At 67.3% G+C, this 55,970-nt stretch carries 53 protein-coding genes and 2 pseudogenes (2 of these 55 running past the window's edge); 23 read left to right on the top strand and 32 right to left on the bottom strand.

Annotated elements, in window-relative coordinates:
• Positions 1–490, bottom strand: partial view of a TIGR03773 family transporter-associated surface protein gene (locus ACLJOO_RS34575; protein ID WP_410791871.1) — the 5' portion only. The gene continues 2,054 nt to the left of window position 1, outside the view; the window shows 490 of its 2,544 coding nt (coding positions 1–490); it begins with the start codon at positions 488–490; the stop codon falls past the left edge of the window.
• Between ACLJOO_RS34575 and ACLJOO_RS34570 the strand changes: the two genes are divergently transcribed.
• A complete protein-coding gene (locus ACLJOO_RS34570) occupies positions 476–1,051 on the top strand; it encodes a Fur family transcriptional regulator (RefSeq protein ID WP_410791870.1) in 576 nt (191 codons plus the stop codon). The genes ACLJOO_RS34575 and ACLJOO_RS34570 overlap by 15 nt on opposite strands.
• 23 nt (positions 1,052–1,074) lie before the next feature.
• On the opposite strand, the gene ACLJOO_RS34565 is transcribed toward ACLJOO_RS34570, so the two are convergent.
• A complete protein-coding gene (locus ACLJOO_RS34565) occupies positions 1,075–1,215 on the bottom strand; it encodes a hypothetical protein (protein ID WP_410791869.1) in 141 nt (46 codons plus the stop codon).
• The gene (locus ACLJOO_RS34560; RefSeq protein WP_410791868.1) at positions 1,212–2,177 is read right to left on the bottom strand and encodes an ArsR/SmtB family transcription factor; all 966 of its coding nucleotides are present in this window, start codon (positions 2,175–2,177) and stop codon (positions 1,212–1,214) included. Before ACLJOO_RS34560 ends, ACLJOO_RS34565 begins: the two co-directional genes overlap by 4 nt.
• Before the next feature lie 57 nt (positions 2,178–2,234).
• Here ACLJOO_RS34560 and ACLJOO_RS34555 point away from each other — a divergent pair, with 57 nt between their 5' ends.
• From ACLJOO_RS34555 to ACLJOO_RS34545, 3 genes are read left to right on the top strand one after another with little or no spacing between them, the layout of a single operon-like run.
• Positions 2,235–3,425, top strand: coding sequence for a hypothetical protein (locus tag ACLJOO_RS34555; protein WP_410791867.1), 1,191 nt, complete (start codon positions 2,235–2,237; stop codon positions 3,423–3,425).
• A gap of 21 nt (positions 3,426–3,446) precedes the next feature.
• The gene (locus ACLJOO_RS34550) at positions 3,447–3,680 is read left to right on the top strand and encodes a hypothetical protein (RefSeq protein ID WP_410791866.1); all 234 of its coding nucleotides are present in this window, start codon (positions 3,447–3,449) and stop codon (positions 3,678–3,680) included.
• A complete protein-coding gene (locus ACLJOO_RS34545) occupies positions 3,677–4,387 on the top strand; it encodes a hypothetical protein (RefSeq protein WP_410791865.1) in 711 nt (236 codons plus the stop codon). The genes ACLJOO_RS34550 and ACLJOO_RS34545 overlap by 4 nt, the downstream gene beginning before the upstream one ends.
• Here ACLJOO_RS34545 and ACLJOO_RS34540 read toward each other — a convergent pair.
• The 3 genes and pseudogenes from ACLJOO_RS34540 to ACLJOO_RS34530 form a co-directional block, all read right to left on the bottom strand.
• A pseudogene (locus ACLJOO_RS34540) lies at positions 4,336–4,692 on the bottom strand (S8 family serine peptidase); the annotation flags it as partial. The gene ACLJOO_RS34545 and the pseudogene ACLJOO_RS34540 overlap by 52 nt on opposite strands.
• Positions 4,693–4,771: 79 nt before the next feature.
• A pseudogene (locus ACLJOO_RS34535) lies at positions 4,772–5,134 on the bottom strand (peptidase S8/S53 subtilisin kexin sedolisin); the annotation flags it as partial.
• 45 nt (positions 5,135–5,179) lie between these two features.
• Positions 5,180–5,866 (bottom strand): GntR family transcriptional regulator, encoded by a 687-nt coding sequence (locus ACLJOO_RS34530; RefSeq protein WP_410791864.1) that lies wholly within the window; start codon positions 5,864–5,866, stop codon positions 5,180–5,182.
• Between the two features lie 170 nt (positions 5,867–6,036).
• On the opposite strand from ACLJOO_RS34530, the gene ACLJOO_RS34525 reads away from it, so the two are divergent.
• From ACLJOO_RS34525 to ACLJOO_RS34490, 8 genes are read left to right on the top strand one after another with little or no spacing between them, the layout of a single operon-like run.
• Positions 6,037–7,047 (top strand): Ldh family oxidoreductase, encoded by a 1,011-nt coding sequence (locus ACLJOO_RS34525; RefSeq protein ID WP_410791863.1) that lies wholly within the window; start codon positions 6,037–6,039, stop codon positions 7,045–7,047.
• 31 nt (positions 7,048–7,078) lie between these two features.
• Entirely contained in the window at positions 7,079–8,308 is a 1,230-nt protein-coding gene (locus ACLJOO_RS34520; RefSeq protein WP_410791862.1) for an iron-containing alcohol dehydrogenase, read from the top strand.
• A 22-nt stretch (positions 8,309–8,330) separates the two neighbouring features.
• Entirely contained in the window at positions 8,331–9,758 is a 1,428-nt protein-coding gene (locus ACLJOO_RS34515; protein WP_410791861.1) for an NAD-dependent succinate-semialdehyde dehydrogenase, read from the top strand.
• Between the two features lie 4 nt (positions 9,759–9,762).
• Complete coding sequence (locus ACLJOO_RS34510) at positions 9,763–10,716, top strand: carbohydrate ABC transporter permease (protein WP_410791860.1); 954 nt, start codon at positions 9,763–9,765, stop codon at positions 10,714–10,716.
• Entirely contained in the window at positions 10,706–11,560 is an 855-nt protein-coding gene (locus ACLJOO_RS34505; RefSeq protein ID WP_410791859.1) for a carbohydrate ABC transporter permease, read from the top strand. The genes ACLJOO_RS34510 and ACLJOO_RS34505 overlap by 11 nt, the downstream gene beginning before the upstream one ends.
• Positions 11,561–11,562: 2 nt before the next feature.
• On the top strand, positions 11,563–12,645 hold the full coding sequence (locus ACLJOO_RS34500; protein ID WP_410791858.1) for a mandelate racemase/muconate lactonizing enzyme family protein: 1,083 nt from the start codon (positions 11,563–11,565) through the stop codon (positions 12,643–12,645).
• Positions 12,646–12,677: 32 nt separating this feature from the next.
• Entirely contained in the window at positions 12,678–13,997 is a 1,320-nt protein-coding gene (locus ACLJOO_RS34495) for an ABC transporter substrate-binding protein (protein WP_410791857.1), read from the top strand.
• A 4-nt stretch (positions 13,998–14,001) separates the two neighbouring features.
• A complete protein-coding gene (locus tag ACLJOO_RS34490) occupies positions 14,002–15,042 on the top strand; it encodes a mandelate racemase/muconate lactonizing enzyme family protein (protein WP_410791856.1) in 1,041 nt (346 codons plus the stop codon).
• Positions 15,043–15,044: 2 nt separating this feature from the next.
• Here ACLJOO_RS34490 and ACLJOO_RS34485 read toward each other — a convergent pair whose 3' ends face one another.
• The 7 genes from ACLJOO_RS34485 to ACLJOO_RS34455 are packed head-to-tail and all read right to left on the bottom strand — an operon-like array spanning position 15,045 to position 23,505.
• The gene (locus ACLJOO_RS34485) at positions 15,045–15,467 is read right to left on the bottom strand and encodes an RbsD/FucU family protein (protein ID WP_410791855.1); all 423 of its coding nucleotides are present in this window, start codon (positions 15,465–15,467) and stop codon (positions 15,045–15,047) included.
• A gap of 19 nt (positions 15,468–15,486) precedes the next feature.
• The gene (locus ACLJOO_RS34480) at positions 15,487–16,545 is read right to left on the bottom strand and encodes an aldo/keto reductase (RefSeq protein WP_410791854.1); all 1,059 of its coding nucleotides are present in this window, start codon (positions 16,543–16,545) and stop codon (positions 15,487–15,489) included.
• The gene (locus ACLJOO_RS34475; protein WP_410791853.1) at positions 16,542–18,668 is read right to left on the bottom strand and encodes a hypothetical protein; all 2,127 of its coding nucleotides are present in this window, start codon (positions 18,666–18,668) and stop codon (positions 16,542–16,544) included. The genes ACLJOO_RS34480 and ACLJOO_RS34475 overlap by 4 nt, the downstream gene beginning before the upstream one ends.
• Positions 18,665–19,498, bottom strand: a complete 834-nt coding sequence (locus ACLJOO_RS34470) for a carbohydrate ABC transporter permease (protein WP_410791852.1) — start codon at positions 19,496–19,498, stop codon at positions 18,665–18,667. The genes ACLJOO_RS34475 and ACLJOO_RS34470 overlap by 4 nt, the downstream gene beginning before the upstream one ends.
• 25 nt (positions 19,499–19,523) lie before the next feature.
• The gene (locus tag ACLJOO_RS34465) at positions 19,524–20,456 is read right to left on the bottom strand and encodes a carbohydrate ABC transporter permease (protein ID WP_410791851.1); all 933 of its coding nucleotides are present in this window, start codon (positions 20,454–20,456) and stop codon (positions 19,524–19,526) included.
• A gap of 13 nt (positions 20,457–20,469) precedes the next feature.
• Complete coding sequence (locus ACLJOO_RS34460; RefSeq protein ID WP_410791850.1) at positions 20,470–21,912, bottom strand: ABC transporter substrate-binding protein; 1,443 nt, start codon at positions 21,910–21,912, stop codon at positions 20,470–20,472.
• Between the two features lie 9 nt (positions 21,913–21,921).
• Positions 21,922–23,505, bottom strand: a complete 1,584-nt coding sequence (locus ACLJOO_RS34455; RefSeq protein ID WP_410791849.1) for an alpha-L-fucosidase — start codon at positions 23,503–23,505, stop codon at positions 21,922–21,924.
• A gap of 214 nt (positions 23,506–23,719) precedes the next feature.
• Here ACLJOO_RS34455 and ACLJOO_RS34450 point away from each other — a divergent pair, with 214 nt between their 5' ends.
• Positions 23,720–24,721 carry a LacI family DNA-binding transcriptional regulator gene (locus ACLJOO_RS34450; protein ID WP_410791848.1) on the top strand — a complete coding sequence of 334 codons (1,002 nt, stop codon included), beginning with the start codon at positions 23,720–23,722 and terminating at the stop codon, positions 24,719–24,721.
• 15 nt (positions 24,722–24,736) lie between these two features.
• On the opposite strand, the gene ACLJOO_RS34445 is transcribed toward ACLJOO_RS34450, so the two are convergent.
• From ACLJOO_RS34445 to ACLJOO_RS34425, 5 genes are read right to left on the bottom strand one after another with little or no spacing between them, the layout of a single operon-like run.
• Positions 24,737–26,272 carry a class I adenylate-forming enzyme family protein gene (locus tag ACLJOO_RS34445; protein WP_410791847.1) on the bottom strand — a complete coding sequence of 512 codons (1,536 nt, stop codon included), beginning with the start codon at positions 26,270–26,272 and terminating at the stop codon, positions 24,737–24,739.
• The gene (locus ACLJOO_RS34440; protein WP_410791846.1) at positions 26,272–27,057 is read right to left on the bottom strand and encodes an enoyl-CoA hydratase/isomerase family protein; all 786 of its coding nucleotides are present in this window, start codon (positions 27,055–27,057) and stop codon (positions 26,272–26,274) included. The genes ACLJOO_RS34445 and ACLJOO_RS34440 overlap by 1 nt, the downstream gene beginning before the upstream one ends.
• Positions 27,054–28,247 carry a CaiB/BaiF CoA transferase family protein gene (locus ACLJOO_RS34435; protein WP_410791845.1) on the bottom strand — a complete coding sequence of 398 codons (1,194 nt, stop codon included), beginning with the start codon at positions 28,245–28,247 and terminating at the stop codon, positions 27,054–27,056. The genes ACLJOO_RS34440 and ACLJOO_RS34435 overlap by 4 nt, the downstream gene beginning before the upstream one ends.
• Positions 28,244–29,362: an extracellular solute-binding protein gene (locus tag ACLJOO_RS34430; RefSeq protein WP_410791844.1), complete on the bottom strand. Its 1,119-nt coding sequence runs from the start codon at positions 29,360–29,362 to the stop codon at positions 28,244–28,246. The genes ACLJOO_RS34435 and ACLJOO_RS34430 overlap by 4 nt, the downstream gene beginning before the upstream one ends.
• A complete protein-coding gene (locus ACLJOO_RS34425) occupies positions 29,362–30,147 on the bottom strand; it encodes an SDR family NAD(P)-dependent oxidoreductase (protein WP_410791843.1) in 786 nt (261 codons plus the stop codon). Before ACLJOO_RS34425 ends, ACLJOO_RS34430 begins: the two co-directional genes overlap by 1 nt.
• A gap of 123 nt (positions 30,148–30,270) precedes the next feature.
• Here ACLJOO_RS34425 and ACLJOO_RS34420 point away from each other — a divergent pair, with 123 nt between their 5' ends.
• From ACLJOO_RS34420 to ACLJOO_RS34400, 5 genes are all read left to right on the top strand, one after another.
• Positions 30,271–31,290 carry a LacI family DNA-binding transcriptional regulator gene (locus tag ACLJOO_RS34420; protein WP_410791842.1) on the top strand — a complete coding sequence of 340 codons (1,020 nt, stop codon included), beginning with the start codon at positions 30,271–30,273 and terminating at the stop codon, positions 31,288–31,290.
• A gap of 103 nt (positions 31,291–31,393) precedes the next feature.
• Positions 31,394–32,344, top strand: coding sequence for an ABC transporter permease (locus tag ACLJOO_RS34415; RefSeq protein WP_410791841.1), 951 nt, complete (start codon positions 31,394–31,396; stop codon positions 32,342–32,344).
• Between the two features lie 5 nt (positions 32,345–32,349).
• The gene (locus ACLJOO_RS34410; RefSeq protein ID WP_410791840.1) at positions 32,350–33,267 is read left to right on the top strand and encodes a carbohydrate ABC transporter permease; all 918 of its coding nucleotides are present in this window, start codon (positions 32,350–32,352) and stop codon (positions 33,265–33,267) included.
• Between the two features lie 20 nt (positions 33,268–33,287).
• Positions 33,288–34,829 carry an extracellular solute-binding protein gene (locus ACLJOO_RS34405; protein ID WP_410791839.1) on the top strand — a complete coding sequence of 514 codons (1,542 nt, stop codon included), beginning with the start codon at positions 33,288–33,290 and terminating at the stop codon, positions 34,827–34,829.
• A gap of 33 nt (positions 34,830–34,862) precedes the next feature.
• Positions 34,863–36,833, top strand: a complete 1,971-nt coding sequence (locus tag ACLJOO_RS34400; protein WP_410791838.1) for an MGH1-like glycoside hydrolase domain-containing protein — start codon at positions 34,863–34,865, stop codon at positions 36,831–36,833.
• Here ACLJOO_RS34400 and ACLJOO_RS34395 read toward each other — a convergent pair.
• The 9 genes from ACLJOO_RS34395 to ACLJOO_RS34355 form a co-directional block, all read right to left on the bottom strand.
• The gene (locus ACLJOO_RS34395) at positions 36,784–37,494 is read right to left on the bottom strand and encodes a response regulator transcription factor (RefSeq protein ID WP_410791837.1); all 711 of its coding nucleotides are present in this window, start codon (positions 37,492–37,494) and stop codon (positions 36,784–36,786) included. The two genes, ACLJOO_RS34400 and ACLJOO_RS34395, sit on opposite strands and share 50 nt — an antisense overlap.
• Positions 37,491–38,684 carry a sensor histidine kinase gene (locus ACLJOO_RS34390; RefSeq protein ID WP_410791836.1) on the bottom strand — a complete coding sequence of 398 codons (1,194 nt, stop codon included), beginning with the start codon at positions 38,682–38,684 and terminating at the stop codon, positions 37,491–37,493. Before ACLJOO_RS34390 ends, ACLJOO_RS34395 begins: the two co-directional genes overlap by 4 nt.
• On the bottom strand, positions 38,668–40,893 hold the full coding sequence (locus ACLJOO_RS34385) for an MMPL family transporter (protein ID WP_410791835.1): 2,226 nt from the start codon (positions 40,891–40,893) through the stop codon (positions 38,668–38,670). Before ACLJOO_RS34385 ends, ACLJOO_RS34390 begins: the two co-directional genes overlap by 17 nt.
• A gap of 146 nt (positions 40,894–41,039) precedes the next feature.
• Complete coding sequence (locus ACLJOO_RS34380; RefSeq protein WP_410791834.1) at positions 41,040–41,723, bottom strand: GntR family transcriptional regulator; 684 nt, start codon at positions 41,721–41,723, stop codon at positions 41,040–41,042.
• 97 nt (positions 41,724–41,820) lie between these two features.
• Entirely contained in the window at positions 41,821–42,984 is a 1,164-nt protein-coding gene (locus ACLJOO_RS34375; protein WP_410791833.1) for an enolase C-terminal domain-like protein, read from the bottom strand.
• A gap of 7 nt (positions 42,985–42,991) precedes the next feature.
• On the bottom strand, positions 42,992–43,834 hold the full coding sequence (locus ACLJOO_RS34370; protein WP_410791832.1) for a carbohydrate ABC transporter permease: 843 nt from the start codon (positions 43,832–43,834) through the stop codon (positions 42,992–42,994).
• Positions 43,824–44,741 (bottom strand): carbohydrate ABC transporter permease, encoded by a 918-nt coding sequence (locus ACLJOO_RS34365; protein ID WP_410791831.1) that lies wholly within the window; start codon positions 44,739–44,741, stop codon positions 43,824–43,826. Before ACLJOO_RS34365 ends, ACLJOO_RS34370 begins: the two co-directional genes overlap by 11 nt.
• Before the next feature lie 4 nt (positions 44,742–44,745).
• On the bottom strand, positions 44,746–46,068 hold the full coding sequence (locus ACLJOO_RS34360; protein ID WP_410791830.1) for a hypothetical protein: 1,323 nt from the start codon (positions 46,066–46,068) through the stop codon (positions 44,746–44,748).
• Positions 46,069–46,095: 27 nt separating this feature from the next.
• On the bottom strand, positions 46,096–47,433 hold the full coding sequence (locus tag ACLJOO_RS34355; RefSeq protein ID WP_410791829.1) for an extracellular solute-binding protein: 1,338 nt from the start codon (positions 47,431–47,433) through the stop codon (positions 46,096–46,098).
• A 151-nt stretch (positions 47,434–47,584) separates the two neighbouring features.
• Between ACLJOO_RS34355 and ACLJOO_RS34350 the strand changes: the two genes are divergently transcribed.
• Together ACLJOO_RS34350 and ACLJOO_RS34345 are read left to right on the top strand one after the other, a co-directional pair.
• Positions 47,585–48,400, top strand: coding sequence for a hydroxypyruvate isomerase family protein (locus ACLJOO_RS34350; protein ID WP_410791828.1), 816 nt, complete (start codon positions 47,585–47,587; stop codon positions 48,398–48,400).
• Positions 48,400–49,287 carry an NAD(P)-dependent oxidoreductase gene (locus ACLJOO_RS34345; RefSeq protein WP_410791827.1) on the top strand — a complete coding sequence of 296 codons (888 nt, stop codon included), beginning with the start codon at positions 48,400–48,402 and terminating at the stop codon, positions 49,285–49,287. Before ACLJOO_RS34350 ends, ACLJOO_RS34345 begins: the two co-directional genes overlap by 1 nt.
• Positions 49,288–49,578: 291 nt before the next feature.
• Here ACLJOO_RS34345 and ACLJOO_RS34340 read toward each other — a convergent pair whose 3' ends face one another.
• Positions 49,579–50,118, bottom strand: a complete 540-nt coding sequence (locus ACLJOO_RS34340) for a MarR family winged helix-turn-helix transcriptional regulator (protein ID WP_410791826.1) — start codon at positions 50,116–50,118, stop codon at positions 49,579–49,581.
• Positions 50,119–50,230: 112 nt separating this feature from the next.
• Here ACLJOO_RS34340 and ACLJOO_RS34335 point away from each other — a divergent pair, with 112 nt between their 5' ends.
• From ACLJOO_RS34335 to ACLJOO_RS34325, 3 genes are all read left to right on the top strand, one after another.
• Entirely contained in the window at positions 50,231–51,169 is a 939-nt protein-coding gene (locus ACLJOO_RS34335) for an NADP-dependent oxidoreductase (RefSeq protein ID WP_410791825.1), read from the top strand.
• A 114-nt stretch (positions 51,170–51,283) separates the two neighbouring features.
• The gene (locus tag ACLJOO_RS34330) at positions 51,284–52,192 is read left to right on the top strand and encodes an NADP-dependent oxidoreductase (protein ID WP_410791824.1); all 909 of its coding nucleotides are present in this window, start codon (positions 51,284–51,286) and stop codon (positions 52,190–52,192) included.
• A 35-nt stretch (positions 52,193–52,227) separates the two neighbouring features.
• Positions 52,228–52,884: a DUF2278 family protein gene (locus ACLJOO_RS34325; protein ID WP_410791823.1), complete on the top strand. Its 657-nt coding sequence runs from the start codon at positions 52,228–52,230 to the stop codon at positions 52,882–52,884.
• Between the two features lie 101 nt (positions 52,885–52,985).
• Here ACLJOO_RS34325 and ACLJOO_RS34320 read toward each other — a convergent pair whose 3' ends face one another.
• The 4 genes in view from ACLJOO_RS34320 to ACLJOO_RS34305 are tightly spaced (each overlapping or abutting the next) and all read right to left on the bottom strand, a layout consistent with a single transcriptional unit that may run on beyond the window.
• The gene (locus tag ACLJOO_RS34320) at positions 52,986–53,549 is read right to left on the bottom strand and encodes a GNAT family N-acetyltransferase (protein ID WP_410791822.1); all 564 of its coding nucleotides are present in this window, start codon (positions 53,547–53,549) and stop codon (positions 52,986–52,988) included.
• Positions 53,533–55,023, bottom strand: coding sequence for an ABC transporter ATP-binding protein (locus ACLJOO_RS34315; protein WP_410791821.1), 1,491 nt, complete (start codon positions 55,021–55,023; stop codon positions 53,533–53,535). The genes ACLJOO_RS34320 and ACLJOO_RS34315 overlap by 17 nt, the downstream gene beginning before the upstream one ends.
• Positions 55,020–55,802 (bottom strand): ABC transporter permease, encoded by a 783-nt coding sequence (locus ACLJOO_RS34310; protein WP_410791820.1) that lies wholly within the window; start codon positions 55,800–55,802, stop codon positions 55,020–55,022. The genes ACLJOO_RS34315 and ACLJOO_RS34310 overlap by 4 nt, the downstream gene beginning before the upstream one ends.
• Positions 55,799–55,970, bottom strand: the 3' end of a protein-coding gene (locus tag ACLJOO_RS34305; protein ID WP_410791819.1) for an ABC transporter permease. The gene runs 767 nt beyond the window's last position; only the last 172 of its 939 coding nucleotides appear in the window; its start codon lies off the right edge, out of view — the gene reads right to left on this strand; its stop codon occupies positions 55,799–55,801. Before ACLJOO_RS34305 ends, ACLJOO_RS34310 begins: the two co-directional genes overlap by 4 nt.

Below are 55,970 nucleotides of genomic sequence, written 5' to 3'. Positions count from 1 at the left end.
GCCGCGGAACCGTGCCGGTGAACGCGTCGTAGTTGAAGAACACCTCGACGGACCCAGGTCCTTCGGCGCTCACCAGCGTCAGGTCGACGAGATCGTCCTTCAGCACACCGGCAGGGATCGCCTCGGTGTCCCACCCCGGCCAGATCAGCTCCGGGTCCTGTGACTCAGGCGCGATCCAGACGGTCGAACCCGGCGTACCGAGGAACGCGAACGCAGGCGCATCCGGAACCTCGAGCCTGGCGGCGCCCCGGTCCTCCAAGTTGAAGACCAGGCCGGCGGGGTCGGCCTCCCGGACATCGCCGGTCCCGATCCGGGTCATGAGCTTCAACGAGGTGCCGTCGAAGGTGGTGTGCAGTACGTCGGTATGCACAGCCTGCAGCACTTCTGGCGTTGTCGACGCGCTGACCGGCCAACTGAGCCAGAGCGGCAAACATCCGAGGAGCAAGGCGATCAGGGCAGCGAGACGCGATCGAGCGTGAGTGGCGGTCACAACCCGGCACTCTATCTGAATCGACAATCATTTTCATTAGAGCTTCATCGCGTTCCCTGTCGCAACGGGCAAAAGTCGGTCGCTGATGGACATGGAAATCGTGTTCATCTAGGCTTCCCGGTGACCCGTAGCGAGGGAGGAAGTGGCGCGGTGGAGCAACGCTCGCCGCTCGTGGCGGCCGGACTGCGTCGTACCCGGCAGCGCGTGGCGATCCTGGCGATCCTGGCCGACAGTCGGGAGTTCCTGTCGGCGCAGGACCTGCATCGACTATTGGATTCTGTGGGGATGGCCATCGGGTTGACCACGGTCTATCGCGCGCTACACGACTTCGAGCGCGTCGGGATGCTCGATGTCGTGCGCGACGAGGCCGGCGAGCGGTACTTCCGGCAGCGGGTCGCCGCAGAACATCGCCACTACCTGATCTGCCGGCGCTGTGGACTCAGTCGCCCCGTCAATACCGAGGTCGTCGAGCACTGGGTGGATCGCCTTGCGGACGACACCGAGTTCGCCGATATCGAGCACACCCTGGAGCTAGTCGGAGTGTGTGTGGACTGCAGGTGACACTCAGGGGCGTCAGGCTCGGATCAGGCGCCCGCTGCTTCGATCAAGGTCGTTGCCTCGACCAACGTCTGGGGTGATCTCGCCGGCGCCGGCAAGATCCAGGTGACTTCGATCGTGGTCGGCGGGAACAGTTGTTGGACCGCGGCGGCGCTCAGGCTGCTCACGTTGGTGGTGTTTCGGTGTCGGTGGTGGCGCGGATCAGGCGGTTGCCGTCGGGTGTGCGGTAGTAGAGGACGGAGCGGCCAGCGCGGCGGCGGCGCACGAGTTGCGCGTCCAGCAGGATTCTGAGGTGGTTGCCTACGGCGCCCAGGGCGAAGCCGGTCACCGATACCAGTTGGGTGGTGCTCATCGGGGTGTCGAGCAGGGTCAGCAGGGTCGCGCGTGCGGGGCCGATGAGGCGGCGTAGGGCGCCTGGTGCGCTGCGCTGGCCTTCGGCGAGCATCCCGGCGCATGGATAGACCACCGAGTAGCGGTGCGGTCGACGCCAGCCGACCCAGCCGCGTGCGCTCGTGGTGGGGATGAACAGCAGTTGCCCGTTGGTCAGGTCGAGCGGTGGATAGTCGTAGGCGTTGATCTGAAGCTTTCCCTCGCCCAGCCATCGCATTCCGGGTCGCATGTCGTCGAGGGCGGACGCCCAACCGCTGGTGCTCAGTCGCCGAGTCCGCGCGATGGTGTCCGCTTCGAAGGCCCGCTCGCGGCGTTGCCAGTCGGGCTCGACCGTCTCGGCCCAGACCCAGTCGAGGACGGCGGATATCCGGCTCGGCAGGTCGGGCACGTCGAGCACGGGGTCGTTGCCGGCCAGGTCGGCGCGCAGCGCGGCGGGCGACGCAGTACGGATGCGCTGCATCTCGTCGTCGAAGGTGTGCTCGTCGTCTTCCGGTGGCGGGCAGAGGATGTCGGTCAGCCAGTTCGGCCGGAAAGCGGCTTTCAAGAACGCGCGGCCGACCGGATCGTCGGCCATCCGGGCCTGGAACGCTGCCCGCTGCTGCGCCGGGCGGTCCAGCTGCCCAGGGCGGTACGGCCACGACCCCGCGAGCACGCCCAGCGTCGCGACGGTCTCGGCCAGCGCCGAGTTCCGGAACCGGCTGCCGGCGAGCACGTCCGCGTCGATCAACCAGACGCCCATGTTTCGCCTCCCCGCGAAACTTTAGCGGAACGAGGCGGCGTTGCCGAGACTCCTGACATGCGTACATACCGGGAACTGTTTCGCACGCCAGAGTTTGCCCCGCTGTTCGGCGCGTCGTGCGCGCAGGTCGCCGCGACGACGCTGGCGGGGCTGGCGCTCGCCACGCTGGTGTACGCGCGGACGGAATCGCCGCTGCTGTCGGCGCTGAGCATGTTCGGCTCGTCGTTCGCCGCGCTGATCGGCGCTACGACGCTGCTGTCGGTGGCCGACCGGGTAGCGCCGCGGGCCGCGCTGACCCTGGTCGCCGTCGTAGCCGCGATCGCCGGCCTGCTGCTGGTGATGCCTGGGTTACCGCTGCCGGCGATGTTCGCGGTGATCCTTGCCCAAGGTCTGGTCACCTCGATCGGTGCCGGTGTGCTGTACGGCCTGCTCGGCGAGATCCTGCCGCCGGAGGGTTACGTGCTCGGCCGGTCGGTGCTCAACATATCGGTCGGTGCGATGCAGGTGGCCGGGTTCGCCCTCGGCGGTCTGCTGATCGTCGTGATGTCGCCGCGGACCACGCTGCTCGTCGGCGCGGCACTGGCTGCCTGCGCGGCGCTCGTACTGCGACTGGGCCTTCGCGCCCGACCGCCCCGGGCGTCCGGGCGTGCGTCCGTCGCAGTCACCTGGCGGGTCAACCGGGAGCTGCTGTCCACGCCGGCACGGCGGGCCGTCTACCTGTCGATGTGGGTACCCAACGGGCTGGTGGTCGGATGCGAGGCGCTGTTCGTCCCCTATTCGCCGCAGGCCGCGGCCACGCTGTTCGTCGCGGCGGCGGTGGGCATGTTGCTCGGCGACCTGGCGGCCGGGCGGTTCCTGCCGCAGGGGCTACGAGAGCGGTTCGTCTCGCCACTGCGGTTCCTGCTCGCCGCGCCGTACCTGCTGTTCGTGTTCCCCCTGAGCCTGCCGGTCGCAATCGCCGCGGCCGCCATCGCGTCAACCGGCTTCGCGTCCACCCTGCTGCTGCAGGAGCGGCTGATCGCACTGACCGGCGATGACATCCGCGGCCAGGCGCTGGGCCTGCATGCCAACGGCATGAAGGCGATGCAAGCGCTCGGCGCGACCCTGGCCGGCCTCATGGCGCAGCTCCTGCCCGTCGGTACGGCGATGGCAATCCTGGCGATCGCATCCATCGCCGTGACCGCCGTTCTCAGCCCCGGCCTGCGGTTAACCTCACGAACTGTCGGCATCGCCGCCGTCAGCCACTGATCACCACCAAGGAGAAGAACGATGCCCACGCAGGACGAGGTCCTCGGGTACTTCGACACGCTGTCGAACTGGGGACGGTGGGGCGACGACGACGAGCTCGGCACCCTGAACCACATCACCGACGAAGTCCGGCTGGCAGCGGCACGCGCCGTGCGCCACGGCCGTAGCGTGTCGTGCGGGTGGGACGTCGCCGTACCGGAAGAGATGGAACGCTCGACCACGACGTGCCCGTGCACGAATGTCTGTGCGTCTTGACGAGGCACGGTGACCGTTACCGGCCTGGCCTTCCGTGCATCCACGACCAGCTTCAGATCGCGTCGTACGTCGATCTCGGGCTGGACGATCCGGTAGTGCTGACCGGCGGGACCGAACATCGTGACGTCGAGCGCGTACCGGCCCTTGGGCACCCGGCCGGGCTCCTCGGACGCGAAGCTGTCCAGGTTCTGCAGCGAGGGCATCGCGCGATCGGCCGGGAGCGGCTTGCCGTCCGGGCCCAACGCGGTCAGCGCGACGTTGTAGCTCTCGACCTCCTTGTCGACGACCAGGGGTACGCCGATCTCCTGGCCGCCGGCGGTGGCGGTGAGCCGACCGGTGTACAGACCATCAGGTCCGTCGTTCGCGGTCTCGGAGGTGAGCTGAACGGAGGCGCTTCCGTTTGCCGGCACTGTGAGCTGGTTGGTGCTCAGCTTGAGCACACCGGCCGCGGTGCCGTTCTTGAGCTCGGCCTGGAGGTTGAGCGTGACGGGCGTACTCGAGGTGTTCTCGAAGGTGACGTCCTTGGTGACAGGCTTGTCGTCGGCGTGTGGCCAGAGCGCGGTACCGAAGGACACGTTGGTCGTGGTGGCAATGACCGTCTGCTGGACGGCGCGGGCGGCGTCAACGCGACCGGAGCCCTGCTCGTAGGGGCCGGTCATCCGGGTGTACTTGTCGCCGACCGGGTCTTGCGGATGCGAGGCAGCTGACCTGGCCGCGACGATGCCGACGCCGCCGTACCGGGCGATTCGACGACTCCGAAGTTGCCGGCGGCAATGACGAACAGGGTGCCGGTCTCCTTGGTGATGCGGTCAATGGCCTGGTCGAGCGGGCCGCCCTCCTGCGATCCGCCGAGGCTGAGGTTGACCACTTTCGCCTTCTGCGCAACAGCCCACTCGATACCTTCCAGTACGTCGGACTCCGCGCAACCGCCGTTGTCGTCGCAGACCTTGCCGTCGAGCAGCGTCGCGTCCGGAGCGACGCCCTTGTACCCGTCGGCACCCCGGCCGGCGACTGTGGCCGCGACGTGCGTGCCGTGGCCGAAGACATCTACCCGCTGGGACGGTGGTGAAGTTCTTCGCGGCGATGACCTTGCCGGTCAGGTCCGGATGGTTCGCGTCGATACCGCTGTCGAGGACGGCGACGGTGACGCCCTGACCGGTGTAACCGGCCTTCCAGGCGGTCGGGGCGCCGATCTGCGGGACGCTCTTGTCGAGCGAGGTGTGCAATGTGGCGTCGAGCCAGACCTTCGTGCCGGCTGACAGCGTCTGCCGCAGGAAGCCGGCCGCGTTGGGCTTCGACAGCTTCAGTTCGGCGGATTTCCGGGTCGGCGCGCCGGTGATGATCAGCGGGATGTCGCCGCGGGCCGAGTCGTCGTACCCATCGCGGAGGAGAATGTGCAGGTCGAACAGTCGTCGGTCGAGCTTGCCGGTGTCGACGTCGCTCCGGACGTCCACTGGGATGACGGTTCACTCGTCCGGCGTCCGGCGTACCTCGACACCTCACATATGTCCGGTGCCTTGGGCAAACATTTCGCCTGAGGAGGTTGCCTCCTCGGGAGGGGAGGCGAAGGCGGTGCGGAGGCGGGTCCGGGACGCGGTGAGGTGTACGCGCATGGCGTCGGTCGCGGACTCCTGCGAGCGTTGCCGGATCGCAGTCACGATCTGGTCGTGCTCGTCGAGTGCGTCCTCGGTGACCCGGCTGTCGTGCAGCAGCCGGAAAAGCTGCAGGTGGCAGTGCAGCTTCGCGAAGATCTCGCCGAAGTAGCTGTTTCCGGTCGCGGCGATCACCGCTTCGTGGAACTCCGCGTCGGCCCGCGCGAACGCAGCGTACGACATCGTGCCCGCCTGGTACCGGGCGCGCATCTCGGCGGCGATGGCGGCGATCCGCTCCGCCTCGCCGCCGCGGTGCCGGCCGGCCGCGAGGCCCGAGCAGTACGGTTCGATCAGGAAGCGCGCCTCGAAGAGGTCCTCGAACCGCTCCGGTGTCAGCTTCGGGGTCGCGGAATATCCGATCAGATGTGTCTTGGTGACCAGATCCTCCGCCTCCAGCCGGTTCAGTGACTCGCGGACCGGGGTCTGCGACACCCCGAGCCGGCGGGCCAGCTCGTCCACCCGGATCCGCTCGCCCGGCTGGATCTGGCCGTCCAGCAGGAATCCCTGCAGTCGCTCGTAGACGACATCACTCATCCGGGGCTTCCCGGGACGCTCCGTGCGGCGCTGGCTCATCTGTTGTCCGTCCAGTCGGCAGAATCTTGTGGATTCGTATTCACAGGCCATTGCAAATCGTATCCGATCTGATCTAACCTCCCAAGAAATCGAGCGATGTATACGAATGCACCACCCCTGGGATGGTCGACGTGCACACAGATCTGCTCACGGCCCAAGCACTGGCCGAACGTCTCCTGATCACCGCAGGTGTGCCCGCCCCGGCCGCCGCCGAACAAGCCGAGCTCCTGGTCGTCGCCGAGGCCAAGGGGCTCCCGTCGCACGGTCTGCTCCGGCTGCCGCGCCTGCTCCGCCGCCTGGGAAACGGTACGGCGAGCCCGACCAGCACCGGCCGGCACGAGTGGCAGAGCCCCTGCTACCTGAGCGTGGACGGCGAGCAGGGCCTCGGCCCGGTCGTCGCCCTGCGCGCGCTGGACGCGATCGCACCCCGCGCCGAGCAGTTCGGCGTCGCGGTCTGCGCGATCACCAACAACAACCACCTCGGCATGCTCGGGTACTACGCCGCCCGAATGGCCGACCGCGGGCTCGTCTGCGTCGGGATGACCACGAGCGAGGCGCTCGTGCACCCGTGGGGAGGCACCGCGGCGATGGTCGGCACCAACCCGCTCGCGCTCGCGGTCCCGGCGCGGCCGGCGCCGCTGGTGCTGGACATGGCCACGTCGAAGATCTCGATGGGCAAGGTCCACGACCACGCGATCCGCGGCGTACCGCTGGAGCCCGGCTGGGCGCTGGACGCCGAGGGCAACGAAACCGTCGACCCGTGCGCCGCGAAGAACGGCTCGATCGCGCCGTTCGGGGGAGCGAAGGGCTACGGCCTCGGGCTCGGCCTGGGTGCGATGGTCACGTTCCTGACCGGCGCGGCCTACGGCACGGACGTCGGCGGCACCCTCGACGACGACCACCCGAGCAACAAGGGTGACCTGTTCATCCTGCTCGGCGGCGGTCGGCACAGCGCGTCGGAGTACCTGGACCAGGTACGCCGCAGCCGGCCCGCGGACCCGGACACGCCCGTCGCGGTCCCGGGCGACGGCGCCCGCGACCGCTACCAGAACTCTGTTGCTCAAGGCATCGAGATTGCTGACAGCCTGTGGCGCGAGCTCACTGCTCTCGACACGGCGCGGGAAGCAGTCCTGGCCGATTGATCCCGCCCTCGACCGGACAAGGACCACCCCTATGACCATGACCGCCGCCGGCTTCGGCGTGCAGCGGGCACCCCGCACGGTTGTCTTCGGGGCCGGCCAGCGCTCGCTGCTCGGCCTGTATGCCGCCGCCCACGGCAGTACCGCGCTGGTCTGCACCGACCAGCGCCTCGCCGAGTCACCCGAGTTCGCCGGTCTGCGCGCCGACCTCGAAGGCCACGGCCTCACTGTGCACGTCTGGAGCGACACCGCCCCCGAGTTGCCGATATCCGACATCGACGCCTGCTACGACGCGATGGAGTACGCCGGGATCGACGTCGTGATCGGTATCGGCGGCGGCAGCTGCCTGGACCTCGCCAAGGCCGAGGCGCTGCTGCTGACCCACGGCGGCCCGATCGAGCAGTACTACGGGGAGAACGCCGTACCCGGGCCCGTGCTTCCGGTCATCGCCGTGCCGACCACCGGCGGCACGGGCTCCGAGGTGACACCGGTCTGCGTGCTCAGCGACAGCCGCCGCGAGCTCAAGGCCGGGATCTCGTCGCCACACCTGATCCCGGCCGTCGCGATCTGCGACCCCGAACTCACCTACACCTGCCCACCGAGCCTGACCGCGAGCGCCGGCGCCGATGCCGTCTCGCACCTGGTCGAGTCGTTCACCGCGATCCAGCGGCCCGCGACCGCGATCGCCGAGGGCCGGGTCTTCATCGGCAAGAACGTGATCAGCGACTACTACGGCCGCTGGGGCCTCGAGTTGTTGCAGCGGGCGCTTCCGGCAGCGTTCGAGAACCCGGCCGACCGCCAGGCCCGCGCCGACGTGATGCTCGCCGCCAACGCCGGCGGCTACGCACTCGGCGTCGCGGGTACGGCGGCCGCGCACGCCCTGCAGTACCCGCTCGGCGCGCTGACCCACACCCCGCACGGTGTCGGTGTCGGCGTCCTGCTGCCGTACGTGATGCGCTACAACGCGCCGGCCCGGATCGACGAGTTCGCCGAGATCGCCACGATCTTCGGCCGGCCCGCCGCCGACAGCCGCGAGGCCCAGGCACTGCAGGGGATCGAGGCCGTCGAAGCCCTGCTCGACCGGATCGGCATCCCGCCCACGCTCAAGGAGCTCGGCCTGACCGAGGACCAGCTCCCGTACGTCGCCGAGCTGGGTATGCGGTCCGCCCGCCTGGTCGACAACAACCCGCGGCCGCTCGACACCGCGGCGCTGCTCGAGATCACCCGGGCCGCGTACGCCGGCGACCGCGGCACCCCCTTCTGAGACCGGCCTTTGGAGCCAGCAGATGACTTCTCCGCACGACCTGTTCATCGACGGACAATGGCGCCCGGCATCCGACGGCCGTCGATTCCCCGTCCACGACCCCGCCGACGGTTCCGAGCTGGCCCAGTTCGCCGCCGCGACCGAGGCCGACTGCCTGGACGCGGTCGACGCGGCCGCCGACGCGCTGGCCGGCTGGGCCGCGACGCCACCGCGGCAGCGCTCCGAGCTGCTGCGCGCGTGCTTCGAGATCCTCACCGCCGAGCGCGAGACCTTCGCCGCGCTCATCACCGCCGAGAACGGCAAGGCGTACGACGACGCGCTCGGCGAGGCGGCCTACGCGGCCGAGTTCTTCCGCTGGTTCGCCGAGGAGGCGGTCCGGATCGGCGGCGACTTCCGGCTCGCGCCGTCCGGTGACAAGACGATCGTCGTCCGCCGGGAGCCGATCGGGGTCTCGATCCTGGTCACGCCGTGGAACTTCCCGGCCGCGATGGCGACTCGCAAGATCGCGCCCGCGCTGGCGGCCGGTTGCTCGGTCGTCCTCAAACCCGCCGGCCAGACGCCGCTCACCGCGGCGTACGTCGTCGAGGTCCTGCGCCGGGTCGGCGTACCGCCGGGTGTGGTCAACCTGGTCACCCCGATGCACGCCGGCCCCGCCGTACGGGCGATGCTGCATCACCCCGCCGTGCGCAAGCTCTCCTTCACCGGATCGACCGAGGTCGGCCGGCTGCTGTTGCACGAGGCGGCCGACCAGGTGATCAGCCCGTCGATGGAGCTCGGCGGCAACGCGCCGTTCGTCGTGCTGGCCGGCGCGGACGTCGCCGCCGCGGTGGAGGGCGCGATGGTGGCGAAGATGCGCAACGGCGGCGCGGCCTGTACGGCGGCCAACCGGTTCTACGTACACTCCTCGGTGATCGACGACTTCACCAGCCGGATCACGCAGGCGATGAAGGCCGTCACGATGGGCCCCGGCAGGGACCACCTCAACGAGCTCGGCGCGCTGGTCTCACCCGAGGAGCGTGACAAGGTCGCTGGGCTGGTCGACCGCGCCGTCGACGAGGGCGCCACCCTGGCCCTCGGCGGCGAGCCGGCCGCGGTCGGCGCCTTCTACCCGCCGACCGTGCTCACCGACGTGAAGCACGGCAGCGAGATCAACCAGACCGAGATCTTCGGCCCGGTGACCGCGATCGTCGAGTTCACCGACGTGGACGATGCGGTGCGGATGGCCAACGACACCATCTACGGCCTGATCGCCTACGTGTACGGCGATCCGACGCAGGCGCTGTCCGTGGCGCACCGGCTGGACGCCGGCATGGTCGCGGTCAACCGGGGCGTACTGAGCGACCCGGCCGCGCCGTTCGGCGGTACCAAGCAGTCCGGTCTCGGCAGGGAAGGCAGCTCCGAAGGGATTCTCGAGTTCCTGGAGGAGAAGTACATCGGGATCGAGGTGTGAGGCGATGGCGAACGCCGTACTGCCCACTGTGGCACCGCCGCCGGACATAGCCGGCCCGAAGCCGAAGCGGCGCCCGAAGGCCAAGCTGAAGCGGCAGAACCTGGCCGGCTGGCTGTTCGTCGGCCCGGTCATCCTCGGCGTGCTGTTCTTCCAGCTCGCCCCGGTCGCGGCCAGCCTGGTGGTGTCGCTGACCAACTGGTCCGGGCTGAACAAGCCGAAGTTCCTTGCCTTCGACAACTACAAGGAGCTGTTCACCGCCGACGACACGTTCTGGCCGTCGCTGAAGAACACGGTGATCTTCACCCTGGCGGTGGTGGTGCTGACGATCGGCATCGGGCTCGCGCTGGCCGTGCTCTGCAACCAGAAGGTCAAGGGCATCGGGATTTTCCGGACGCTGTACTACTCGCCGGCCGTCACCAACGTGGTCGCGATCGGGTTCGTCTGGTTCTGGCTGTACGACCCGGACAACGGCCTGTTCAACTCGACCCTGAAGACGGTCGGCATCGACGGGCCGGCCTGGCTGTCCGACACGAAGACAGCGCTGATCGCGGTCATCATCGTGGCGATCTGGCAAGGTGTCGGCTACCCGATGGTGATCCTGCTGGCCGGGCTGCAGAGCATCGACCAGTCGTTGCTCGAGGCAGCGACCGTGGACGGCGCGTCGGCCTGGCGGCGGTTCTGGTCGGTGGTCGTGCCGTTGCTCACCCCGAGCCTGTTCTTCCTCACGATCACGCAGTTCATCACCTCGTTCCAGGTGTTCGGAATCATCTACGTGATGACGTCGGGCGGCCCGAACAACGCCACCTCGGTGTTCATCTTCCACATCTACGAGGCCGCGTTCGGGCACGGCCGGCTCGGGTACGCCTCGGCGATGGGCTGGGTGCTGTTCGTCATCGTCGGCGTCGTCACGGCGGTCCAGTGGCGGCTGGAGAAGCGGTGGGTGCACTATGACAACTGAAGCCATCAGGGTGTACAACCGCCCGCCACGGCACATACCGCGCCGGGTCGTGATCTTCGCGGTGCTGATCGTGCTCGCGGTCGTCTTCGCGATGCCGCTGCTCTGGATGGTCAGCGCGTCGCTGAAACCGGAGAACGAGGTCCTCAAGAGCCCGCCGACGTTCATTCCGTCGACGGCGCAGTGGGCGAACTATTCGCAGGCCGGCCACGGGCTGCTGCCGTTCTTCCTGAACAGCTGCAAGCTGGCCGCGCTGAACGTCGGCTTCCTGCTGGTGTTCGCCTCGCTGGCCGGGTACGGGTTCGCCCGGCTGAACTTCGCCTTCAAGAACCTCGCCTTCGCGCTGCTGCTGTCGACGGCGATGATCCCGAGCATGGTGTACCTCGTCCCGCAGTACATGCTGTTCCGCGAGATGGGGTGGATCGACACCCACTACCCGCTCTGGGTCCCGAACGTGCTCACGCCGGTGTTCGGCACGTTCCTGCTCCGGCAGGCGTTCCGCGGCGTACCGGTCGAACTGGAGGAGGCTGCCAAGCTCGACGGCGCCTCGATCTTCGGCACCTTCTGGCGAATCATGCTGCCGCAGGTGAAACCGGCCCTCGCCGCGGTCGGCGCCCTGACCTTCATGGGCTCGTGGAACGACCTGTTCGGCCCGCTGATCTTCCTCAACTCGACGCGGTTGCAGACCATGCCGATCGCGCTGGCGCTGTTCAAGGGTGAGTACTTCACCCAGACCAACCTGATGATGGCCGCCGCGACGCTGACGATCCTGCCGCCGCTGCTGCTCTTCTTGCTCGCCCAGAAGTACTTCGTCCAGGGCATCACGATGTCCGGCCTGAAAGGATAGCCATGCGGATCACCCGGATCGAGTCCATCATCCTGCTCGACAAGCTGCACATCGTGAAGGTGCACACCGACGAGGGCCTGGTCGGTGTCGGCGAGATCAGCCCGATGAACGCGCACGTCAGCCACAGCGTGGTCGAGCAGGCGATGGCGCCGCTGCTGGTCGGCGAGGAGGCGACCGACATCGAGCGGCTGTGGCGCCGGATGTACACCAAGCCGTACAAGCTCGGCCCCGGCGGCGTCCAGCTGAACGCGATCGCCGGTATCGACATCGCGCTCTGGGACCTGCTCGGCAAGGCCGCCGGGCTGCCCGTGTACAAGCTGCTCGGCGGCAAGTACCGCCCGAGCGCGAAGGTCTACGCGAGCTCGATGGCGCGCACGATGACCCCGCAGGAGGAGGCCGAGCGGGCGAAGTCCTTCCAGGAGAAGGGCTTCCACGGCTACAAGATCCACTCGTCGACGCCGTGGATGCACGACGACGGCTTCGACCAGACCATCGCCACTGTCACCGCGGTCCGGGAACTCGTCGGGGACGATTTCCCGATCCTGGTCGACGTCAACAACGCGTACTACGAACACACGGCCATCAAGATGGCGCACGCGCTCGAGGACCTCGGCGTGTGGCACTTCGAGGAACCACTCGCCGCTCACGACTACGCGGCGTACGGGCGGCTCGCCGACGCGGTCGACATCCCGATCGCCGCGGGCGAGCAGGAGTACAGCATCTGGCAGTTCCGCGACCTGATCCAGACCGGCAGGGTCGACATCCTGCAGCCCGACGTGATCAAGTGCGGCGGCATCACCGAGCTGAAGAAGATCGCCGTCCTCGCGGACACCTACACGAAGCCGATCACGGTGCACAACACCCAGCAGACGATCGGCACCTCGGCGCACGCGCACGTCTGGGTCAGTACGCCGGCCTGCGTGTACCCGCAGGAGTACAACATCGAGCACAACCCGATCCTCGACGACGTACCGATCTGGAAGAACCCGCTCGTCCCGGTGAACGGCGAGATCACGCCGTGGGAGTTGCCCGGTCTGGGCATCGAGCTGGACGAGGACGCGGTGGCCAAGCTCCGCACCAACTGACCAATCCGAGTTTCGACAAGACAGGAACGACCATGACAGAGATCTCTCGCCGGTCGGTGCTCCGGGCGCTCGGCATCACCGGTGGCGCGCTCGCCACCGGACTCCCGCTCGCGGCGTGCGGCGACAACGGCGCCGGTGGCGGTGGGGGCGGCGGCAGCAAGAACGCCTCCTTCATGACCTGGGACACCAACAGCGGTACGCCGCTCTACAACGTCGCGGAGAACTGGGCCAAGGGCGCCGGCAAGACCATCGACATCCAGTCGGTCCCCGGCGACGACTACGACACCAAGCTCCGGACCGTGCTGTCGTCCGGGGCCGCGCCGACGGTCATCCGGATCAACGACGACTACGTCCGCGGCTACTACGCGGAAGGGTCGCTGCTCGACCTCCGTCCGTACCTGGAGAAGGACGGGATCAAGCCGGACGACTATTTCCCGGTCGCGTACAACTTCGCCAAGCAGCCCGACGGCGCCCACGCCGCCTGGCCGATCATGACCAACCCCGGCATCCTGATCTGCAACACCGACGCGTTCGCGGAGGCCGGTGTCGAGCTGCCGCCGAAGGACTGGGCGAACAGCGGCTGGACCTGGGACGACTTCGTCGAGGCCGCGAAGAAGCTGACCAAGCCGAACGGCGAGCGCTGGGGCGCACTGGTCTTCCCGGACACCTCGCTCGAGACCGTCTTCCCGGTCAGCAACGGCGGCGACGGCATCTACTCCAAGGACGCGACCCGGTTCACGCTGGCCGAGCCGCAGGGCGCCGAGGCGATCCAGTGGGTCGCGGACCTGGCGCTGAAGCACAAGGTGCACCCGGACTTCGCCACCGTCACGGCCGGCCGGCAGACCCCGAACTGGGCGCTGTCCCAGCTCGGCACCGGCAAGGTCGCGATGCTGCTCTCGCTCACCAGCGGCGTCCCGTACCTGCGCAAGAACGCCAAGGTGAAGTGGGACATCTTCCCGACCCCGATGAAGGTGAACCGGACCACCGTCAACACGCTCACCGTGCTCGCGGTCCCGAAGGCGTCCAAGGACCCCGACGCGGCGTGGGACTTCCTGAAGTACTGCGCGGGCGCCGACGCGGCCAAGCTGCTGGCCGAGTCGCGCGGGTTCATGCCGGTGGCGAAGAGCTCGGCGTCGCTGTTCGTCGCCGACGACAAGGCCCCGGCGAACCTGGCGATGGTGACCCAGGCGCTCGGCAACGCGGTGAACGAGAACTTCAGCCGCTACATCGAGCGCGCCCGGACGATTTACCGGCCGGTGCTCGACGACGTCTGGAGTGGGAAGAAGAGCGCCGAGGAGGCGCTCGGCAGCGTCAAGCAGAAGGTCGAAGACGTTCTCGCAGGCAAGGGATGACCGCATGAAGATCACTGACATCACCGTCGAGGTGACCTCGGAGCCGAAGGCGCACGCGGTCCGGGACGCGATCCAGCTGCTCGACCGGAACGGGCACGTCCAGGTGCGGATCGACACCGACGAGGGCGTGAGCGGCGTCAGCTCGACGTACTTCGGTCGCGTCGAGAGCTCGCCGGCGGTCCTCGGCAAGCTGATCGAGGAACAGCTGGCGCCGGCGATCATCGGCGAGGACCCCACGCTGATCCGGGGGATCCGGCAGCAGTTGCAGACGCTCACCGACTACCAGGGGACGGCGGGACTGTCGTCGTACGGTATCTCGGCGATCGACCAGGCGTTGTGGGATCTCCTCGGCAAGTCGCTGGGCGTGCCGGTGTGGAAGTTGCTCGGTGCGCAGCGGACCGCGATCCCGTCGTACGCGATGGTCGGCTGGCTCGAACTCGACGTCGCCGGTCTGGAGCGGGTGTCCGCGCAGGCGATGGAGCAGGGTTTCCGGGGCGTGAAGATGAAGGTCGGCGGCGGGCCGCTGACCGACGATGTGCGGCGGATCGAGGCGGTCCGGAACGTGATCGGGCCGGATGCGCCGTTGATGGTCGACGCGAATCAGGCGTTCGGGTACGCCGAGGCGCTGCGGCGCGGCCGGGTGTACGAGGAGCTGGATTGCCGCTGGTTCGAGGAGCCGCTGCCGGCCGGGGACACCGACGCTCATGTCCGGTTGGCGGAGAAGCTGGACATCCCGATCGCGACGGGCGAGAACCGGTACGGGCAGGCTGCGTTCCGGGACCTGATCGCGCGCGGCGGCGTCGGCGTCGTGCAGCCTGATCTGCGGCGGGCCGGTGGGTTGACGGACTGCCTGGAGATCGGGTTGATGGCGGCCGGGTTCGGCGTACCGTACGCGTCGCACGGCGGCGGCGCGCACATTCATGTGCTGGCCGCGCTGCCGAACACGATCTACGTCGAGAGCGGTCTGCTGAATGGCAGCGTCGAGCTGGTCGACGGGTGCTACCCCTTGCCGCAGGGGCCTGGCCTGTCGTCCTGGAATGGCTGAACTCAGCCGTGGGAGCGAAGGCCGATGGTCAGTAGCAGGTTCGCGTACAGCCGCTCTTCGCCGGTGGCGATCACCAGACCGACATCGGGAGAGCGGACTATGTCGTAGAAGTCGAATCGGTCGACCTGCTCCATCGGCAGGTCGCTGCCGAGCAATTTGCGGTACTCCTCCTGCACGGATGCGTCCACTCCTTCAGCGGGGCGCATCACGATGGCGCTCTCGAAGTTCACCGCGGTTTGGATCAGCGGCAGTACGTCGGTCACCGTCAGCACGCCGGGTGCGAGATTGAGATGCACGAGGCGGGCCGCCGGATTGATCATCGTCAGGTACGGATAGTTGCCGTCCGCAAGAAGGATGCGTGAACCGTGCCCGGCAACAGCGAGCGCCTCGAGGAGCGGCGGGTGGATGAGCTCGTGGTTGAGCATGATGACCTTCTCTTCCTGATCAGCGGTCGTCTTGGGCGCGGGGTGATCCGTAGCCGTTCCAGCCCGGGATCGTGCCGTCGACGTCCCAGAGGTCCAGCCACGACTCCGATCCCTCCCAGAGGAACACCTGTCCCTTGATGAGGCGGTTGTTGCGTTCGACTCCGCGCATGTCCTCGATCTCGGCAGGTGTCAGCGGGTCGGACAGGACGGCGGCGATGTTCGCGGCGTACTGCTCCGGCTTGACGGAGAACGGGATGGGGATCTGACCGCGCGCGACGGCCCACTTCAGGCAGATGAGGGCCGGATGCGCTCCATGGTCGCGCGCGATGCGCCGGACGATGGGGTGATCCACGTCGACCAGATCGTCTTCGCTGCGGTCGCGCTCGGGACGCGAGGGCGAGCCCAAGGGGGAGTAGCCGATCGGTTGGACGGCGTGGTCCACGGCGTACCGGAACAACTCCGGCTGCTGAAAGCACGGGTGGAGCTCCATCTCGATGAGAGCGGGAGCGATTCGAGAGTCCCGGAGGATGAGCTCGAGTTTCGGGATCGTCACGTTCGACGTGCCCAGGTGGCGCACCAGGCCTGCGTCGACGAGGTTCTCGAGAGCGCGCCACATCTCCATGTACCGCTCGTGCACGTACGGCGTGGCCAGCGGGTCGCGCATCTCGGCCTCCGCGTGCGGCGGGTGATGGTTGGGGAAGGGCCAATGTACGAATACGGCGTCGAGGTACTCGAGTCGAAGCTGTCGCAAGGACTCGTGGACTGAGCCCACTGCATCTGCGGGGGCGTGCGCATCGTTCCAGACCTTCGACATGACGAAGAGGTCCTCGCGAGGTGCGACTTCCGCGATGGCATTTTCCAGGACGACGCCGATCTCCGACTCGTTGCCGTAGACGGCAGCGCAGTCGATGAGGCGGTAGCCGCTGCGGACCGCCCCCGCGACCGCGGCGGCAATCTCGTCCGCGGAGTAGCGGTCGGAGCCGAAGGTGCCCATTCCGATCGGGGGGACAGGTGCTCCGGATGCGAGGACCCGCGAGGGCAGCAAACCCGGATCGACCTCGGTCGGCACGAACGTCATGGCGTGACTTCTCCCAGTAGAAGGTTGTCCCCGAAATCGCGCGCAAGGTGTACGTCGCGGCGCACGTCGTCGAGGTAGAACGGGTAGCCGAAGATTCGGTCGACGCGTGCCATCTGGTACGGCCGATAATGCTGACTCCAGAAGAAGCCGAGCGCCGTCCAGTGTTCGACTGCCTCGTCGAGCAGTTCGGCCGCCCGCACGGCATGCTCCGGCTCACCGCGCTCCTCGGCACGGGCGAGTTCCAACGCTGCCTCGATCTTCGCGGCGTAGTACCTGCCCAGCGCGGCCGTGGCCCGGAGGTCGAGGATGGCGCAGGTGGCGAGCGGTTCTCGCCATACCGGGGTGCGGTCCTGTGCCGCCGCTGCGAATTCTTCGGCCGCGCGTGACTCCTCGGTCAGTAGCGCGATCACGTCGAGGGGAGTCTCAGCAGACGTTCCGCCGTGTCGTTCGGCCCTCGCGAACTCGCGGATACCGATCGTCCCGGCGCCGGGCATGGGAGAGCTGTCGAGGAAGTCGAGGACGGTCCGGAGCCCGTGGTCGCGCGTCAGGCATCCTTCTGGATGCCACTGGAAGTCGAGGTCCCGCCAACACAGTCGATTGACCGCGGGGATGATTCTCGAGGCGTGCCGGAGCCCTTCGTACAGGTTCGAGGCGTCGTCGCCGTAGTCGATTCGCGCCAAGCGTTCGAAGACATCCGAAGCGGTGTCAGGATCGTAGGCGAGCCGGCCCCACAGCTGGAACTGCAGTCGGTGCCGTTCGAAATCCCAGCGCCAGGCCTTGTGGCCGTGGTCGACATGCTGGAAGTCACGGGCCCACAGATACCCGTCCGCGCCCCAGTAGAAGCCATGGACGTAGCTCTTCTCGACGATCCCGCGGACATACTCCCGGACGTATTCCACGTCACCCCAGCGGTGCGTGTGGACATCGTCGTTCCGCACGGTGAAGAGGAGCTGTGTCTCCTCGAGATCCACCCCGTCCCACGCGTGGAGCAGATCCTCGAAGGCAGGACGGGGATGTGAGTAGCAGTGCGCGATCGAGTACTTCCAGCTGATGTAGAAGCGACTCGGGTCGATCCTCGGCTTCGCCACGGCGATGATGTCGGCGGTGCTTTGCATGTTGGTGCGGTTCAGGAACTTCACCCGCCGCCCGGACCGCTCGATTCCCCGGAGGTAGGTGTCGACCACCCACTGCTCCTTCTCGCTGCCCGTCCCGCTCATGGCTTCGCTACCACTGGTGCCGATGCCGTCCAGTTCGGGATAGGTGATGAGCAGGCGATAGATCATCTCCTCGTAGTAGGCGGATACCTGTGGGGCGCGTTGCCTGGCGCGCGCAGCGTCCCAGCGATTGATGGTCTCGGTGCCTTCACTGCTGTTCGCCAGGGCGGCCGGCAGGCCGAGACCGCGAGCCACCGGTTCGGGCAGGTAGATGTTCCAGGTGAACAGATAGATGTCGATACCGCGATCTCGGGCGTGGCCGAACAACGCGTGGAAGAACCTCTCGTGGTCGGCGATTTCCGCGTCGGTGAATGGGTTCGCGTCGCGGAACTCGGGAGAGCTCACCATCAGATGGAACGGGTGGAGCGACCACAGGCTCAGGCAGTTGTAGCGATTGCGGGCGAGCTCGTCGATGTAGTCGCGCCAGAATTCCAGATCGAAACAGGTCTCCAGGTTCTCCTTGAACGGATCGCCGTTGGAGTAGGGCTCGTAGGGCAGGTTGAACTTGACGCCGCGGACCGCGAGCGATGGCGATTTCGTCACCTCGAGTCCCTCGTCGGCCCAGCTCTCCGCCCGGACGAGGTCGGCGACCTCGAGGCAGCCGTACAGGAGGCCGCGGGGATGGGCGGCTTCGATGACGACCCGGCCTCCGGCGCCGGCGATGGTGAAGGACTCGTCCGGGTACGTCGGGCCCGGCCGGCCGTCGGCGCCGGCAATGAACGCGTCGACCTCGTTGGCCGATCCGCCTGCTCGTACGACGATGACCGGCGTGACACGTGGGTCGTCGCGGAGCTCCGGCGAAGGACCGACGACGTCGAGACCGACTGCCTCGAGAGCCTGGCGGATCTCTGCGAGACCGAAGTCGACAAGGGGCGACCGCACTTCGCTGACGAGATACACGGTGTTCATCGGCCCCCCAGTCCGCTCAGCCGCACGCCCTCGACGAATGTCCGTTGTGCGAGGAAGAAGACGATGAGGATCGGGAGCAGGGAGATGATCCCGACCGCCATCATCAGGTTGTACTGCGTCTCGTACTGGCCTTTGAACAGGCTGAGGCCGAGGGCGAGGGTGAAGTTGTTCTGCGTGCGGAGGTAGATGAGCGGTGTGAGGAAGTTGTTCCAGTTGCCGACGAAGCTGAAGATGGCGACGGCCGCGATCGCGGGTTTGGACATCGGCAGGAAGATCGACCAGAGGGTGCGAAGGTGACCGGCGCCGTCGATGCTGGCAGCGTCGGTGATCTCTTGCGGGATGGACCGGAAGAACTGGCGGAGCAGGAAGATGAAGAAGGCGTAGCCGAACCAGGCCGGCAGGAACAGCGGCCAGTAGGTGTTCACCATGTTGAGCTTGCTGAACATGATGAACGTCGGCACCAGCGTCACCTCGGCGGGGATCGCCATCGTTGCGACCATGAGGGCGAACATCGCGGATCGGGTGCGCGCCCGCAGGCGGGCGAAGGCGTACGCGGGTAGCACGCACGACACCAGGTTCCCGATCACCGACAGGCCGGTGATGATGATCGAGTTGAAGAGGAACGTGGTGAACGGAAGCGAGGTCCATGCGGTCGGATAGTTGTCGAAGCGCGGCGTCGCGGGCAGCAGCTTGGGCGGGTAGGCGAGGACTTCCTGTGAAGTTTTCAGGGAGGTTGTCAGCATCCAGAGGAACGGGATGACGAAGACCGCGGTTCCGGCGATCAGCAGGATGTAGGTGCTGGTCTTCTGGATTCGCGCGACGGAGGTCATGGTGGGGCTCCGATCCATGGTCGGGTCAGGCGTCGTAGTGCACCCAGCGGCGAGCGAGCACGAACTGCAGGGCGGTCGCAATGCCGATGAGGGCGAACATCGCCCACGACAGGGCGGCCGCATAGCCCATGTCGAAGTACTCGAACGCCTGACGGTAGATGTAGAGCCCGAGCATCAGAGTCGCGTTGTTCGGTCCGCCCTCGGTCATGACCAGGACCAGCGTGTAGGCCTGCAAGCTGGCGATGAGACTCGTGACGACGTTGAAGAAGATGACCGGCGACATCATCGGAACGGTGACGTTCCAGAACCGGTTCCACCATCCGGCGCCGTCGATGCGGGCAGCTTCGTAGAGCGTGGGGGAGATGCCTTGCAGACCGGCCAGGTAGATCACGATGGTGTTGCCCGCGCCCCACACCGACATGAGGATGAGACCCGGGATGGCCCAGTGCTCGTCCACCAGCCAGCCCGGTCCCTTTATGCCGAAGAACCTCAGGAAGCTGTTGATGAGGCCGGAGTCCGGTTGCAGGATGTTGACCCACAGGATGGCTGTGGCGACGCCGGCCACGACAGAAGGCAGATAGAAGACAGTGCGGAAGAAGCCGAGGCCGCGCACCTTCTGGTTGAGCAGCATCGCGAGCAGGAAGCTCGTGACGACTCCGAGGCAGACTGAGCCCGCGCCGAAGTAGACCGTGTTGGCGATCGACTTGTAGAAGAGGGGGTCTGCGAACATCTTGCGGTAGTTCGCCAGGCCCGCCCAGCTGGGCGTCGAGAGCAGGGACCAGTGGGCGAAGCTCAACAGGAGCGCGGCAACGACCGGGCCGCCACCGAACAGGATGAAGCCGACGATCCACGGAGACGCGAGACCGTAGAACGCTCGCGCCTCGCGGCGCGCCAGTTTGGTGGTGCGCCGTCGAGTCCGCCACGTCCTCGTCTCGAGTGCGGGTGCAGCCTGTGCCATGCCGATTCTCGTCTCAGCCTGCGACGTTCTTCTTCAGGAGCGGCTGGATCGTCGTCGCGATCTTCTTGCAGGCGTCCGAGACGCCGATCGACTTTCCCATCACCTGATCCCAGATCGGGGTCGCCGCATTGGTGATCTGCGGCGTCGCCGGACCGAACACGACGCCCTTGCTGGTCGCATAGGTGTTGAGCGCGCGGTAGATGGCGTCGGCGCCCTCCGGCGCAGCTTCCGACTTGAGATAGGCCGGCCATGCCGACTTCCTCGTCATGTTGCCCTTGCCCGTGCTGGCGAACATGAACACCTGACCCGAGGTCGAGAGGTACTCGTTGAGGTAGATCCAGGCCGCGTCCCTGTTCCCACTCTTGGTGGTGATCGAGTAGGCGCTGCCGACAGCGGCCGTGGAGTGGCCCTTCGGTCCGGCCGGCCAGTCCGCGATGCCCCACTCGAAGGTCGCCTGCTCGCGCAGTGACGGGGCTCCCCAGGAACCGTCCACCTTCATGGCGGCCCGGCCGAGGGTGAAGGCGTCGGCCTGCGACAACCCCTGCAACTCCGACGGAGAGGGGAACACACCCTTCTGCAGGTACATGTCCACCCACCACTCCACTGCGGCGATCGACTCGGGCTGGTCCAGGAGGACCTGCGACTCATCGTCGCTCAGATAGTGGCCGCCGAGTGGAGACAGGCGTACCGGGTCCCAGAACGTGTCGGCGGGCGTCACCGGCAGGGACAGGCCGAAGATCTTGGAGCCGCCCTGGCCGCTGGTCGTCGCAAGGACCGCGTTGCGCAGGTCGTCCAACTTCCACTTCGCACTCGGCAGGTCGACGCCCGCCTTCGAGAAAATGCTCTTGTTGTAGTAGATCATCACGGGTCCGCAGTCGTACGGCACCGAATACTGCTTTCCGTCGCGCTTGTAATACCCGGTCGAGACGTCGGCGAAGTCCGAGGGATTGAAGCCGGGCTCAGCGGAGATGTAGTCGTTGAGCGCCAGGAACGCGCCCGAACCGATGAAGTTCTGCGCGAAGCCGAACCCGTTGTACATGACGTCCGGCAGGCTGCCGCCCGCGGCCTGGCTCGAGTACTTCTTCAAGTAGTCGGCCGAACTGTCGCCGGCGTTCTCGGCCACGATCTTGATGTTCGGATGACGCTTCTGGAAGAAGTAGTCGAACTGCTGCTGACGGACGAAGTCCGCCGGCGACCACGAATGCGCCACCGTGATGGTCACCGAGGACTTCGGGTCGGCGACGGCCGACTTGCCCCAATCGAAGCTGTCGTTGAGCTTCTGGGCGCCTGCGCCCGGGTAGAGCTTGGACTCGACCAACGAGGTCGTGGTCGGGCTCGACGACGAACACGATGCGAGGGCGCTCGCCCCGGTGGCCGCGAACGCGGTCGCACCCGCCGCCCGCAAGAACGTGCGGCGGCTCCATCCCGCTCCCGCAGGAATGCTTGGTACTTGCATCACTCCTCCTCAATGACCTGATGTGCGGATCTTCAGTTCCGGGCCGCGTACGTCGAGAAGCGCGGTCCGGCCGAGCGCACGGACGGCATAAAGCCGGCCGGGCTCCGCGGGAAATGCAGCATGTATGCCGGCGTCCGCCTCGGGGACGAGGTCGGTGGGTGTCCACTCGTCAGGGCGTTCCATCGTGTCCATACCGGTGATGTCTTGGTACTCCGCTCCGAGCAGCACGGACTCCGATGACCCGCGGGCCAGAACCGCCACCCCGACCGAGACCGTCGAGCTGACCTCGTCCCACGAGGCGTCCACCGTGGCGATCCGGGTCGGTTCGGCGGCCGCTTCCACATTGGTCAGCTTGATGACGACCGGGTTGGGCCACTTCTTGTCGTTGTACAGCCGCTGGGCGTTGAGAGCCGAGACGACGAGACCGGCCTCGGTCTGCTCCCAGCGCGGCGTCGCGTCGAGCTCCGGCCGGTACTCCATCAGCTGTCCGCTCTGGCCCAGGATGGACACCTCGGTGAGCTCGGTCGCCTTGATCGATCGGAGTACGAACTCCCGCCGCTCGCCCCACTTCCAACGCTCACCGGTGATGACGACGTACACGGTCTTGGCGTCCTTCGATGCCGTGAACCAGAGCTCGCCCTCATTCGTGACGACCCAGGGGCGGGTGGCGTAGATCGCCTCCCGGTTGACGAACATCCACAGTCCGAGCTCCTGGAGCCGTGCCTCCTGCTCGACCGGAATCGTTCCGTCCGGTTTCGGGCCGATGTTGAGCAACAGGTTGCCGCCCTTGGCCCGGGTCTCGATCAGGATCTCGATCAAGCGGGTCCCGGACTTGTAGGTCTCGTTCGTCGGTTTGTAGGTCCACTGCGTGCCCATGGTGAGGTTGGATTCCCAGGCACCGTCGATCGGCTGGCCCGGAATGTACTGCTCGGGGGTGGGCAGCGCGCCGCGCGTCACCACGACACCTGGGTCCGTCTCCCACGCGTGTTCGCGCAGTCCTTCGGCCTCGCCGTCGAAGAAGACCAGATCGACCGGGCCGAATTCGGTAAGCAGTTCCGTGATCTGGGCCTTTGCCAGCTCCATCAGCCCGGGATTCGCGGCCGGCTGCACGCTCGGAATCGACCGCTGGATCGGTACGCCGTTCTCCCAGAGCCAAGCGAAGTCGTCGGGGGAGAAGTAGACGCCGGCGGCGATGTCGTGCTCCCGGAACGCATTGAGGATCTCCGCGGTCGTGTCCCTACCGAACGGGGTGTTGCCCACATGGCGCTCGGTCGTGGCCGTGCGGAACATGCAGAACCCGTTGTGATGCTTGGTGGTGAACACGACGTACCGGATCCCCGCGAGGTCGGCGAGCTCGGCCCACTCGGTGGGGTCGAAGCGTCGCGGCCGGAAGCGCCGAGGGAGCTCGTCGTAGTACCGCTCGACGAAATCCTGGGACGCGCCGACGAGCGGATGGCTCACGTCCGAGCCGAGCTGCGTATCGACGCTCCAGTGGATGAACAACCCCAGCCCGAGGTCGCGGAACCACTCGAGGCGATCAGCGGCATTGCCCTCGGCACTGGCATTCGCCACGGGATTGGACTCGATCAACACCAGGCAACTCCTCATCGAATCTGTCGTGCGCGACTGCATATCCGACTCACTAGTCAACTTGTCAGGCAAGTTAGCACGTAACGTTTCGCCCTGTCTACGATCAGATCTCCGCGGGATTTCAGGGCGGATGGTCGCGTCATGTGCTTACTTGGAGCCGACGAGACGATACGATTCGTTCTCCTGATCGACAGCGCGCGCGGGTGAGAGGAGGGCGATGGCCACCTACAAGGACATCCAGCGCGAGACGGGTCTGTCGCTTGCCACCATCTCGAAGTACTTCAACGGCCGAACCGTGCTCGAGGCGAATCGCGTTGCGATCGAGGCTGCCGCCGCCGCGCTCGGCTTCCGCCCCAATGCGATGGCTCGGGGTCTACGGTCGAGGCGATCGGGAACCATCGGCGTCGTCCTGCCGGCGCTCAACAATGATTTCCATCTGACGATCATCGCCGGAGTCGAAGCTGCCCTCAGATCCGCAGGCATCAACGTCATCGTTGCCGCCAGCCCGTCGGGCCGAGAGGACACGGTGGGACTGCTGCTGAGCCAGATGGTCGACGGCATCATTGCCGTGCCGTCCGCTCACGACATCGAGCCCCTCCGCACGGCGATGCAGCGGGTGCCGGTGGTGCTCATCGACTGGGCGGCGGACGAACTCCAGACCGATGGGGTCTTCCTCGACAATGCCGGTGCGGGCGCGATGGCTGCTCGCCTCCTGGTGGATCACGGGCATCGGCGCATCGCGATCGTGACCGGGCATCCCTCGGTCTCCACCATGCGCCTGCGGGCATCGGGCTTCACCGAGCGGCTCGCGGAGGCCGGCGTCCCCATGTCCCCGGAGTACGAGGCGCGCGGTCCACTGGTCGTCCGTACCGGACATGACTCGATCAGTGGTTTCCTTGCCATGCGCAACCGGCCCACCGCAATCTTCTGCGCCAACTACGAGCTCACGCTCGGTGCCCTGATCGCGATCAACGAGTCGGGCCTTCGGCTGGGACGCGACATCTCGCTCGTGGGCTTCGACGGCGCGGAGCTCGCTCAGGCCACGGTGCCGCGCCTCACCGTCATCGCCCAGCCCACCGAGGACATCGCGACGAGCGCTGCCGATCTGCTGCGTCGACGGCTCGATGGCTCCGGGCCGCCTCTGCCGCGGTCGCCCGTGGTGCGCTTTCTCCCCGCCCAACTCGTACCAGGCGGCTCGGTCGAACGACTGGACGACTGAGTGCGACCTGGGCGGTCAGGTGCCGATCGGGCGGGTGCGGTGTTTCCAGAACGGTGCTCTGACCTCGCGGCGGAGGAGTTTTCCGGTGCTGTTCTTGGGGAGCGTGTCGACGAACAGGACCGAGGTCGGCTTCTTGTAGTCGGCGAGGCGGGCGCGGCAGGTCGTGATGACGTCGGCCTCGGTCAGGTGCAGGCCGGGTCTGAGGGTGACTACCGCGGTGACGGTTTCTCCCCAGCGGTCGTGGGGTGTCCCAACGACCACGACCTCGTCGACCTGGGGCAAGGTCTGAATGACTCGCTCGACCTCGGCTGGGTAGACGGTGAACCCGCCCGAGACGATCACGTCGCGTTTGCGGTCCACGATGGAGAGGTAACCGTCGGCGTCGCGGTAGCCGATGTCGCCGGTGCGGAGCCACCCGTCGTCGGTGATGATCTCGGCGGTGGCGGCAGGCTGTTCCCAGTAGCCGACCATGACTGTGTCGCTGCGGACCTGGATCTCGCCCGGCTCGCCGATGACCGCAGGAGTGCCCCCGTCGGTCAGGATACGGACGTCGACGAAGGGAGTCGGTCGTCCCGCGGACGCCAGTCGTTCGGCGTTGCGGTGGGCAACCGGTGTCAGCGCGGTGATCGGCACCAGGGCCTCGCTGAGTCCGTACAGCTGGACGAGCACATCGCCGAAGACCATCCGAGCCCGGGTCAGCAGCGCGGGGGAGACGGCTGAGCCGCCGTACGGTATGGCGCGCAGTGAGGACAGGTCGAACGTGCCGCGCTCGGCTTCGTCGGTCAGGGCGGCGAGCATCGTGGGTACGAGTGGCAGGACGGTCACGTGATGGTGCTCGACCGCTTTCAGTACCGCGCCGGGGTTGAAGCGACGCAGCATCGTCGTCGTCGCGCCACGCGCGGCGCAGGCGGTGCCGATGGATCCGCTGAGGTGGCTCATCGGCCCGGCGTGCAGTACGACGTCCCCGCTGCCGATCGGTGGGAGCTCGGCGAGCACGCCGGTCACCATCGCGAGCCAGTTCCGGTTGCTGAGTGCGGCACCCTTGGGACGTCCGGTTGTCCCGGAGGTGTATAGCAGGACCGCGAGGTCGTCCTCGGTGGGCCAGTTCGCCGGCGGATCAGCCGGTCCGGATTCGACAAGTGCCTGGTAGTCGTCGCCGACTGCGAGGACTATTGGTGCGTCCGGTCCCGCAAGCTTCTGGGACAGTGTCTTCGCGTCGCTCGTACCAGCGAAGACGACCTTCGCCGAGCAATCCGTGACGATGTCGGCGACCTCGTCGACATGGAGACGTGCGGCGAGTGCGGTGCGCACGAAGCCGAACAGGAAGGTCGCCTGTTCGATCTCGAGAAACTCCGGGCGGTTCTCCATCCAGATCGCGACGCGGTCACCGCGCTCGAGGCCCAGCTGCTTCAAGGCGTTACCCAGTCGGCAGACCTGCCGTTGGAGTTCGGCGAAGGTTAGTCGCCCGCTCGGATCGTCGTACGCCGTCACTGTCGGATGATTCGCGTAGCTTCGGGCCATCAGCGCGGCCATGCTGTGGTGCTTGCTCATCACTGACCGATGAACTTCGGTTCGCGCTTCTCGATGAATGCCGCGATACCTTCGGCGCCGTCGCGGCTTCGGTACAGCTCGGAGAGCGCCTGCTGCTCCAGGCCGAGGCCGACCTCGAGCGGTACGTCGGCGCCCAGGTCGACGATCCGCTTGGCCGCACGCACGGCCAGTGGCGCGTTCGCGGCGATCGTCTGGGCGAGTTCCATGACTGTCGGCATCAACTCGTCCGGAGGGCAGACATCAGACACGACTCCGCGCCGCCGCAATTCCTCAGGGCGGTAGAACCGGCCGGTGACGGTGGCTTCCTTGGCGAACCGAGTTCCCGCGGCGCGGGCGAGCCGCTGGGTGCCGCCGCCGCCCGGGATGAGACCGAGCTTCACCTCGGGCAATCCGAACTTGGCTCGTTCCGAGGCCAGAATCAGGTCGCAGCACAAGGCCAGCTCCATGCCTCCGCCGAGGGCGTAGCCGTTGACTGCCGCGATCGTGAACTGAGGCAGCCGTTCCAGAGCCGAGAAGGTACGTCGGCTCAACCGCTGGTAGTCGTCGAATGCGTCAGGGGCGACGCGGTCGTACTCACCGATGTCGGCGCCGGCGACGAACCCGCGACCGGTCCCGGTGAGGACAAGCACCCGAACCTCAGGATCGCGGTGCAGCTGATCGAGGTATTCACCCAGCCTCTCCACCAGGCTGCGCGACAAGGCGCCGAGGGCTTCCTCGCGGTCGATTCGCAGTACACCGACCGCGCCGTCACGCTCCTCCACGAGATGGTCGTGCAGCCTCATCATGCACTCACCTCGCGGAGCGCGTGCAGTTCGTCGGCGCTCAGGACCTCGGCCAGGATTTCGTCGTTGTGCTCGCCGACCGCCGGGGGACGGAGCCGCTGGCGCCACGGCGTCTCGGAAAGGGTGATCGGGCAACCAATCAGCTGCAGCGGCGTACCAGAGGCATGCATCACGTCCACGAGCAGCGGTGATCCGTCGGCTACGAGTTCCTCGTAGGCCTCTTTCATCGTCCGTACCGGTGCCGCCCAGAAGCCGGCGTCAAGCAGGGCGTCGAGTAGCTCCGTCGACTTGCGCTGCGCCGCGAGCTCGTCGATGCGTCGCTTCGCGGTGTCGCGATCGAGCCACGGGTCGAGTTCAGCGAGCTCCGGATCGGCGAAGACGTCTGCGATGACGTCCAGTGGCCCCATGGCAACGGCCAGCCAGCCGTCGATGGTGCGGTAGATGCCGAAGGGCGCGGAGAGCCAGGGCTGGGCGATACCGGCCTCGGAGCGGGGGAACTCGAGGTCGTGGTTGACCATCGCGGAGATCTCCTGCGTCAGGATCGCCATGGTGGCGTGGTAGAGATCCACCTCGACGCGCTGTCCGATGCCGAAGCGCTCACGGGCCAGGAGCGCGGCGAGGATGCCGTTCGCCAGGGTGAGTGCACCGGTTGCGTCGCAGAGCGAGGTCCCCGCAGCCGTCGGTGGGTCGCCGGCCGTTCCGGTGTTGAAGGCGAGCCCGGTGGCCGCCTGGATCAACAGGTCCTGGCCCGGCCGGTTCTCACGCGCGTACTTCGTGTCCTGACCCCATCCCGACCCGGAGCAGTAGATGATGTCGTCGCGGACCGCGCGGAAATCGTCGTACCCCAGGCCGAGCCGGTCCATGACTCCCGGGCGGAAGTTCTCGACGACGACATCGCAGGTGGCGGCCAGGCGCAGCAGGGCGTCTCGTGCGGCCGGCGCCTTCAGATCGAGGGCGACCGATCGCTTGTTGCGGTTCATGGCGACGAACGCCGCGGAGTCGCCGGCCAGCAGTTCGCCGGCGTACGTGAGTCCGCGCTCCCACTCACCTGTCCCTGGGCGTTCGACCTTGATGACGTCGGCGCCGAGGTCGCCGAGCAGTTGAGTCGCGAACGGACCGAGCATCATCTGGGTGAAGTCGAGGACGCGAATGCCCTCGAGTGCACTGGGCGTCGGCTGGCGGTCCGGCGTCATGTGGGCTCCTTGTCGCGGGCCTTGTCCAAGGCGTGGATCAGATCGGCGTGGATCGCGGAAGCGGACTCGCCTCGGCGCAGTGCTTCGGCGAGCCGGATGCCGGCGGCCTCTTGATAGGCAGGCCACCAGGCGGCGCGAGGGCGGAGGTACGACGATTCGATCGTCGCGCGGGTGCCGGAGAAGAAGCCGCCGACCACCTCGTCGGCGGCCGGGTCGAGCCAGACCGATCGACTCGCCGGCTGACCATCGTTGCCCAGCACAACCGTTCCCTGGACGTCGGCGCCGGCCATCCAGGCGGCGAAGGCAGCGGCTTCGTCGGGGTGCTTGCCGGCGGCGCTGACCGCGAGTCCGGCGCCGCCGAGCACGGCTGCGGGGCGTTCGCCGACGGACGGCGGTTGGCAGAATCGCAACCGACGGCCGCGTGTCTCCGGGCGTTGGTAGTTGGTGTAGCCGAAGAGCAGGGGAGCGTACACAGGCGCGTCGGAGGACTCCGAGGACATCAGGTCCAGCAGCCCGGGCGGGTTCAGCCGAAAGGAGCGTTGGTCCACGAGCCGAACCAGCTCCACCAGGATGTCGACGGCTTCCTCGGCCCACAGCTCATCGGAAGCAGACAGTTCGGCCGAGATCGACAGCAGCGAGAGGATGGCGTCCGACGGATACAGCGGAAGCGCCACCGAGCCCGGGACTCCGCGCGCCAGGGTCAGAACGTCGTCCCATCGATGAGGTACGTCGCGGCCGTCGAGCCGGCTGTCATCGACAACTGCGACCTGACACGCGGCATCGACGGCGATCGCCCATTGGTTCCCGTCCCAGCTGTACGAGTCGTGGCTGCCACCGATCGAGTCCGCACGCAGTGTCTCCAGAACCGATGCGTCGAGCAAACGGTCGAGGGGGAGGAGCGCGGCTTCTCGGGCGACCGTGCCCACCATCGGGTGATCGATGAACAGCAGATCCGCGTCGCGGGCGATGTCGCTGATCGGCTGGTCATTGAAGGCGGCCAGCGGGCGCGCCGTGACGGTGATCGTCGTGCCGTGCTGTCGTTCCCAGACAGCGGCGGCCGCCCGGACGGGATTGACACAGCGAGGATGGTCCCAGCACAGGATGCGCAGCGCCATCAAGTGGCCCGCCCGGACGGGCCGAGAATGCTCAGGCCGCCGTCGACGCGCAAGCAGGTCCCGGTGACGAACGACGAGTCGTCGGAGACGAGGAACGCCGCCGCGCTCGCGACCTCGTCGGACTCACCGAAACGGTGCAGCGCGTGGGCCGAGTTCCAGTCCTCGATCAGTGCTTGCGGATCCGGTGCGGTGCGGAAGATCTCCTCGTTCATCGGCGTCATGATCGTGCCCGGCGCCAGACAGTTGACCCTGATCTTCTCGGCGCCGTACTCCACGGCGGCCTGCTGGGTCAGCGCGACGATCGCGCCCTTGGTGGCCGCGTAGCCCGCCCAGCCGGGGAACCCGACGAGTGCCTGGGCGCTCGCCATGTTGACGATCGAGCCGCCTCCTGCCGACCGCAGGTGCGGTACGGCGTACCGCATGCCGGCCCAGACGCCCTTCAGGTTGACCGCCAGCACGCGGTCCCAGTCGTCCTCGGAGATGTCCTCGACACTGCCGGGAATGGCGACTCCGGCGTTGTTCACGATCGTGGTGAGCCGGCCGAAGCGGTCCGCCGCGTCGTTCACGAATTCCTCGACCTGGGCGGTCGCGGAGACGTCGACCTGGCCCGAGAACGCTTCGGATCCCTGGTCGCGGAGCTGTCGCGCGACGCGCTCGGCGGCGTCACCGTCAATATCTGCGACGGCGACCTGAGCGCCGTCGGCGGCCAGCCGGGCGGCGACCGCCGCACCGATGCCGGCGCCGCCGCCGGTGACGACACAGCTCTTGCCGGTAAGTCTGTTCACGCGGGTTCCTGTTCACCTACTGTGGAGAAACGATTTCCTAATCGTTGTCGGCAGTGCATTGGAGTGTCAAGTGGATCGAGCGGATCTAGAATCCCGATCTCACACCCGGGGCGAGGAGCGGTGATGGCGACCATCAAGGATGTTGCGACACGCGCTGGGGTCGCGCCGTCGATCGTGTCCCGGCTGCTCAACAACGACCCGACCCTCCGGCTGCGTCCGGAGACCAGGGACCGGGTCGAGGCCGCCGTACGGGCTCTCGACTACACCCCGAACCGGGCGGCGCGGGCGCTGCGCGGTGCGCGCGCCGGAGCGGTCGGCGTCGCTCTGCCGCATCTGACCAGCCCGGTCTACGCGCAGATCCTGAGCGGCGCGGAGGCGGAGGCCCGGCGCTCCGACTTCCTGCTGGTGACCGTCGAGGTCGAGGCGCTCGCCGCGGATCCGGCCGGATTCCAGCGCTTCGTGCGTGGGGGAGCGATCGACGGACTGCTGCTGCAGCGTGACGGCGTACCGGCCGACGAGGTGGTGATCGAGAACCTTCGCGCCCTGGGGCTGCCGTTCGTCATCGTGAACGAACGGGTGGCCGCGCCGCTGGCGGGCGTCGCGCTCGACGACCGTCAGGGCTCCGCGCTCGCAACCGGGCACCTCCTGGCGCTCGGGCATCGGGAGATCGCGCACCTGGCCGTCGGCGGAAGCACCAATCGGTCCCACGACCGCCTGGAGGGGTGGCGGGAGGCGATGGACACCGCCGGCCTGCCGGCTCGGCCGGACCTGGTCGCGGACGGGGGGAGCACACCGGAGACCGGGTACGCCGGCATGATGAAGCTGCTCGCGCAGAAGACGCGTCCGACCGCGGTGGTCGTCGGAACGCTGCTGTCGGCGATCGGCGCGCTCTCCGCCCTCCGCGACGCCGGTCTCCGGGTTCCCGAGGACATGTCGCTGGTCGGTCACCATGACGCGTGGCCCGCGCAGTACTCGAGTCCGCCGCTGACCACCGTGTCCCTTCCGCTGGAAGAACTCGGCCGCCGAGCCGTCCGGCTGCTGATCGATCAGCTGGGTGACGCGGAGCCGCGCCAGGAACTCCTGCAGTCACCCGCGCCGGTCATCGTGCGGCGAAGTACCACCTGCCCGCCGCGCGCCAGCTGACCGACCGACCCCTTGACAGCTCTGTGGCCTGCGTGCAGGATTCCGGAGAATCGTTTCTCCGATCGCCGGTCTGCGGTCGTTCGATCTCATTCGGGAGGCTCGCTTGGCTGCACCGACCGCCACGTTGCCGGCCGCACGGCCTACGGCGTGGAAGCGTCTGCTCCAGCACCTGCGCTCGGACTACCTGCTGTACCTGATGGTCGTTCCGGGGCTGCTGTACTTCTGCGTCTTCCGCTATGCCCCGATGTACGGCGCGCTCATCGCGTTCAAGAGCTACCGCGTCCTGGACGGGATCACCGGAAGCCCCTGGGTCGGCTGGCACAACTTCGCGCAGATCTTCAGCAGCCCGTACTTCGGCAACATCCTCACGAACACGGTCCTGATCAGCGTCTACAAGATCATCGTCGGTACGCCGGCCGCGGTCGCACTCGCGCTGCTGCTGCACGAGGTCCGCGTCCGGTGGTTCAAGCGCGCCGTGCAGACCATCACGTACCTTCCGCACTTCCTCTCGTGGATCGTGGTGTTCGGTATCGCGCTGGTCGTCCTGTCGCCGTCCAGCGGCCTGGCGAACAAGGGACTCGAGGCGTTCGGTGTCAGCCCGATCGAGTTCCTCTCCGACCCGACGTGGTTCCGCAGCGTGCTCGTCGGTTCGGACGTGTGGAAGAACATCGGCTGGAACGCCATCGTCTATCTCGCGGCACTCGCGGCGATCTCGCCGACGCTGTACGAGGCCGCCGCGGTCGATCAGGCATCGCGCTTCCGCCGCGTCTGGCACATTTCGCTGCCGGGGATCCTGCCGGTCATCGTCCTGGTGACGACGCTGAACATCGGCCAGCTGCTGAGCGCCGGATTCGAGCAGATCTTCGTGTTCTACAACCCCGCGGTCTATTCGGTCGGCGACATCATCGACACCTGGGTCTACCGGCAGGGCATCCAGGGCTTCCAGTACTCGGTCGCAGCCGCGGTCGGGCTCTTCAAGGGACTCGTGGGGTGCGTCTTGCTGCTGGCCGCGAACTGGGCCGCCAAGCGCTGGGCGAAGTCGGGACTGTGGTGAGGACGATGGCTACCCAATGGCAGGAACGAATCGACTCGATCGTGAAGCCCGTCCGCGTCAAGAGAGTGCGGGACGGCAGGTTCTGGGACATCGGTGTGTGGACGGTGCTGGCTCTCGTCACCCTGGTGACGTTGGCGCCGCTCTGGTACGTCCTCGTCATCTCGGTCACGCCGACCGACCTGTGGGCCCGGACCAACGGATCGCTGTTCCCCACCAACATCACCTTCGCCGCGTACCAGCAGCTGCTCGAGAACGGCCGGCTGTTCCGCGCGATGGGGGTGAGCGTCTACGTGACGGTGGTCGGTACGGCGCTCAGCCTGGTGGCCACGACCCTGATGGCGTACCCGCTGGCGCGGAAGCGGTTCAAGTTACGGCGGCCGATCCTGCTGGTCGTCCTGTTCACCATGTTGTTCAACGGTGGCCTCATCCCGACGTACCTGATCGTGCGGGACCTCCACCTCCTGGACAGCTACTGGTCGTTGATGCTGCCCAACCTGGTGAGTGCCTTCAATCTCCTGGTGATGAAGGCGTTCTTCCAGTCGCTGCCGGACGAGATCGAAGAGGCCGCCCGCATCGACGGAGCATCCGAGTGGCAGATCCTGTGGCGGATCGTGCTGCCGTTGTCCAAGCCGATCATCGCGACGATCGGCCTGTTCTACGCCGTCGCCGAATGGAACAGCTTCTTCGACGCGGTGCTCTACATGTCCGACGCGGACAAGCAACCGCTGCAAGTGGTCCTTCGCTCGATTCTGACCTCGGGCAACCTCTCTGCGTACGCCGACGTGACCGCGGCGGACACCCCGCCGCAGCAGTCGTTGCAGATGGCGGCCGTCGTCATCACGACCATCCCCGTTCTGCTGGTCTACCCGTTCCTCCAGCGCTACTTCACCGCCGGCGTCCTGCTCGGATCGGTCAAGGATTAGTTCAAAGGAGACCAAACACCATGCGCTCATTCAAGCCCGTTGCCGCCGGCGCCGTGGCGACCGTCCTGCTGGTCACGGCCTGCAGCGGCGGTGGCGGCAGTTCCGGTGACGCCGACTCGTCGACCATCGAGCTCTTCGCTTCGGTGGCGACTCCCGTTGCCGGGCCACCTGGTGACGACTATTTCTGGAAGAAGCTCGTCAAGGACGCGACCGGCGTCGACGTGAAGCTGAACTTCGTGACCGAAGGAAGTCAGTACACGCCGAAGCTGCAGGCGCGAGCGGCGGCGAACGACCTCCCGGATCTGTTCTACTCCGATGCGACGACGCAGAGTCAGTTGAGTTCCCAGGGTCTGGCTGGTGACTGGACGCCGTTGCTCGACAAGATGCCGACCTGGGTCAAGGAGCACGAGGTCGATCGGTTCAAGCCGGTCGGGACCTTCGACGGCAAGCTGACGGGACTCACGGGCCGCACCGGGTATCCGTACAAGCCGGTCGTGGTCATCCGTAAGGACTGGCTGCAGAAACTCCATCTCAGCGAGCCCAAGACGCTCGATCAGTACCTCGAGGTCATGAAGGCCTTCACCGAGCGCGACCCGGACGGTAACGGCAAGAAGGACACGTACGGCTGGACCGGGGCGATCAAGGCGGACGGCAGTCTCTTCGGCTTCGACCCGATCTTCGGTGCCTTCGACGCGCTCGGTGTGTGGCAGCAGAGCGGTGATTCGGTCGATTTCGTCGGGACGTCCGACAAGTACCGCGACGCCTTGGCGTTCATCGACAAGATGAACAAGGCGGGTGTCATCGACCCGGACTGGAAGGCGCAGAAGCCGGAAGACACCGCCGTCAAGTACCAGTCCGGCAAGGTCGGCCTCATGCAGAACGACTGGTGTGCCGCACTCTGCGCCGGGAACTACTCGCTGTTCCACAAGGGCAACCCCAAGGGAGCGGTCGAGATCATCGATCCGCCGACCGGGCCGAGCGGTGCCAGCGGCTCGGGCACCTATTCGGCGGCGGGCATGATGCTCGGCATCTCCCAGAAGGCCATCGACGCCGGCAAGGGGGAGAAGATCGCCAAGGTACTCGACTGGATGGCCGGCCCCGGCTACATCCCGACCGTGTTCGGTGAGGAAGGCGCGACCAAGGGGTACGTCAAGGACGCCAGCGGGAAGATTCGCCTGAACAACGCCAATACCGATTACGCCAGCAACCTGCAGCTTGTTGCCGTGGGCATCAAGGGCACCACGGACGAACTCAAGAGCCGGTACGGCGGCGCCTCGACGACGCAGGGCGATGGTTCCAGCTGGTCCGCCAACGAGTGGCTCGACAAGATGTCGAAGTACCCGAAGAAGGACATCACCAGCTTCGCGGCACTGCCACCGCCGCCGGTCGAGAGCGGTGCGGACCTGACCAGAGTTATCAACGAGGGTGCGTTCAAGTTCGCCAGTGGCACGCAGCCGTTGTCCGGCTGGGCCGACTACGTCGCCAGCGTCAAGAAGACCGGACTCGACACCTGGACGCAGAACGCGCAAAGCCGGCTGAAGGAAGTCGGCCCCGTCCGCTAGATCAGCGGACTCAACGACAGGAGATGCACCGCGGTGGCAGGGTACGACGCGTACGACTTCGACTTCGATCTGCGGCGACGGATCGCCGAGACGCTCTGGACGACCAGTGGATGGTCGACGGTCGCGCTCGTACCGGGAACGGTGTGCGGCGTGGGAGGCTGCTTCTCCCCGCCGTACGCCGCGCCGCAGGCCAGGTTGTCCGTCGTACTGGAAGCAGACGGCACGCGGATCACCGACACCGGAGCCTCGGGGATGCACGGCACCGGTCTGTTGCCGTCCGGCGGCACCTGGCGGCTGGACGGCGTCGAACGGCGGGGCACCTATCATCGTCGGCACGACGGCAGGCTGGTGTCCCTGCAGGTGCGTTCGGAGCTGACACCGTTGCACGGCCGGCCTGGATACGCGCTGCTCGTTGCCGTGCGCAACCGTTCGGAGCGGACCTTGCCGCTGCGGCTACGTCCTGAGCTGTCGGCGGGGCCGGTCGGGACAGTGCCGTTGGGGGAGTGGGGGTGGATGCCTCCGGAGCCTGACGCCGTGCTGCCCGGGCGGTTGGTGCACGGCCCACTGGAAGTGGTGCTCGGACCGTCGGACGAGGCCGTGTTCGAGTTGGCGGCGCTCCTTGACGGTGCGACGCCAGCTGAGTCGCCGGCCCGCCTGGCGGCGGAGTCGCGGGCCGCGGTCGGGCGACGTACCGCGCAGGTGCTCGCTCGTGTCCCGCGGCTGACGGCCGAGTTGCCCGGGCTGGACGAGTACTACCGACGGTCGCTCGCCAGCGGCCTGGTCTGCCTCTGGGACAACCCGTCGTTCGCCACCGTGCCGTTCCCGGCGACATCGGGAATCGACGGCGGTGCGCTGTGCGCGTACGCCTGGGATACGGGCGGATACGCACCCCACACGCTTTCGCTGATGCTCGGCCGCGGCGTGGGCGACGTACTCGAGGCGATGGTCAAGGCGGACCTGACCGATCACTACGCGATAACTCCCGATGGCGCCGGCACGGGCGTCGCGTACGCCTACAGCGCCTGGTCGTTGGTGATGCTTGCGCGAGCGGCTGCTTGCCACGACGGCATCACGCCGGAGCTGGTGGCGCGACTGCACGAGACGGAGACGCTGCTCGCCGATCGGTTCCCGACAGCGGGTGAGCTGAGAGACTACGGTGCGCAGGAGAACCTGCTGGAGATGAGATCGACCGGCTGGGAGCACGTCGTCGCCAGCCCGAACGCGGAGCGGGCGTCGAGCCTGGACTCACTCGCCGACCTCGCCGACCAGTACGGCGTACCGCTTCGTGCCGATGACCTGCGTGCACAGGCTGGGCGGATCCGTGACGCCGTCAGCCAGGAGCTCTGGGACGAGACGGCCGGGTGGTTCAAGAGCCGCTATCCGGACGGGCACACCGAGCTCGCCTACTCGGTGCAGGCTTTCGACGTGTTGCGTGCTGGGGCCTGTACGCCGTCCATGGCCAAGTCACTGTTGGCGCATCTGCGCGACGGCGCCTTCCTCGCCGACTACGGCGTCAGCAGCGTGTCGGGCGAGGACCGGAAGCACTACGAGCTGGGCGACCTGGACTGGTCCGGCGGCGGCGCCTACACGGGTGAGGCTCCGCAGTTGGCGCTCACGTTGTGGGAACGGGGCGAGTCGCGTCTCGCCTGGGACGTCCTGCGGCGGGTGCTGTGGATGGGACGGCACTTCCCGTACTTTCCACAGGACCACTTCTGCGATCGTCCCGCTGTTCAGCAGCGCGGCCGGCGTACGAACGTGATCGCCGGCTTGACCGGCACGGAGGCCGTGCTGCTTGGCCTGGCCGGTTTGCGGCCTCAGGTGAACGGAGCACTCGACCTCAAGCCGCCGACCTGGCTGCCCACCGCACTGGAACTGCGCGGCCTCGTCTACCACGGGCACGAGATCGACCTCGCGCTGTCGTCCGAGCACTGCGAGATCTCGGTGGACGGCCGCATCATCTATTCCGGCGAGGTGGCCCCGCTGCAGATTCTGGGAGCCCGGTGACCAGGCCGTTCTTGTAGGCCAGGACGACGAGCTGTGCGCGGTCGCGCGCGCCGAGCTTGTTCATGGCGCGTTGGATGTGGGTGCGCACGGTGAGGACGCTGAGGTGGAGGTCGCCGGCGATTTCTTCGTTGGACTTGCCGTCGGCGGCCAGTTTCATGACCTCGAGTTCGCGGCCGGTGAGGTCGCGGATCCCAGGTGCCGTAGGCAACGGAGGACTCTGCGCGGGAGGTGGCGTGGCGAGAAACTGGGTGATGAGGGCCTTGGTCGCCCCTGGTGAGAGCAGGCTTTCGCCGGAGGCGACGACGCGGATGGCCTCGAGCAGGGCGTCGGTTGTCACGTACTTGCCGAGGAAGCCGCTGGCGCCGGCGCGGAGGGCGCGGGCGACGTGTTCGTCGTTCTCGAAGGTCGTGAGGATGAGCACCCGGGTATCCGCGAGGCCGGGGTCGGCGCAGATCGTCTCGGTGGCGGTCAGTCCATCGGTACCGGGCATCCGCACATCCATGACGACGACATCGGGCCGGTGTTCGCGGGTGAGCCTGATGGCGTCCGCGCCGTCGGTGGCTTCTGCGACGACCTCGAGGTCGTCGCAGGAGTCGATCAGCATCCGGAAGGTGCCTCGGAGGAGCGCCTGGTCGTCGGCGAGGAGAACGCGGATGGTCATGGTGTCGCCTGGGGTGCTGATTGACGTGCGGTGGGCAGGGAGAAGACGACCTCGAACCTGTCGCCCTGGTGTTCGCTCACTCGCAGATCTCCTCCGACCGCCCGGGCGCGCTCGCGCATGCCGATGATCCCGTAACCGCGGTGGTCGACCCCGGAGTCATCGCCGGCGGAGGTCTCGTTGGTGATCGTGACGGTCAGTCGGACGCCGCTGTAATCCAGGTGCAGCGACGCGGACCCGGACGCCGAGTACTTGGTGGCGTTGGTGAGGGCTTCCTGGATGATGCGGTACGCGGTCAGGTCGATCCCGGCCGGCAACTCTTGTGGCTCGCCCACTACTTCGAAGTCGACGGTGAGGCCCGCGGATCGGCAGGTCTCGAGCAGATCTGGAAGCCGTGCCAACCCTGGCGCGGGTTCAAGGCTCTCCTCGTCGGTGCTGCTCTGACGAAGGACGCCGACGGTGTCGCGCAGTTCGAGCATGACCGACGACGTGGTGATCTGGAGCTCGGCGAGGATCTTCTTGGTAAGTTCCGGGTTGCTCTCGAGGAGGTGCGCAGCGGTGCCCGCCTGCGCGTTGGCCACGGCCATGTGATGGGCGACGGCGTCGTGGAGGTCGCGGGCGATGCGCATCCGTTCCTCTGTGACCCGTAGCCGAGCCTCTTCCTCGCGCGTCCGCTCGGCGTGTTCGGCGCGGGCACGGACGGCGCCGAGGTAGGCGTGCCGGAGCCTGGATCTGCTGCCCATGACGAGCGGGAGCACCAGCCACAGGGCGGGGCCGATGGTGCGCAGCGCGACGGTTCCGTCGAGGTTGACGCCGACGGCGGTCACCACAACCAGCACGGTTGTGGTGCCGCCGTAGATCCAGGCCGTCCGCGAGGTGGTCGTGACCGCAAGCCAGTACAGGGCAACCATCACCGGCGCCAGCAGGAGCGGTGTCAGGAGGTAGCCGAGGCTGCCCGTTACGACCGCGCAGATCGTGGTCGCCGCGACCGTGACCCGCGGGTGCTCGCGGGCCTTGAACAAGCTCAGACACGCGAGCGCTGTCACGGCGTCGGCGACCCAGACGTCTTGCGGATGGCTGTCGCCTGGGCCGACCAGGTGCACGCCGAGGACGCCGCTGCCGAGCACCGCGAGCACGACTCCGGTGTCCGTCAGCCACGGATGCCGCTCGGCGTACTCATCCAGGTTGACCATAGGCGCCCATCCTCTCGTCGGCCTTCTCCATTGTCCCCCGGTTCAGCTTCGCGCCCTCGACGTCGACGCCGGGCAGGATCTTGTCGAGCCACTTCGGTAGCCACCAGGCGTGGTGGCCCAGCAGCGCGAGAACGGCCGGCACGATCGCCAGGCGGACCACGAACGCGTCGAAGAACACTGCGGCGGCGAGGCTGAAGCCGAGCATCTTGATGAACGGGTCGGCCTCGGTCACGAACCCGGCGAAGACCCCCATCATGATCAGGGCCGCGGCGACCACGACGCGCCCGCTCTGCCGCATTCCGGTTTCGATCGCGGCACTCGGCGCTGTGCCGTGCACGTACGCCTCCCGCTTGCGCGAGACCAGGAACACCTCGTAGTCCATGGCCAGGCCGAACACCACCCCGATCATGAAGATCGGTACGGCGCTCTGGATCGGCCCGGTCTGCTCGACGCCCAGCAGGCCGGCGGCGACGCCTTTCTGGAACACGAGGACGACGGCGCCGAGGGCTGCCAGCACCGAGAGCAGGAACCCGAGGGCTGCCTTGATCGGCACCAGAATCGAACGGAACACCAGCAACAGGAGGAGGAACGCGAGGCCGACCACGGTCGCGAGGTACGGCACCAACGCGCCCTGGATCTTGGCCGACAGGTCGATGTTGATCGCCGTGGTTCCGGTGACCTTGAAGGTGGCACCGGTGCTCTCGGTGAGCCCTGATCTCTTGCCGCGCAGCCTGTTCACCAGTTCCTTGGTCGCGGCGTCGGTCGGACTGGTGGAGGGCACTGCCTCGAAGAGTGCGGTGTCTGCCGCATCGTTGAACATCGGCGGCGAGATCGAGACGATCCCGTCGGTCTTCGCGACCTTGCCGGCGATCGCTGCGACTGCCTTCTTGGGATCAGTCGCTCCCTTGGCGTCGACCACGATCATCAATGGACCGTTGAAGCCAGGCCCGAACGCCTTGGCGAGTTCGTCGTACGCACGTCGTTGGGTGGTCGTGGTCGGCCTCGCCTCGTCGCCTGGCATCCCCAATCGCAGTCCTGCCGCGGGAATCGCGAGCGCACCGAGCAGCACTACGCCCAGAGTCAGTACGGCAACCGGGCGTCGCAGTACGAACTTGGCCCACCGGTGTGCACCGCTCAGCGCCGGGACCTTCCTGTCGAGCTCGGCCTCCTCCTCGCCCACCAGCGTGCTCCGTCGAGCTGAGCGGGACAGGACCTTCTGAGGAACGAATCCAAGAACCGCCGGCACCAGCGTGAGCGCCACCAGCACCGCCACAACCACCGCTGCGGCGGCGGCCAGCCCCATCTTCGTCAGCATCGGCATTCCGACCACCGTCAGCCCGGCGAGCGCGATCACCACCGTCAGTCCTGCAAAGGCGACAGCAGAGCCCGCCGTGCCGACCGCCAGCGAGACAGCGTCGATCGCGGGTAGACCACGGCCTCGTTCCTCGCGATACCGAGCAACCACGAACAAGGCGTAGTCGATCCCGACGGCAAGCCCCAGCATCAGGGCCAAGGTGGTGGACGTCGCCGACAGGCCGAACGCATCGCTGACAGCCAGGAGCGACAACATGCTCACCGCGACCCCGACCAGAGCGGTCAGCAGCGGCAGACCGGCAGCCACCAGAGACCCGAGCGTGATCAGCAGAATCACAGCGGCCAGTCCGATGGCGATCAACTCGGCGATGCCGGCCGGACCAGCGGCCTCCAGCGCGTCACCGCCCGCATCGACAGTCAGCCCTGCTGCCCTCGCGCCGCCGGCGGCGGCGTCGATCTCTGCTCGGCTGGCCGCCGTCACCTCGTTGGCGGGCACCTTGTACGTCACACTCGCGTACGCCGCTGAACCGTCGGTGCTGACCGCGTGGGACTCGAACGGGTCGCCTACCGTCGCCACCTGCTCACCACCGGCAAGCCGCTTGACCGCTGTCTCGATGGTCGACTTGAACGGCTCGGCGCTGACACGTCGGCCCTCGGGCGCCACGAAGACCATGGTTGCGCCGCCGGCCTCAGCTGTCAGGCCGGGGAATCGCTCCTGCATCAACTCGAACGTCTGCTGCGACTCGGTGCCAGGCATCGAGAAGTCATCGGGAGGCGCCGCCGGCGCTGTCAGTCCCGAGAAAATCGCACCGCCCAGAATCGCCAGCCACGCGAGGACAACCGAGAGCCGGTGCCTGAACGCGAACCTGCCGAGTCCTGCCAAGATCGTCGCCACAAGAAGTCTCCATCTCAAGAATCTGGAGACCTCACGCTCCCAACCGGGACCGCCCCGCGTCGTCGTTCGATCAACGACACTTGACTACTCAATCCGCAGTACTCCTCGCAGCCGCGGCCCCTGCAGGTGCAGTACTGGAGGCTCACTCAGGCGTGGAGTTCGCCGGCCTCCTGGTGCGGGGCGGCTTCGATGTCGGACAGGAGGGTGTCGCGGCAGCTGTGGAGGTCGGCGAGCAGAGCCTTGACAGCCTCGTCCGGGTCGCCGCTCCGGATCGCGTCGAGGACCGCCGCGTGCCGATCGGTCAGGGCGATCAGGTCGAGGCCGGCATGTGAGCGCACCTGTGCGATGCACAGTTGCGTCTCGCCCATGACGGTCTCGTGCATCCGGCGCAGCCGTTTGCTGCCGGTGGCGGCGACCAGCGCGCGGTGCAAGGCGACGTCGGCTTCGGTGTGCTCGGTGTGCTGGTCGCGCTCGGCTGCGATCCGCATCAGCGCCAGCGAGCGGTCGGCGTCGCCGGGCACCTCGCCGCGGCGCGCGAGCGTCATCACCGCCTTACACTCGATCGGCTCCCGGGCGTAGTAGAGGTCGCTCACGTCGTCGGCGGACAGTTGTGGGACGACCGCGGTGCGCCGGGGTCCTCGACGAAGAAGTCCTTCGTTCGTCAGCCGGTCCAGCGCGGCCTTGGCGGTAGGCCGGGCGACCGTGAACCGGTTGGCGACCCAGATCTCCGAGAGCTTTTCTCCCGGTGGGATCTCGCTGGCGATGATCTGCTTGCGCAGCGCGGTAGTCAGCGAGTCGGTCAGTGAGGTGCTCTCGAGTTCGACACTCACTCCTACCGCCTCCTTGGATGTCATCTCGGCCGGGTCTCGGCCTGGGATGTCCGCATCCTAATTGATCGCTAGCCGAACTGCCTGACAGGTGTACTGGTCATCGGAACGTCACCCGATCCGCGTTCAGCGCCGCGATCCGGTCCCAGTCGTACGTGACGCCGAGACCCGGGCCGGTCGGTACGCCGACGCAGCCGTCGTCCCCGACCGCGGACAGGTCCTCGGCGTAGTCGTCGGCGAAAACCTCCGGCAGTGACGGGTTGCCGGTGGTGGGGTCGAGGAGCCCGAGCTCGTAGTAGTTCGTGTTCCGGATCGCCGCCATGCAATGACGCTGCGCCGGACCGGCGGCGTGCACTTCCAGATCCAGCCCGAGCGCCTCGGCTGCGTGTGCGGTCTTCATCACGCCGGTGATGCCAAGGTCGAGTTCCGGATCCGCGCGGAGGAAGTCGGTCGCACCATCGAGTGCGAGCGCGGTCCGCAGTTCGAGGCTGCGGACGAACTCGGTGATGAGCAGCGGCGTACGAACCCGGTCGCGGAGGATCCGGTGCGCCAGCGGTGCGTCGCCGCGCAGCGGGTCCTCCCACCAGTAGGCGCCGACTTCGTCGCAGAACCGGCCGAGCTTGAGCGCCTCCGCGAGGGTGGGCAGGCTCTTGCCGGGGTCGGTCATGATGTCGCTGCGGCCGGCCGACCCCTCGGCGGTCGCACCGAAGATCTCGATCTCGTCGCGAGCGGTTCCGGCCGACCGTCCGTGGATCTTGAAGCCGGGTACGCCGCGACTCGCGCACTGGTCGGCGAAGTCGCGGTAGCTGTCCGCGGTGGCGAGTGTGCCGAGCCCGTGCCCGCCGCCGACCGTGCTCACGTACGCGGGCAGCCGGTCCCGGTACCGGCCGAGCAGGTGGGAAATCCCGAGCCCGGCCAACTTGCCGGCGGCGTCCCACAGGGCGATGTCGATCGCACCGGCGCCGATCCGGTCGGTCTTGGCGAAGCCGCCGTTGTAGCTGTCCCAGATCGCCTCCCGGTCGTGCAGATCACGGCCGACGAGACTGGTTGCCATCGCCTTGACCTGTGCGATCGCGTACGGCGGGGCGCTCCACATCACGACGTACCCGCCCTCCGCGCCGTCGTCGGTGCGGATCCGGATCCCGAAGCGGCGGGTGGTCCGGCTCGGTGGTGTCGCTGCGGTGAGCGGGTCGCCCACACGGTCGTAGCGACGTACGACCGTGTGGTCGAACTCGATCAGCTCGACTTCGGTAATGGTGGACATGAACCTCCTATTTGAGGCCGGTGGTCGCGATGCCCTGGGTCAGGGCCTTCTGGGCGAAGAGGAACACTGCGAAGACCGGAATCAGCGTGACGATCGACATCGCGAACAGCGCGCCGTAGTTACTGAGCCCGGCTGAATCGGAGAATGTGCTCAGCCCCAGCGGCACCGTGTAGAGATCGGGGCGGTTCAGGTAGAGCAGCGGCGTGAAGAAGTCGTTCCAGGTCCAGATGAACGTGAATACGGCGGTGACGCCGATTGCCGGCGTGCACAGCGGCAGGATGACGCTCCAGAACGTGCGTAGTGGCCCGCAGCCGTCGATCGCCGCCGCGTCGTCCAACGTGGTCGGCAGCGTGCGCATGAACTGCACCATCAAGAAGATGAAGAACGACTCCACGCCCAGGAACTTCGGCAGGATCAGCGGCACGTACGTGTCGGTCAGGCCGAGAGTCGAGAAGATCACGTACTGCGGCACGACCGTCACGTGGAACGGCAGCATGATGGTCGCCAGCATGATCGCGAACATCGGCCCGCGGAACCGGAAACGCAGCCGCGCGAACGCGTAGGCGGCCAGCGTGCACGAGACCAGGTTGCCGACGATGCAGGCGATCGCGACGAACATCGAGTTCAGCATGAACCGGCCGAACGGGATGCCGAGCGAGTTCCAGCCGTCGACGTAGTTGGCCAGTGTGAGCCCGCCGCCGCCGGAGCCGTCGCCGAAGATGTCGCTGTTGTTCATGAACGACCGGGTCAGCATCCAGATCAGCGGATAGATCATGATGATGCCGAAGGCAACCAGCAGCAGATGCCGCCAGCCGCGCCGCAGCACCCACTCCAGCACGTCAGTCCTCATAGTGAACCCAGTAACGGGCCGCGACGAAGTTGATGGCGGTCAGCATGCCGATCACCACGAACAGGATCCATGCCAGCGCGCTCGCGTAGCCCATCTCGAAGTTCTTGAAGCCGGTGACGAACAGGTACAGCGTGTAGAACAGCGTCGAGTTCGACGGGCCGCCGGTCCCCGCCGAGATGATGTAGGCCTGCGTGAACGCCTGGAACGAGCCGATCAGCTGGAGGATCAGGTTGAAGAACACGACCGGGCTGAGCAGCGGCAGGATCACTGACGTGAATCGTCGCCAGGCCCCGGCGCCGTCGACCTTGGCCGCTTCGACGAGCTCCTCGGGGATCTGTCGCAACCCAGCCAGGAAGATGATCATCGGGGAGCCGAAGGTCCACACGTGCAGGATGATCAGGGTGTCCAACGCGTGCGCGGGCTCGGAGATCCAGGACCCCATCTGGATGCCGAGCTTGCCGGCCAGCTCCGGCACCAGTCCGGTGCTGGAGAACAGTTGCCGCCACAACACCGCCACCGCCACGCTGCCGCCGAGCAGCGAGGGCAGGTAGTACACCGACCGATAGATCGCCAACCCCCGAACGCCTTGGTTGAGCAGTACTGCGATTGCGAGGGCGAAGGTGAGTTGCAGCGGCACGGAGATGAACACGTACTTCGCGGTGACCCCGGCAGCCGCGAGGAAGTCCGGGTCGCTGAACATCCGCCGGTAGTTCTCCAGCCCGGTGAACCGTGGCGAGACGCCGAGGCGGTAGTCGGTGAAGGACAGATACAGCGAGGTGACCATGGGGACGAGCGTGATCAGCAGCACGCCCGCCATCCACGGCAGCAGGAACAGGTACGCGATCCGTGATCGCCGCCCCCGGGCACGCGCCCGGGTCGCCTGCTGTACCTCGTTGATCAACGCCATCGCGCTATTCCACCGGGGACTCGGACAGTGCCTGCCAGTCGCGCTGCTGAGCCTCCCACCGACGCATGCCCAGCCGGATCGCGTCCAGCCGCTCCATCGTCGCGCCGTCGTAGTGGCCGAGGGACAGGCCGTCGGCGCCGGCGTCTACTGCAGCTTTGACACTGTCGGTGAGCGTCTGGGTCGTGGCGTTCGGCCGGACGCCGAGGGCGGCGATCAACTGCTGGTCCTCGCGGAGCGCGCGGCGGCACTTCATCAGCTTGGCGCGCTTGGTCGCCACGCCTTCGGCCGTTCCGAGCTGATCGGAGTAGTCGGATTCGCGGACCGAGTCGACGTGGGTGAACGCCGAGGCGAAGTCGAGCCCGGCGCGCTCGGGCGACGCCATGTAGGTGTTGTACCGGAACTCGACCTGGCGTCCGGAGCTGGCGAGCGCCTCACGGACCAGCGCAAACAGCCGGTTGACCGAGCGCTTGCGGAACTGCAGCCACGCGGTGAACGCCTCGTTCTCGACGAGTAGCGCAGACTCGGTGTAGTTGGACTCGTCGAGCAGTTGGCGTTCGTGCAGTTCCTCGAGCCCGATCCGGCGAGACAGGTTGGCGAGGTGCGTGATCTCGCGAATCACGGCATCCCAGTCCAGCCCCTCCTCGGTGGCCTTCGCCTTGCAGGCATCACAGAAGCAGCCGCCGGTCGCCACCGCGAGCAGTTGCTGCCAGGAGTCCGGCCCGAAGCTGTGTGTCCCACCGTCGTCGCGGCCGGCACCGAACAGGACCAGGCACGTCTGTACGTAGTCCACGTCGTGGTTCGTGGCGACGTCGGCGAACAACCCGTACAGATAGTCCTGTACGTCGGGGTGGTTCAGGCAGGGGAGCGCCCGTTGAGCCTCGACTGCCTCGAACGCCCCGACGATGTTGCCGTACACGTCGCGTTGCAGGACGTCGGAGAGGTTCTCCCGTGCGTATTGCGCGTCGATGATCGTGTGCGAGATCTCGCATCCGGTGCGCAGACCGCGCCGTCGGGAGGCGGTGGTCAGCTCGTCGAGCCAGTCGCGGCCGATCAGGAAGTCGCGTTCAGTCGTCAGCGGCTTGATCCGCTTGTACTTGCTGGGATCCGGCGCCCAGTACGCCCGGCTGTCCTCCGGCACGTAGTACCGGCGGACCGGGTTGTGCGGATAGTGCCGGGCGTGCAGCGGCCGCTTCTCCTTGTGCATCAGGCCGACCAGGTACGCCGAGTTCACCTCCGCGCGGCTGGTCAGGACGTCGAGGATGTGCTCGATGCCCTCGTCGGCCAGGTCCCACGGGTACAGGCTGGCGGCGATCTCGGTCAGTGGCATAGCGGTCCTTCCGCGCGTTCGGGGTGGTTACTTCTTCAGGAGCTTGGTGCGCAGGTCGCCGAAGATCAGATCGACGGTCTGCTGGATCGAGGCCTTGTCGTAGCCGAGGTTCCGCCAGGCCTTGACCATGTCGCCGCTGAAGGCGCCCGAGGTCGGCAGCCCGTTGGGTGGCGGCGCGGTCTTGGCGTCGGCCTCGAAGCCGATGTAGGTCAGGAACTGCTTCTCCGCGTCCGACACCGAGGACGCGATCGCGTCGCGCACGGCCTGGGTGGGTGGGGCGCCGATCGTCGTACCGATGATCTTGGCGCGGTCGACGTCGTTGAGCAGATAGTCGGCGAACTTGAGCGCCGCGTCCGGGTTCTTCGTGTTGGCGGCGATCGCCAGCATGTTCGGTGACAGCGAGATCGCCTTCTTTCCCGCCCCGCCGTTACCCGGGCAGGGCATCAGCACCAGCGGATCCTTGGTCAGGCCTTGCAGCTCCAGCATCTGGTTGGAGTTGCGCATGTGGTACGCCGCCAGTCCGCGGATCATCGGCGCGCCCTCGAAGTACGGGTTCTGCTCGAGTGCCAGAGCGGTCGGGACCGAAGCCTGGGTGTCGCGGAGTTGCTTCCAGTAGGTCAGCCATTCGGTCATCAGGTCCTTGGTGAACCCGAGGTCGCCGTTCTTCGCCCACATGCCCTGGTCGTGCTGCCGGGCGTACGCACCGAACCAGTCAGCGGCGCCACCGGTGTTCGGGTCGTCGGTACCGAAGAACTTCGCTCCCTTGGCGGCGTGGATCTTCGCGCTGATCTGCGCGTACTCGTCCCAGGTGTACGAGTCCGGGTACTTCTTCACCGGTACGCCGACCTCGTCGAGGACGTTCTTCTTCGCGAACAGCCCGATCGACTGCAGCCCATGGGTCATCGCGTACTGCTTGCCGTCGATCTGGCCCGGTGCCTTGATCGCTGCGGTGAAGCCGGCGTCGGCGATGCCCTTGCCCGCCCCCAGATGCGAAGTCAGGTCCATGAGGTGCCCGCCGGCGACGAGCTGAGGCAGCAGATCGCTGGTCACCCACAGCACGTCCGGGAGGTTCTTGCCGGACATCGCGACGGTGATCTTGGTTTCGATGGCGTCGATGTCACCGAACTCGGGGCTGACCTTGATCGAGGGGTTCTTCTCGGTGAACGCCGTACACGCCTTCTGGAAGCGCTTCACCCGGTCGTCGGACCCCCAGAACATGAACCGGAGAGAGGCCGACTTGGACGAACCGGAGCCGGCCGAGTCGCCGCAGGCCGCGAGGGCCGGGGCAGCGACCGCTGCAGCGCCGAGCCCGCCCGCCAGGCGGAGCACGGACCGGCGCGACATACGGGAGAGCGGGACGGACATCGCCATCACCTTTCGCTCGGCGTGATCGGAGACAGGTGCCCGGAGACAGGTGCTCGGATCAGCTGTGGGGATGTTCCTGCGACGTATCCTTCTTTCGGCAAACTTGTCTGTCAAGATTGCAGACAAGACGAGTTTTCAGGAGAGTATTGCTATGCCGTCACTCCCGCTCAGCGCCAACATCTCGATCCTGTTCACCGAGCTGCCCTACCTGGACCGTCCTGCCGCGGCCCGGGCGGCGGGCTTCGAACACGTCGAGACGTGGTGGCCGTTTGCCGGTCCTGCTGCGTCGACGGAGCAGGTCGATGCGTTGGTCGCCGCACTGGAACGGGCAGACGTCTCGTTGTCGGGTCTGAACTTCTTTGCCGGCGACATGCCGGCCGGTGAGCGCGGCGTCGCCTGCCGCCCTGACCGCCAGCACGAACTCGCCGCCAGCACCGAGCTGCTGGTACGGATTGCCAGCCGGACGGGGTGTCGCGCGTTCAATCTGCTGTACGGCCAGCTGGATGACCGGTGGTCCGTCGCCGAGCAGCGGGACACCGCGATCCGCGCCGTACGGACTGCCGCGACCGTTCTGGCCGAGATCGACGGCATCGTGCTTCTGGAACCGCTCGCCCGTGGCCTGAACGGTGCGTATCCGCTGGTCGACGGCGATGACGTGGTCGAGCTGCTCGAGGGTCCACTGCGTTCGGCGCCGAACGTCCGGCTGTTGTTCGACGTCTTCCACCTCGGCAGCAACGGCGTCGACCTGGTGTCTGCCGCAGAGCGGCTTGCGCCGTGGATCGGTCACGTCCAGCTGGCCGACAGCCCTGGCCGGGGCGAGCCCGGCAGCGGTGGGCTGCCGATCGAGGAGACCGTGAAGGCCTTGGTTGCGGCCGGCTACCGGGGGCTGATTGCCGCTGAGTACCAGCCGACCGGGCCGACCGAGCAGTCACTCGGCTGGACCGATCGATTCGGCCGGAGGTCGTGATGAGTGCCATCGGATTTGTCGGTGCGGGCGTGATGGGAGCGCCGATGATCGCCAACCTGGTGCGCGCGGGGCACCTCGTGCGGGCGTACGGCCGATCGCCGGCATCTCGCGAACGGATCGAGGCTGTGGGCGGCACGTTGGCCGGCTCGGTCGCGGCGGTCGCGAAGGGGGCTGACGTCGTGATCACGATGGTCGCTGACTCGTCCGATGTACAGGAGGTGGCGTTCGGGGCAGACGGGTTGGTGGATACGTGTGTCGAGGGGCAGGTCTTCGTCGACATGAGCACGATCGCGCCGTCGGTCGCGGTTGAGGTGCATGCGGCCCTGGCGGCGAACGGCGTACCGGCTTTGGATGCCCCGGTGAGCGGTGGTGAGCAGGCTGCGATCGACGGCACCCTCAGCATCATGGTCGGGGGAGATCCGGCGGCGCTCGAAGCGGTCCGGCCGGGGCTCTCCGCCATCGGTCGCACGATCACGTATGTCGGGCCGCCTGGAAGCGGTCAGCTCACCAAGGCGGCCAATCAGCTGATTGTTGCCGCCAACCTGCAGGCGGTCGCGGAGGCGGTGGTGCTGCTGACGCGCTCCGGTGTCGAACTCGAGGCAGCACTGTCCGCGATCGGCGGCGGCCTGGCAGGGTCAGCGGTGCTCGACCGCAAGCGCACCGCCTTCCTGGCCGGCACGTTCGATCCGGGGTTCCGGGTCGAGCTGCACGACAAGGATCTCGGGATCGTCGCCGGGATCGTGCGCGAGCACGGGCTGTCCCTACCGCAGACCGCGATCGTCACCCAACTGATGACCGCGCTCCGCGCCCGCGGCGACGGCGGGCTGGACCACTCCGCGCTCCTGCGACTCACTCGAGCCCTGAACGGAATGGAGAACGAGCTGTGAGTTCTGACCTAGCGGTGGACTGCTGGTGGTGTGTAGTCGAAGACCCAGTCGTAACGGGTGTCTTTGGTGGCGTTGCGGAGGAACATCGGCGACGCGGACCTTGACCGGTGCGGAGATCTACAAGGCCCGCGTCTGGAGCTCGCGCTACGAGTGCCCCTGCGCCGATTTCCGGAACATAACTGCCAGCAGGTGCAAGTTATGTTCCGGAAATGGGGTGTGAGTCAGCTGAGGCAGAACCGCACGTGCGCTCCAGGTCGGTGACCGGCACCGACACGACGGTGGTGGCTGGCTTCACGACTGGGCGTCCTTGTCCTTGGGGGGCTTGTGGCTGGACGCTTTGCTGCGGCGGCGGGGTTCTGCTGACCGCGGTGGGGTTTGGCGCATGTGGTCTCGGGTGCGGCCGAGGATGTCGGCGAGGGTCTCGATGTCGGTGCTGGACAGCGGGGCGAACAGCAGGTCGCCGAGTACGGCGATGTGACCTGGGAAGACCCCTGCGAGTACGGCGCGTCCCTCGTCGGTGATGGTGACGGTGATGCTGCGCTCGTCGTCGGAGGACTGCGTCCGGGTCACGAGGCCGCGCTTCTCCAGCGTCTGGGCCTGGTAGGTCAGTCCGCTGCGGCTGTAGACGACACCGTCGGCCAGATCGGTCATCCGCCGGCTGCCCGTGGGGGAGTCGCCGAGGGTGGCCAGGAGCTGGAACTGCACGTAGCTGAGATCCCCGGCCTCGCGCAACTGCTGCTCGACGGCGTGCCTCAGCAGGCTGCTCGCCTCGATGAGAGCGAAGTACGCGCCCAGCTGCGTGGCATCCAGAGGAGGCGGCGAGGAGGTCATGAGCCGACCTTATCAGTGCTTCTAACTCGAAGTACTTGCTTCTAATTCGAAGCAGTACTACGCTGATCTCAGTTGCTTCGAATCCGAAGCACAATGCCGAAGAGGAGAGATCATGAAGGCAGTACGGTTCCACGCAACGGGCGGCGCCGAGGTTCTGCGCTACGAAGACGCCGACCAGCCGGTCCCCGCCGCGGGGGAGGTGCGCATCCAGGTCGCCGGATCGGCGTTCAACCCGGCCGACGGCGGTATCCGCGGCGGCTTCCTGCCGATCCCGGTGACGCTGCCGCACGTTCCGGGGTACGACGTCTCCGGCACAATCGACGCGCTCGGCGACGGGGTGGACGGGCTCGCGGTGGGCGAGAACGTCGTCGGGTTCATCCCCATGAACGCTGACGGCTCGGCAGCGCAGTACGTCGTCGCTCCGGCGAGCGCACTGGTGAAGGCTCCGGTGCGCATCCCGCTTGCCGATGCGGCCGGGTTGCCGTCGGTCGGGCTCACTGCATCACAGGCACTCTTCGAGGCCGGCGAGCTCAAGGCGGGGCAGCGGCTGCTGATCAACGGTGCCGGCGGTCCGGTGGGCGGGTACGCCGTACAGCTGGCCAAGCGCGCAGGTGCGCACGTCATCGCCACAGCGAGCCCGCGGAGCAGCGAGATCGTCAAGGCGGCCGGCGCGGACGAGATCATCGACCACACGGCGAGCTCTGTGCTCGATGCGGTCACCGAGCCCGTCGACGTACTGCTCAACCTGGCCCCGATCACCCCCGACGGGTTCACCGCCCTGGTCACACGGGTCCGTGACGGCGGCGTGGTCGTCTCCACGACGCCGACCGTGACCACGCCCGGCGACGAGGAGCGAAACGTGCGCGCGGCCACGATCTTCGTGCACCCCGACGCGGAGGTGCTGTCGAACCTCGTCGCCCTCATCGACAGCGGCGACCTCCACGTCGAGATCGCCCGGCGCGTACCGCTGAGCGAGCTGCCCGCGATCCACCAGCAGGCCGACGCGGGCGAGATCCACGGCAAGGTCGTAGCCGTCCCTCCCGCCGTCTGAACTGACCTGCCCGGGTGGCCCATTGAAACTGCCTTTGAATGGCCCAGCGATTGCGGGCTGCTGGTGCCTACGGTCGAAGAGAACCATCACACCGACCGCTGCAAAGGATCTTCAATGCGTGCCATCACTGTCCGGAACCCCGAGGCCGACGACTACGGGCTGACCCTGGCCGAGCTGCCTCACCCTCGTGCCGCCGAGAACGACGTCATCGTGCAGGTCCACGCTGCGGGCTTCCTCCGAGGTGAGCCGGAGTGGCCCGGGACCTGGGTCGACCGCGCCGGCCGCGACCGTACGCCGAGTGTGCTCGGCCACGAACTGTCCGGCGTGGTCGTCGAGCTCGGCTACGGTACGACGGGTCTCACGGTCGGTCAGCGCGTCTTCGGGCTGACCGACTGGGCGCGCAACGGCACACTCGCCGAGTACACGGCTGTGGAGGCCCGCAACCTGGCTCCGCTCCCCGCCGACGTCGACCACATCACCGCGGCCGCTGTGGTGATGCCGGGCCTGACCGCTTGGCAGGCGCTGTTCGACCACGCTCACCTGCAGGCAGGCCAGACCGTCCTCATCCACGGCGCCGGCGGCTCCGTCGGCTCGGTCGCCGTACAACTGGCCCGCGAGACCGGAGCTCACATCATCGGCACCGGCCGGGCTGCCGACCGGGAGCTGGCCGGCACCTTGGGCGTCCACGAGTTCCTCGATCTGGACGGCGACCGCCTGGAGGACGCGGGCGAGGTCGACGTGGTGTTCGACGTGATCGGCGGTGAGATCCGCGACCGCTCCACCGCCCTGTTGCGTCCCGGCGGCACCCTCGTCACCGTCGCCGACCCGCCGACCGTCCACCCTCGCGACAGCCGCGCAATCTTCTTCGTCGTCGAGCCCAACCGCGAACAGACGGCCCAGTTGGCCGCGCGCCTCCGCGACGGGAGGCTCACACCGCTTGTCACGGAGGTCCGTGACTTGGCGGCCGTCCCCAGCACTTTCGCAGACCGCACCCGCGGCAGGATCATGATCAAGGTGAACTGACACGGTTGCCGGCCTGACCGGCTACGGGAGGATCGATGCCACTGACAAGTTACGGCGTACTGGTCGGGCGGTTGATTCGGTTCGCTCGGGAGGATCCGGATGATTTCGGGTCCTGGTACCACGGGAAGTTGTACGTCGCGGCTCCCGCTGGAGAGTACGAATGCGCGATCGACGTGTCGACGCCGAGTGGGGTGCCGGTGCAGTACCGCGAGGTGCGACATCTCAACCCGCAACTCTTCGCACCGACGGCCGCCAAGAGCGACGGCTGGCATCTGTTGGCCAGCACGCCTGCATCCGGTGCCCTCGACTATGTCCGCTCGCCGTTGCTGCGCGGCAGCGGCGGATGCGTCAGCGTTGTCTACAGTCCGCTCGTCGAATGGGTCAACACGATCCTGAGATCGCCCAGATTCGGCTGGGTCGACAGCTCGGCCGACAAGGCCTTGGATCTGCTGGAACAGCGGCTGCTCGGTTGCGAACGCGTGTACGTGTACGGCGCGCCGTACACCACCGGCAACGGCGTGCACGACATCCACTACAACCAAGGCGATCCGCCAGGCCAGTTCCAGCACCTGGACGGGATCTGGCAAGACGGCGGAACCATCATTCAACGACCAGATGGGGAACTGATCGCCTTCCTCACCAAGTTCAAACCCCAATCCCTGAACACCGACGACAACGGCCTGCCCCTGTAAACCTGGAATGCGACGGTTCAGGCCCGCAACGCCGAGGCCCTTCACCGCCTCAAACTCCAGGCAGAGAAACGCTCCTGACCTGTGCTGGCAGAGCGCGGCCTTTACGTCCTGCTTGTCGTTGGGATGGGGATTTCGAAGTGGACGGCTGGGCTGTGGCGGGGGTCTGTGCGGCCGTCGTGGATCTCGTGGGCGAGGCTGCGCCAGAAGGGTTCGGCGCCGTCGACTGCGGCGTTGGTGTGCAGGTAGATCGTGTCGTAGCCGGGGGTTTCGGCGACGAAGCGGCAGGCGAGGTCGACGAGGGCGCGGGCGAGGCCGTGGCGGCGGTGGCTGGGGCGGACGTAGACGCGGAAGAGTTGGGCGGTGGTGCCGGACGGGTACCGTTCGGCGATCCAGGGCGGGTGGGGCGGACTGTTGGGACCGTCGGCGCGGATGGCCGCGGTTCCGACGACATCCTCCTCGAGTACGGCGACGAACAGCCGCTGCCGGGGATTGTCGAAGTACGCCGCTCCGGGGTCGACGACGTCGGCGTGCCAGCGAGGGATGTAGCCGTGCCCGAACACGTGGTAGAAGGTGTCGAGCATGACCGATCGCGCGCCGTCGATGTCGGTCCGCCGCGCGCTGCGTACGACGTACTCTCCGAGGCGTCGTTCACCCAACCGACTCACGTTGTCCCTCCAGACCTGAGGCGGTCACCAACGCGCGGGTGACCGGATGCTGTGGCTCGGCCAGCAGACCGGCCGCGGTGCCGTGCTCGACGATCTGGCCGGAATCCAGTACGGCGACCCGGCGGGCGAGGGATGCGACAACGGACAAGTCGTGCGTGATGATCAGGAGTGCGCAACGCGTCGACTCCTGCAGGGTGCGCAGTACGTCGATGAGCTCGGCCTGTACGACGGTGTCCAGGCCGGACGTGATCTCGTCGCAGATCAGCAGGTCCGGTTCGGCCAGGAGAGCACGAACGAGCGCGGCGCGCTGCAATTCACCACCGGACAGCGCTGCGGGCAAGCGGGTTGCCGTTGTCTCCGGAATGCCGAGGCGGCTGAGGCCGTCGAGAGCGCGTTGCCGCGCTTCGGCACGATCCACTCCGCGCAGCCGCTCGGCCGTCCGGGCGACCTGCTCGAGTACGGGCGTGAACTCGTTGAACGAGGCCCGGGTGTCCTGGTGGACGTACTGGATCCGGGCCAGTTGTTCACGGGTCCGTCGCCGCAGCAGGGGCGACAGTCGTGTGTCGCCGAGGAGTAGGTCGCCGCTTCGATACGGATGAAGGCCTGCGATGCATCGGGCCAGCGTGGTCTTGCCGCTGCCGGAGCGCCCGACGATCGCGAGCGTGTCTCCGGACTCGATCGTCAGTGAGACCTTGTGCAGTGTCTCGGTACGGCGATGGCCCGCGACCAGGTCGTCCACCGTGAGAACAGCTGAGCCGGACGGAGGCGACGCGGGGAGCGCCCGCACTTGCTGGGCGTAGACCAGACGCCGGGTGTAGGGGTGCTGCGGTGCGGAGAGGATCTCTGCCGGCGGTCCGGCCTCGACGATGCGGCCGCTGTTCATGACCAGCACGTGGTGCGCGAGGCGGCGGACCAGATGCAGATCGTGGGTGAGGACGAGGATCGCGATGCCTTGCCGGGCGACGGCGCGCAGTTCGTCGATCAGGCCGGCGCGGATCACGGCGTCCTGGCCGGTGCTGGGTTCGTCGGCGATGAGGAGCGCCGGGCGGCCGATCAGCTCGTGGGCGAGGACGACCCGCTGCTGTTGCCCGCCGGAAAGCTGGTGTGGATACCTGCGCAGCAGTTGCTCGCCGTCGGGAAGCTGAGCTTGCTGCAACGCATCCAGGACCCGCTGCCGAACGTGTGCACGCGGTGCGTGGAGTCGTGCGATCTCCTTCAGCACGGCGCCGATCCGTCGTACCGGGTTCAACGCTCCTGACGGCTGTTGCGGCAGGTAGCCGATCGATCCCGCGATCTCCAGGTGACCGGTGGCCGCCCGCTCGCCGAGCAGGGCGAGAGCGGTGGTGGTCTTGCCGCTGCCGGACTCTCCTACCAGGGCGGTGATGCTGCCGGCCGCGAGGGTGAACGAGACACCGGACACGATGTCGCGTCCGGCGATCCGCACGCCGAGGTCGCGTACTTCGACGACGTTCATCGGGCCTCGTTCCGGAGCAAGCGGTCGAAGACGAGGTTCGCGCCGACGGCCATCATCACGAGCAGGAGCGCCGGCACGACGACGGCCAACGGCTGGACGAACAGGCCGCCGCGGTTGCGGTCGACCATCGCGGCCCAGTCGCTCGACTGCGGGGAGATGCCGACGCCGAGGAAGCTGGCCGAGGCGATCAGGTAGGTCGCACCCGTGAAGCGCGTGCCGATGTCGGCCGCGAGCGTGCGGCGCATCGATCGGGCGACGTACCCGAGACCGATGCGGATCCGGCTCTCGCCCTGGAGCCGCATCGCTTCGACGGCAGGTCGCGCGGACAGCGACAGCGCGGCGGCCCGGCTGATCCGGATCACGTCCGGAAGGTTGATAAGGGCAACGACCGCGACGAGGACCCAGACGGACTGGGGCGCGATCGACACGAGCAGCAGGAGCATCAGCATCGACGGGACCGCGAGCAACAGATCGAGCGGGCGCATCAACAGCTCGTCGAGGCCGCGGCTTCGCGTCATTCCCGCGACCAGTCCGAGCGGTACGGCGACGACGTACGTGCAGATCGTGGCGGCGACGGCGACGAGGATCAGGGACCGTCCGCCCAGCAACACCTCGTTCCACACGTCGCGCCCCACGAAATCGGTCCCGAGGCGGTCGTTGGCGCCGAACGGCACGTCCTTGGTCGTGTCGTCGGAGGCGAAGAACGGGCCGACCAAGGCAATGAGGAGCGGTACGGCGAACAAGGTCGCCGGCAGGAGGTAACCGCGCGCTGTTTTCATCGGACGTCCTCCGCCGCGGGCGCGAGCGCACGAGCCGCGACATCGGCCAGGAGGTTGACCACGACCGTGGTAGTTGCCAGCAGGACGGCCAGCCCCTGGACCACCGGGAGGTCGCGCGCCGCGACCGCCGCGGCCAGGGTGGTGCCCAGGCCCGGGACGACGAAGATC

This window comes from Kribbella sp. C-35, from assembly GCF_046549195.1.
Lineage (GTDB): Bacteria > Actinomycetota > Actinomycetes > Propionibacteriales > Kribbellaceae > Kribbella.
This window is presented reverse-complemented; position numbering and strand designations above follow the sequence as displayed.

Bases quoted from the DNA above. Each gene is read 5' to 3' on its own strand.
- ACLJOO_RS34350 (WP_410791828.1), top strand. From the start codon at position 47,585: ATGCCGTCACTCCCGCTCAGCGCCAACATCTCGATCCTGTTCACCGAG.
- ACLJOO_RS34530 (WP_410791864.1), bottom strand. From the start codon at position 5,866: ATGAGTGATGTCGTCTACGAGCGACTGCAGGGATTCCTGCTGGACGGC.
- ACLJOO_RS34335 (WP_410791825.1), top strand. From the start codon at position 50,231: ATGAAGGCAGTACGGTTCCACGCAACGGGCGGCGCCGAGGTTCTGCGC.
- ACLJOO_RS34375 (WP_410791833.1), bottom strand. From the start codon at position 42,984: ATGTCCACCATTACCGAAGTCGAGCTGATCGAGTTCGACCACACGGTC.
- ACLJOO_RS34310 (WP_410791820.1), bottom strand. From the start codon at position 55,802: ATGAAAACAGCGCGCGGTTACCTCCTGCCGGCGACCTTGTTCGCCGTA.
- ACLJOO_RS34410 (WP_410791840.1), top strand. From the start codon at position 32,350: ATGGCTACCCAATGGCAGGAACGAATCGACTCGATCGTGAAGCCCGTC.
- ACLJOO_RS34395 (WP_410791837.1), bottom strand. From the start codon at position 37,494: ATGACCATCCGCGTTCTCCTCGCCGACGACCAGGCGCTCCTCCGAGGC.
- ACLJOO_RS34510 (WP_410791860.1), top strand. From the start codon at position 9,763: ATGGCGAACGCCGTACTGCCCACTGTGGCACCGCCGCCGGACATAGCC.
- ACLJOO_RS34345 (WP_410791827.1), top strand. From the start codon at position 48,400: ATGAGTGCCATCGGATTTGTCGGTGCGGGCGTGATGGGAGCGCCGATG.
- ACLJOO_RS34445 (WP_410791847.1), bottom strand. From the start codon at position 26,272: ATGAGCAAGCACCACAGCATGGCCGCGCTGATGGCCCGAAGCTACGCG.
- ACLJOO_RS34490 (WP_410791856.1), top strand. From the start codon at position 14,002: ATGAAGATCACTGACATCACCGTCGAGGTGACCTCGGAGCCGAAGGCG.
- ACLJOO_RS34465 (WP_410791851.1), bottom strand. From the start codon at position 20,456: ATGGCACAGGCTGCACCCGCACTCGAGACGAGGACGTGGCGGACTCGA.
- ACLJOO_RS34390 (WP_410791836.1), bottom strand. From the start codon at position 38,684: ATGGTCAACCTGGATGAGTACGCCGAGCGGCATCCGTGGCTGACGGAC.
- ACLJOO_RS34315 (WP_410791821.1), bottom strand. From the start codon at position 55,023: ATGAACGTCGTCGAAGTACGCGACCTCGGCGTGCGGATCGCCGGACGC.
- ACLJOO_RS34370 (WP_410791832.1), bottom strand. From the start codon at position 43,834: ATGAGGACTGACGTGCTGGAGTGGGTGCTGCGGCGCGGCTGGCGGCAT.
- ACLJOO_RS34325 (WP_410791823.1), top strand. From the start codon at position 52,228: ATGCCACTGACAAGTTACGGCGTACTGGTCGGGCGGTTGATTCGGTTC.
- ACLJOO_RS34440 (WP_410791846.1), bottom strand. From the start codon at position 27,057: ATGATGAGGCTGCACGACCATCTCGTGGAGGAGCGTGACGGCGCGGTC.
- ACLJOO_RS34405 (WP_410791839.1), top strand. From the start codon at position 33,288: ATGCGCTCATTCAAGCCCGTTGCCGCCGGCGCCGTGGCGACCGTCCTG.
- ACLJOO_RS34365 (WP_410791831.1), bottom strand. From the start codon at position 44,741: ATGGCGTTGATCAACGAGGTACAGCAGGCGACCCGGGCGCGTGCCCGG.
- ACLJOO_RS34420 (WP_410791842.1), top strand. From the start codon at position 30,271: ATGGCGACCATCAAGGATGTTGCGACACGCGCTGGGGTCGCGCCGTCG.
- ACLJOO_RS34520 (WP_410791862.1), top strand. From the start codon at position 7,079: ATGACCATGACCGCCGCCGGCTTCGGCGTGCAGCGGGCACCCCGCACG.
- ACLJOO_RS34515 (WP_410791861.1), top strand. From the start codon at position 8,331: ATGACTTCTCCGCACGACCTGTTCATCGACGGACAATGGCGCCCGGCA.
- ACLJOO_RS34475 (WP_410791853.1), bottom strand. From the start codon at position 18,668: ATGAACACCGTGTATCTCGTCAGCGAAGTGCGGTCGCCCCTTGTCGAC.
- ACLJOO_RS34460 (WP_410791850.1), bottom strand. From the start codon at position 21,912: ATGCAAGTACCAAGCATTCCTGCGGGAGCGGGATGGAGCCGCCGCACG.
- ACLJOO_RS34485 (WP_410791855.1), bottom strand. From the start codon at position 15,467: ATGCTCAACCACGAGCTCATCCACCCGCCGCTCCTCGAGGCGCTCGCT.
- ACLJOO_RS34550 (WP_410791866.1), top strand. From the start codon at position 3,447: ATGCCCACGCAGGACGAGGTCCTCGGGTACTTCGACACGCTGTCGAAC.
- ACLJOO_RS34330 (WP_410791824.1), top strand. From the start codon at position 51,284: ATGCGTGCCATCACTGTCCGGAACCCCGAGGCCGACGACTACGGGCTG.
- ACLJOO_RS34505 (WP_410791859.1), top strand. From the start codon at position 10,706: ATGACAACTGAAGCCATCAGGGTGTACAACCGCCCGCCACGGCACATA.
- ACLJOO_RS34495 (WP_410791857.1), top strand. From the start codon at position 12,678: ATGACAGAGATCTCTCGCCGGTCGGTGCTCCGGGCGCTCGGCATCACC.
- ACLJOO_RS34360 (WP_410791830.1), bottom strand. From the start codon at position 46,068: ATGCCACTGACCGAGATCGCCGCCAGCCTGTACCCGTGGGACCTGGCC.
- ACLJOO_RS34340 (WP_410791826.1), bottom strand. From the start codon at position 50,118: ATGACCTCCTCGCCGCCTCCTCTGGATGCCACGCAGCTGGGCGCGTAC.
- ACLJOO_RS34430 (WP_410791844.1), bottom strand. From the start codon at position 29,362: ATGGCGCTGCGCATCCTGTGCTGGGACCATCCTCGCTGTGTCAATCCC.
- ACLJOO_RS34500 (WP_410791858.1), top strand. From the start codon at position 11,563: ATGCGGATCACCCGGATCGAGTCCATCATCCTGCTCGACAAGCTGCAC.
- ACLJOO_RS34435 (WP_410791845.1), bottom strand. From the start codon at position 28,247: ATGACGCCGGACCGCCAGCCGACGCCCAGTGCACTCGAGGGCATTCGC.
- ACLJOO_RS34355 (WP_410791829.1), bottom strand. From the start codon at position 47,433: ATGTCCGTCCCGCTCTCCCGTATGTCGCGCCGGTCCGTGCTCCGCCTG.
- ACLJOO_RS34480 (WP_410791854.1), bottom strand. From the start codon at position 16,545: ATGACGTTCGTGCCGACCGAGGTCGATCCGGGTTTGCTGCCCTCGCGG.
- ACLJOO_RS34470 (WP_410791852.1), bottom strand. From the start codon at position 19,498: ATGACCTCCGTCGCGCGAATCCAGAAGACCAGCACCTACATCCTGCTG.
- ACLJOO_RS34560 (WP_410791868.1), bottom strand. From the start codon at position 2,177: ATGGGCGTCTGGTTGATCGACGCGGACGTGCTCGCCGGCAGCCGGTTC.
- ACLJOO_RS34450 (WP_410791848.1), top strand. From the start codon at position 23,720: ATGGCCACCTACAAGGACATCCAGCGCGAGACGGGTCTGTCGCTTGCC.
- ACLJOO_RS34555 (WP_410791867.1), top strand. From the start codon at position 2,235: ATGCGTACATACCGGGAACTGTTTCGCACGCCAGAGTTTGCCCCGCTG.